We start from the raw sequence: 57,671 nt of genomic DNA on the forward strand, positions 1-57,671 counted from the left end.
GCTGAGGTCGCGCTCGTCCGGCGCGGCGGCCAGGCTGGCGCCGACGCCGCGCTTGTCGTAGCGCAGGCTGGCCACGCCCAGTTTCGCCAAGCCCTGGGCCAGGCGCCGGAGGCTGTCATTGCGCTGCGGGATTGTTGCCGTTGCGGTCGGTGGGGCCGGAACCGGCGATCAGCAGCGCCACCGGCAGCGGCTGCCCGCTTTTGGGCAGCAGCAGGCTGCCCTGCAGCACGCCGTTGCCGGTGTCCAGCGAGAGGGTCTGGTTGAGCAGCGTCTGGGCCGGGGCGAGCGGAGCGAGCATGGCGAGTAGTGAAAGCAGCAGGAGGCGCATGGGCGAGGAGTCGAAAAAACGCAACGAAGCGGATTGGATGCAATGGCCGCGATAAGGTTCGCCAGTATGCGTGCCCATGGCAGGCGATGAAACCCGCCTCGGCTCAGGTATACTGCCGGGCCCTGTTTTTAGGTCGATCGCGGAGCGCCCTGCATGTCCGGCAATACCTACGGCAAGCTGTTCACCGTCACCACCGCTGGCGAAAGCCATGGCCCGGCACTGGTGGCCATCGTCGACGGCTGCCCACCGGGGCTGGAACTGTCGCTGGCGGACCTGCAGCGCGACCTCGACCGCCGCAAGCCGGGCACCAGCCGCCATACCACCCAGCGCCAGGAAGCCGATGAGGTGGAAATCCTCTCCGGCGTGTTCGAGGGCCGCACCACCGGCTGCCCGATCGGCCTGCTGATCCGCAACACCGACCAGAAGTCCAAGGACTACTCGGCGATCAAGGACCTGTTCCGCCCGGCCCATGCCGACTACAGCTACCACCACAAGTACGGCATCCGCGACTACCGCGGCGGTGGCCGCAGCTCGGCGCGCGAGACCGCCATGCGCGTGGCGGCCGGCGCCATCGCCAAGAAGTACCTGGCTAGCCAGGGCATCGTGATTCGCGGCTACATGAGCCGGCTCGGCCCCATCGAGATTCCGTTCAAGAGCTGGGATTCGGTCGAGCAGAATGCCTTCTTCAGCTCCGATCCGGATAAAGTCCCCGAGCTGGAGGCCTATATGGACCAGCTGCGCCGCGACCAGGATTCGGTCGGCGCGAAGATCACCGTGGTCGCCGAAGGGGTGATGCCGGGCCTCGGCGAGCCGATCTTCGACCGCCTCGACGCGGAACTCGCCCATGCGCTGATGAGCATCAACGCGGTCAAGGGCGTGGAGATCGGCGCCGGCTTCGCCAGCATCAGTCAGCGTGGCACCGAGCATCGCGACGAGCTGACCCCGGAGGCTTCCTCTCCAACAACGCCGGTGGCATCCTCGGCGGGATCTCCTCCGGCCAGCCGGTCGTCGCCCACCTGGCGCTCAAGCCGACCTCCAGCATCACCACCCCGGGGCGTTCCATCGACGTCGACGGCAACCCGGTGGAGGTCATCACCAAGGGCCGCCACGACCCTTGCGTGGGTATCCGTGCCACGCCGATCGCCGAGGCGATGATGGCCATCGTGCTGATGGACCACCTGCTGCGCCACCGCGCGCAGAACGCCGCGGTACGCGTGAGCACGCCGGTGTTGGGGCAACGATGAGCTTGAAGCCGTAGGTTGGGTTGAGCGCAGCGAAGCCCAACCTACCAGATGCTTCTGCTTGCCGCTTATGACTGCATCCGTCCCGTACTGGCGCCTCTCCGGCTTCTACTTCTTCTATTTCGCCCTGCTGGGGGCGACCGCGCCGTTTCTCGGGCTGTATTTCGAGCATCTGGGTTTTTCCCCGGCGCGTATCGGCGAGCTGATCGCGATTCCCATGCTGATGCGCTGCCTCGCGCCCAATCTCTGGGGCTGGCTCGGCGACGTCACCGGGCGGCGGCTGCAGATCGTCCGGCTCGGTGCGCTGTGCACGTTGCTGTCGTTCGCGCTGATCTTCTTCGACAAGAGCTTCGCCTGGCTGGCGCTGGTGATGGCCCTGCACGCATTCTTCTGGCACGCGGTACTGCCGCAGTTCGAGGTGATCACCCTGGCGCACCTGCACGAGCAGGCCGCGCGCTACAGCCGGATCCGGCTATGGGGCAGCATCGGCTTCATCGGGACGGTGGTCGGCCTGGGGCAATCGTTCCAGCATCTGAGCCTGGACCTGTATCCGCTGGCGGTGGTCGCGGTGATGGTCGGTATCGTCGCCGGCAGCCTCTGGGTACCAATGCCCAGCCTCGGCAGCGTCCCGAAGCGCAGGGGCAGGGGGGCTTCCTCGCCCAGCTGCGCCGGCCCGGGGTGCTGGCCTTCTACGGCTGCGTGGCGCTGATGCAGTTGTCCCACGGCCCGTACTACACCTTCCTCAGCATCCATCTGGAGGCGCTGGGCTATGCCCGCGGCACCATCGGCTTGATGTGGGCGCTGGGGGTGGTGGCGGAGGTGCTGCTGTTCCTGGCGATGGCGCGCTTGCTCGAACATTTCTCGCTGCGTCGGGTGCTGGTCGCCAGTTTTCTGATCGCTGCCCTGCGCTGGCTGCTGCTGGGCAGCCTGGCCGATCACCTGGCGGTGCTGCTGCTCGCCCAGGTGATGCACGCCGCCACCTTCGGCAGCTTCCATGCCACGGCCATCCATTTCGTCCAACGCAGCTTCGGCCACCGCCAGCAGGGCCAGGGCCAGGCGCTGTACGCCAGCCTGTCCGGCATCGGTGGAGCCCTGGGCGCGTTGTACGCGGGCTACAGCTGGAACAGCCTGGGGCCGGGCTGGACCTTCGCCATCGCCAGTCTGGCGGCGCTGGCCGCAGCCGTTATCATTGCTTTCCGTTTGCAGGAGAACCGGGCATGACCGCCATGCGTGAACACCTGGTCCAGGCGATCATCGACGCCGGGCGATTTCTCTACGGGCGTGGCTGGTCGCCGGCCACCAGCAGCAATTATTCGGCACGGCTGACCAGCGCGAGGTGCTGCTGACCGTATCCGGCAGGCACAAGGGCCAGTTGGCGTCGGGCGACCTGCTCGCCGTGGACATGGCCGGCAACAGCCTGGAAGAGGGCAAGCAGCCTTCCGCCGAAACCCTGCTGCATACCCAGCTGTATCGCTGGAAGCCGGAAATCGGCGCGGTGCTGCATACTCATTCGGTCAACGCCACGGTGCTTTCGCGCCTGGCGCTGGGCGATTCGCTGGTGTTCGCCGACTACGAGCTGCAGAAGGCCTTCAGCGGCATCTCGAGCCACGAATCGCAGGTGCTGGTGCCGATTTTCGATAACGACCAGGACATCGCCCGGCTGGCGGCCAGGGTCCAGCCCTGGCTGGACGCGCATCCCGACTGCGTCGGCTACCTGATACGCGGCCATGGCCTGTATACCTGGGGCGAGAAGATGAGCGACGCGCTGCGCCAGGTCGAGGCCTTCGAGTTCCTCTTCGATTGCGAGCTGAAGCTGCGCATGCTGCAGGCCCGCTGATCCCGTCCATCAACCCCTTCCAACGAGAAAGCCAAGATGAGTGTCCTCAGCGTCTATCACGAAAACAGCCCGGAGCAGCCGCTCAAGGTGCTGACCCATATCGAAGACATCGCCGCGACCCTGGGCGAAGTCGGCGTGCAACTCGAACGCTGGGAAGCCAGCGCGCCGATCGCCGCTGGTGCCGGCCAGGAAGAGGTGCTCGCCGCCTACCGCCCGCAGATCGACAAGCTGATGAGCGAGCGCGGCTACGTCACCGTCGACGTCATCAGCCTGACCGACGACCATCCGCAGAAGGCCGAGCTGCGTGCCAAGTTCCTCGACGAGCATCGCCACGCCGAGGACGAGGTGCGTTTCTTCGTCGCCGGGCGCGGTCTGTTCACCCTGCACATCGAGGACATGGTCTACGCCGTGCTCTGCGAGAAGAACGACCTGATCTCGGTGCCGGCCGGTACCCGCCACTGGTTCGACATGGGCGAGAACCCGCACTTCGTCGCCATCCGCCTGTTCAACAACCCGGAAGGCTGGGTCGCCCAGTTCACCGGCGACGACATTGCCAGCCGCTTCCCGCGCCTGGAGGACTGAGATGCCGGTCAAGGCCATCCTCACCGACATCGAGGGCACCACCAGCGCGGTCAGCTTCGTCTTCGACGTGCTGTTCCCCTATGCCCGCGAGCACCTGCCGGCCTTCCTCCGCGAACATGCCGGCGAGCCGGCGGTGGCGGCGCAGATCGCAGCGGTGCGCGAAGAGGCCGGTGAGCCTGCGGCGGAGCTGGAACGGGTGATCGAGATCCTGCTCGGCTGGATCGCCAGCGACCGCAAGGCCACCTCGCTCAAGGTGCTGCAGGGCATGGTCTGGGCCCAAGGCTACCGGGCCGGGCAGCTCAAGGGGCACGTCTATCCGGATGCGGTGGCGGCGCTGCAACGCTGGAAGCAGGAAGGCTATGGGCTTTACGTCTATTCCTCCGGCTCGATCCAGGCGCAGAAGCTGATCTTCGGCTGCTCCGAGGCCGGCGACCTGACGCCGCTGTTCTGCGGCTATTTCGACACCACCTCGGGGCACAAGCGCGCGGCCGATTCCTATCGGCGCATCGCCGCGGCCATCGGCCTGCCGGCCGAAGCGGTGCTGTTTCTCTCCGATGTGCTCGAGGAGCTGGATGCCGCGCAGCAGGCCGGCATGCGGACCTGCGGCCTGGCGCGCGAGGGCGGCGTGCTGGGCGCGCACGAGACGGTCGCCAGCTTCGCCCTGATCGATCCGGCGCGCGTCTGAGCGGAGGGCGAAGAGCAGGTCAGTGAACCCTGCCGCTGTGCTGGCATCCTAGGTTAAGTACCCACCCTACAGGAGCGTACCCATGTCGGATGCCTTCGGCGGTCTTTTCAGCCTGCTCATCCTGATCCTGGATATCTGGGCGATCATCAGCGTCGTGCGCAGCGACAGCGCCACCGGCAAGAAGGTGCTCTGGGTGTTGCTGATCATCATCCTGCCGGTCGTCGGCCTGATCATCTGGGGCATCATGGGGCCGCGCGGCAACCGCCCCGATCAGCGCGGTCTGTGAGCGCTGCGGCATGGACAGCCTGAGCGGGCCGCTGGCCCTGGTGGTACTGGTGCTGGATGTGCTGGCCATCGCGCACGTCTGGTTCGGCCATATCGAAATCGGCCGCAAGGTGATCTGGAGCCTGGTCATCATGCTGCTGCCGGTGGTCGGGTTGATCATGTGGGCGGTGGCGGCCGGGCCGTTCGGCAAGGCGCGGTTGTGAATCATGCGTGGCAGCGGCCTGGTGCTCACCATGCTGCTGCTCGTCGCCGGGCAGGTGCAGGCGAGTGATGACGAAGCCTGGCAGGCGCTGCGCGAAGGTCGAGCGTTGCTGCTCCTGCGCCACGCCAACGCGCCGGGGCTGGGCGATCCGCCTGGCTTCATCCTCGATGACTGCAGTACCCAACGCAACCTCGATGAGCATGGCAGAGCGCAGGGCCGACGCTGGGGCGAACTGCTGCGCGATAGAGGCCTGAGCAGGGTGAGGTTGCTGAGCAGCCGCTGGTGCCGGGCACTGGATACCGCGCATCAGATGGCACTCGCTCCGGTCGAGCAGTTGCCCGCGCTGGATTCGTTCTTCGCCTCGCCGGCCAGCGAGCGGCGACAGACCGCCGCGCTGCGAGAAGCTCTGGCGGAACTGGATCCCGGCGAGGTGGCAGTGCTGGTTACTCATCAGGTCAATATCACAGCGCTTACCGGCGTCTCTCCACAGTCGGGTGAGGGGCTGATCCTGGCGCGACCGCTGGCGGTGCCGCCGCGGATCCTTGCCCGCGTCCCACCGCCATAGATGTGCGCCATGGGTGATCAACCGCCCTTGGCGTAGTTGTCCCAGATATGGATCGCCGCGTAGGCGCGCCAGGGGCGCCAGGATTCGGCACGCAACGTCAGGGCCTTGGCCGTCAGGCCATCCAGCCCCCACAGCGGGGCCTTGAGCAGGCCCAGATCCGCGGCGGGAAAGGCGTCCGCCTCGCCGAAACCGCGCAGCGCGATGTATTCGGCCGTCCACGGGCCGATGCCCGGCAGTTCGCACAGGCGCCGGACCAGTGCGTCGGCGCCGTCCTCGACATGCAATTGCAGCGCGCCTTCGGCCACCGCCGCGGCGAGGCGGCGCAGCGCCTGTGCGCGTCGGGTGGGCATGCCGATGTTCTCCAGCGGGTCGTCGGCGATCGCCTGGGGTGTGGGGAACAGCAGATGCAGCCCGGGCGGGGCGTCCGCCAGCGGCTCGCCGAGGCGTTCCAGCAGGCGCCGGGTGATGGTCACCGCCGCCTTGACCGTCACCTGCTGGCCGACCACCGCGCGCACCGCCTGCTCGAACGGATCGTAGGCCGCCGGCAGGCGCAGCCCGGGACGGGCGGCGGCCAATGGCCCCAGCAGCGGATCGGCGGCGAAATGCCCGGCGATGGCCTGCGGATCGGCATCGAGATCGAACATCTTGCGCACCTTGCCGACCAGCACTTGCTGGCTCGGCAGCAGCGAATCGCTGAGGGTCAGTTCCAGCGCCGGGCGATCGGCCAGCGGCCGTACACTGAGCCAGCCGCTGGCAGCGCCCAGGCGCAGGCTGCGGCTATAGCGTTCAGCCTCCAGTCGCTCGATGCCGGGAAGCAGGCGCAGGGCGAAATGGCGGTGGAACTGTTGCCAGTCCCAGGGTTCGAGGTAGGGCAGGTGCAAGGATTCGGTCATGTGCAGATCCTAGGGTCTGTTGCCGTTTCGTCGCGAGCCGCGTTGCTGCGTCAAATGGCGCCAGGCAAGGCGCGGGACGCAGGCAATGGTCGCTCCCTTGCCAAGTCCCGCAACGCCGCATGGCGCCATTTGACGCGCAACCCGAAGGGCCGGGCCCGTTTTGCGCGGCGCTGTGTTATTCGTCGTTCATTTGGAATGACCAAACTTCTCTCCTCATGCCTTGCTCCGCGCAAAACGGGCTCCGGCGCGGCCGCGAACGAAATGGCAACAGACCCTAGCGTCTGGGCTGCGGCTTGTCGCCCCAAAGTGTGCTTTCAAACCCGCGTGGTTCCCCCTGTAACACCGGCCAACGTAGAATGCGCGTCCTTTTCCATGGGTGGCCAACAGGCGCTACCCGTCACGCCAGCCAGCTACCAGGCCGTTGAATTCCCTGTGTTTTCGGCTGCCTGCCAAGGGAGACTCCCTATGAGCGACTATCAGGAAACTCTCTACGAGGGATACGGCCAGCGGTTCCGGATGGACAAGCTGCTGCACGAAGTGCGTACCGAGCACCAGCACCTGGTGATCTTCGAGAACGCCCGCATGGGCCGCGTAATGGCGCTCGATGGCGTGATCCAGACCACCGAGGCCGACGAATTCATCTACCACGAGATGCTCGCCCACGTGCCGATACTCGCCCACGGGCTGGCGCGCCGCGTGCTGATCATCGGCGGCGGTGACGGCGGCATTCTGCGCGAGGTCGCGCGTCATCGCGACATCGAGCGCATCACCATGGTCGAGATCGACGGCACCGTGGTGGAGATGTGCAAGACCTTCCTGCCGAACCATTCCGCCGGCGCCTTCGAGGACCCGCGGCTGAACCTGGTGATCGGCGATGGCATGCACTTCGTCGCCACCACCGAGGAGACGTTCGACGTCATCATCTCCGACTCCACCGACCCCATCGGCCCGGCCGAGGTGCTGTTCTCGGAGAACTTCTACCAGGCCTGCCGCCGCTGCCTGAACGAGGATGGCATCCTGGTCGCCCAGAACGGCACGCCGTTCATGCAGCTCGGCGAGGTGCAGACCACCGCCAGGCGCATGCACGGGCTGTTCGCCGACTGGCATTTCTACCAGGCCGCGGTGCCGACCTATATCGGCGGCGCCATGGCCTTCGCCTGGGGCGCCTGCAATGCCGAGAGCCGCAAGCTGCCGCTGGAAACCCTGCTGCAGCGCTTCGCCGGCAGCGGCATCGTCACCCGCTACTACAACCCGCACGTACACCTGGGCGCGTTCGCGCTGCCGCAGTACGTGCTGCAGGCGATCAACAAGCCGAGCAACGATTGATCCGTTCGTGATGGGCGTCTCATAACGGGGCACCCACAGGATCCAGCTCATGCGGCCCGCCCGGAAACGGTGCGGGCCGCTTTCGTTCCATCTCCAATTCCTTGTTCTACAAGGGGTATTCGGCGTGGCGCGAGCTTTGCACTGTCGTTGGGCAGGTTACTGTCCGAGGGCTCCGCATGGACCGCGTTTTCTACGATGAGATGCACGACGCGCACGGCGCATGCCGCCCGCACTACCGGGCCTTCTCGGCCTGGCTTTCCGATACGCCGGCCGAGGTGCTGGCGCAACGCCGGCGCGAGGCGGATCTGCTGTTCCACCGCGCCGGTATCACCTTCACCCTGTATGGCGACGAGCAGGGCACCGAACGCCTGATCCCGTTCGACACCATTCCGCGCTCCATCCCGATGAGCGAATGGCGCACCGTGGAGCGCGGCTGCATCCAGCGGGTACAGGCGCTCAACCTGTTCCTCGCCGATCTCTACCACGAGCAGCGCATCCTCAAGGCCGGGGTCATCCCGCCGGAGCAGGTGCTGGCCAACGAGGGCTACCAGCCGGCGATGCAGGGGCTGGACCTGCATCGCGACACCTATGCGCACATCGCCGGGGTCGACCTGGTGCGCGACGGCGACGGCACCTACTACGTGCTCGAGGACAACCTGCGCACGCCCAGTGGCGTCAGCTACATGCTCGAGGACCGCAAGATGATGATGCGGCTGTTCCCCGAGCTGTTCGCCGCGCAGCGCATCGCGCCGATCAATCATTACCCCAACCTGTTGCTGGAAACGCTCAAGCATTCCAGCCCGCTGGACAATCCCTGCGTGGTGGTGATGACGCCCGGGCGCTTCAACAGCGCCTTCTTCGAGCATGCCTTTCTCGCCCGCGAGATGGGCGTGGAACTGGTCGAGGGGGCGGACCTGTTCGTGCGCGACGAGCGCGTCTACATGCGCACCACCGCCGGCGCGCGCCAGGTCGACGTGATCTACCGCCGGCTCGACGACGCCTTCCTCGACCCGCTGGCGTTCAACCCCGATTCGGCGCTGGGCGTGCCGGGCCTGCTGTCGGCCTATCGCGCGGGCAACCTGATACTGGCCAACGCCATCGGCACCGGGGTGGCCGACGACAAGTCGATCTATCCGTTCGTGCCGGACATGATCCGCTTCTACCTGGACGAGGAGCCGATCCTCGCCAACGTGCCGACCTGGCAATGCCGCAAGCCGGAGGAACTGTCCCACGTGCTGGCGCACCTGCCGCAGCTGGTGGTCAAGGAAACCCAGGGCTCCGGCGGCTACGGCATGCTGGTCGGGCCGGCGGCCAGCGCGCAGGAGATCGAGGCCTTCCGTGCCCGCCTGAAGGCCAATCCCGGCGCCTATATCGCCCAGCCGACCCTGAGCCTGTCGACCTGCCCGACCTTCGTCGAGAACGGCATCGCCCCGCGCCATATCGACCTGCGGCCGTTCGTGCTCAGCGGCCGGGAGACCCGCCTGGTGCCCGGCGGGCTGACCCGCGTGGCGTTGCGCGAAGGCTCGCTGGTGGTCAACTCGTCGCAGGGCGGCGGCACCAAGGACACCTGGATCGTGGAGGAGTGCTGAATGCTGAGTAGAACCGCGGCCGATCTGTACTGGATGTCCCGCTACCTGGAACGCGCCGAGAACATGGCGCGCATGCTGGACGTCAGCTATTCGCTGTCGCTGATGCCGCAGGACGGCCGTGGCGATGGCCTGGACGAACTGGCCATGCCGCTGCTGATCACCGGCACGCTGGACGATTACCTGGCGTGCCACGGCCAGCTCAACGCCGAGCGCATGCTGCACTTCTTCGCCCTCGACGAAGGCAACCCGGCGAGCCTGTTCAACTGCCTGCGCCTGGCACGCAGCAACGCCCATGCCGTGCGCGGGCGCATCACCTCGGACATGTGGGAGAACATCAACGCGGCCTGGCTGGAGATGCGCGGCATCGCCGAACAGGGCCTGGGGCGCTATGGCATCAGCCGTTTCTGCGAATGGGTCAAGGAGCGTTCGCACCTGTTCCGCGGCGCCACCGTCGGCACCATCATGCGCAGCGACGCCTACCGCTTCATCCGCCTGGGTACCTTCATCGAACGCGCCGACAACACCCTGCGCCTGCTCGATGCCCGCCACGAACTGCTCGGCGAGGAAAGCGAGAACCTCGACGACCGCTCGGCGCGCGCCTACTACCAGTGGAGCGCGCTGCTGCGGGCGCTGTCCTCGTTCGAGGCGTTCGCCGAGATCTACCGCGGTTCGCCGCGCACCGCTAAGGTCGCCGAGCTGCTGCTGTTGCGCGCCGACGTGCCGCGCTCGCTGCGCGCCTGCCTGGTGGAACTGCAATCGATCCTCGCCAGCCTGCCGGGGGACAACGGTCGCCCGGCGCAACGCCTGGCCTCCGAGCTGGAAGCCGGCCTGCGCTACACCAGCATCGACGAAGTGCTGGAAATCGGCCTGCACGACTGGATCACCGCCTACGTCGAGCAGGTCGGTCGGCTGGGCAACGCCATTCATTCTTCCTACCTGGAGGCCGCATGAAGCTATCCATCAGCCACGACACCAGCTACCGCTACCAGGACCAGGTGCGCGCGAGCATCCAGTACCTGCGCCTGACGCCCCAGCAGAGCCAGCGCCAGCGCGTGTTCAGCTGGGAACTGGCGCTGCCGCGGCCGGCGCGGGCGCAGCGCGATCCCTACGGCAACGTGCTGCACGTGCTGACCCTGGACGAGCCGCACGACGAGATCGTCATCCGCGCCCGTGGCCAGGTGGAAATCGACGAAACCTGCGAATGCGAGGCCGAGGACGGCTCGCCGTTGCCGTTCCTGCGCGCCAGCCCGCTGACCCAGGCCGACGATGCCCTGGCCGAGTTCGCCCGCCGCCAGTGTGGCAGCCGCCGCGAGCGCGACGGCCTGGCCGAGCTGATGCACGCGCTGGCCGACCACATGCTCTACACCCCAGGCGCGACCCAGGTGGAAAGCACCGCGGCGCAGGCCTTCGCCGGTGGCGCCGGGGTCTGCCAGGACCACAGTCATGCCTTCATCGCCTGCGCCCGTAGCCTGGGGATTCCGGCGCGCTACGTATCCGGCTACCTGCTGACCGACGACAGCGACCATCTGGCCAGCCATGCCTGGGCCGAGGCCTGGATCGACGGGCAGTGGTACAGCTTCGACGTCTCCAACCGGCTGCTGCGCCCGGACCGGCACCTGAAGCTGGCAGTGGGCCTGGATTACCTCGATGCCTGCCCGGTGCGCGGCATGCGCCGCGGTGGCGGCGGCGAATCGATGCATGCGCGGGTGCAGGTCATGCCGATGCAGATGGGCCAGCAATGATCGTGCGCCGCTCCGGCTTGCGACGGGCGGCGGTTGGGTTACCATCCGCGCGCCGCCTGCGGCAGCTCCTCATCCACTAGAGCCACACGAACCATGACCTACTGTGTCGCCATGAACCTGGCCGATGGGCTGGTGTTCGTTTCCGATTCGCGGACCAACGCCGGCGTCGATCACATCGCCACCTTCCGCAAGCTCTACCGTTTCGGCATCCCCGGCGAGCGGCTGATCGTGTTGCAGACCGCCGGCAACCTGGCCACCTCCCAGGCCGTGGTCAGCCTGCTGCGCCAGCGCCTGCTGGGCGAGGGGCCGAACCTGCACAACGTGCCGACGCTGTTCGCGGCGGCGCGCCTGGTGGGCGGTACGCTGCGCGAAGTGGTCGAGCACGACGCGTCGCCGAGCATGGCGTCGGGGGTCGACATGAGCAGCTCGTTTCTGGTCGGTGGGCAGATCGCCGGCGAGGAGCCGCAGCTGTACAACCTCTATCCGCAGGGCAACTTCATCTGCGCCACGGTCGACACGCCCTATTTCCAGATCGGCGAGAGCAAGTACGGCAAGCCCATCCTCGACCGCGCGCTGCGCCACTCGACGGCGCTGGAGCAGGCCTTGCGCTGCGCGCTGATCTCCTTCGACTCGACCATCCGCAGCAACCTCTCGGTGGGCATGCCGCTGGACGTGCTGGTCTACCGCAAGGACAGCCTGCAGCTGCCGGACGGCTACCGGGTCGAGGAGGGCGATGCCTACTACGAGGACATCCGCGGGCAGTGGTGCAGCAACCTGCGGCGCATGCTGGTTGAACTGCCGGCGGCACCGGGGTTCTATCTGGATTGAGAGGCTGCTTCGCGGCGGCCGTCGATCTGGCGGGCAGGCGCGCTGCCCGTGCAACCGGTCTGGCGGCCTGCTAGCTTGTCATTGTGGGCATGGGAGGATGCTCGCGCCGTTTCGCTTCACGCAGTCGCGACCCGTTTGCCCGATGTCTCGACGCCGGAGCCGATCTCCCGCTGAGCACGTGGCAAATACCATCCACGCTTGAGAGGAGGTTGTTTCATGAGTACCACCTTCCACGAGGATGTCAGCAGCACCGTTCTGCGCAGGATGAAGGAGGGCGGCTTCGATTTCGCCCGCGTGCACCCCATCGACTTCTACGCGGTCTTCCCGGAGCAGGACCGCGCGCAAATGGCCGCGCGCAACTTTCGCGGCGAAACCATCAATACGCAGGTCTTTCCCCGCGAGGACGGCGCCTGGAACCTGCAGGTCAGCAAGGTGATGTACGCGACGTTCGACGGCATCGGTAACTTCGAACAGGATCTGGAGGACCTGGTCGAGCCCCTGGGCGGCGTGCTCGATGGCTGGGGCGTCACCCAGGAAATCGAAGAGCGGAACCTGTAGCGTCGCCGTGATTTGGCGACGCAGTGTGTAGGTTGGGTCGTAGCCTGAGGAGCGAAGCGACGAAGCCCAACACCTTCGTGCCGATCCCCCGTTGGGCTTCGCTGCGCTCGGCACCAACCTGCCGCGTTATCGGATCGTCCGAGCTTCGTTCAATCCCTCTTGAAACCGCTTTGCAGCGCCTGGTCCCACGGCGGGACCGGGCCGAAGCGGCTTTTCAGGAATTCCAGCAACAAGCGGCTGCGCGAGTCGGCCTCGCGGGTCAGGCGCAGGGCATAGATGCCGCTGGCTTCCGGTTGCGGCAGGCCGCCTTCGCAGAACAGCGGCAGCAGTTCGCCGCGCAGCAGGTAGTCGCTGATCAGCCAGGTCGGCAGGTGGGCGATGCCCAGCCCCGCCAGGGCGCCGGCCAGCAGCGCCTCGGCATTGTTGGCGACCATGCGCAGACGGCGCGGGCGGAATGCCTGCGTCCGGCCGTCCCTCGCGAAACGCCAGGCATGTGGCGGTGCCAGGGCATCCCAGTCCAGGCCATCGTGTTCGAGCAACTCCTCCGGCCGGGTCGGCATGCCGCGCCGTTCGAGGTAGGCCGGGCTGGCGCAGACGATGCGTACCATGGGCGCCAATGGGGTGGCGACCAGGCGGGTATCGGCCAGTGGGCCGATGCGCAATACCAGGTCGACTTCGCCCAGGTGCTCGCCGTGCAGGTCGACGAAGCTGTCGATCAGCCGCAGCTGGATATCCACGCCCGGATAGGCCTGGAGAAACTCGGCCAGGGCCGGTGCCAGGTGCCGACGGCCGAACGGCGCGGGCGCGTCGATACGGATGCGGCCTTCCGGGGCGCTGTCCAGCGATGCGGCTTCGGCGCGGGCCAGGTGCAGCTCCTGCACGATCCGCCGCGCCCGCTCGGCGAAGGCCAGCGCCGCCGGCGTCGGCCTGACGGCGTGGGTGCTGCGGCTGAACAGCAGGCAGCCCAGCGATTTCTCCAGTGCGTCGATGCGCCTGGCGACAGCCGAGGGGGTCAGCGCATGGCGGCGCGCGGCGGCGGAGAAGCTGCCGGCGTCGAGCACGTCGATGAACAGGCTGAGCTGGGCGGAAAGCGCATCGGGTTGCATTCTTTTTCCTGTGCTTGTGCGGATCAGGCAAAGCCATTTTGCGTGGCTTTGCATGTCGGCGCTAGCCACGAGCGCGTAGCATGGCCGCCTTTGTCATGGCTAGGAGTGCGGGGCATGCTGCTGGATATCGGACTGAATGTGCTGCTGGGGCTGGTGCTGGGCTCGCTCGGCGGGCTGTTCGGCATCGGCGGCGGGCTGATCGCGATTCCGGTGCTCGGCGTGCTGTTCGGGCTCGACCAGCAACTGGCCCAGGGCACCGCGCTGGTGATGGTGGTGCCCAACGTGCTGCTGGCCATCTGGCGCTACCATCAGCGCAACCGCATCGACTGGCGCCATGCCGGGGCGCTGGCCGGCGCCAGTTTCTGCTTCGCGATCTTCGGCGCGGCCATCGCGGTCTCGCTGGATGCGGGGCGCATGCGGCTGATCTTCGTCGGCTTCCTGCTGGCGCTGGCAGCCTACACCCTGCTGCGGGTGTTCCTGCGCCCGGCGGCCGGTAATGGCGAATTGCGCCATCCCTGGCCCTGGCTCGGTGTGCTGGGCGCCTTTGCCGGTGCGCTCGGCGGCTTGTTCGGCGTCGGCGGCGCGGTCATCGCCACGCCGATATTGACCTCGGTCTTCGGCACCTCGCAGGTGGTCGCCCAGGGCCTGTCGCTGGCACTCGCCGCGCCCAGCACCGGGGTGACGCTGGCCACCTACGCGTTGCACGGCCAGGTCAACTGGCTGCTGGGGCTGCCGTTGGCGGTCGGCGGGCTGCTCAGCATCAGCCTCGGCGTGCGACTCGCCCACGCCTTGCCGGAGCGCCTGCTGCGCGTGCTGTTCAGTGGATTCCTGGTGCTCAGCGCGATACTGCTGGCCTTCGAGACCTGAACCGGGGAGCGTCTGGATGCTGGTGCGCGTTGGGCTTCGGCGTTACGCGCCTCAACCCAACCTACGCCACTGCATGCGTAGGTTGGGTTGAGCGCCAGCGAAGCCCAACGCGCGATGCTCGAGCGCGGCTATGCCAGCAGCCAGCCGCCGATACCGCCGGCCAGCACCACCAGCCAGGGCGGCAACTTCCAGAACATCAGCGCGGCCAGGGCCAGCAGCGCCAGGGCGAAATCCCCGACACCCTTGATGGCACTGGTCCACACCGGGTCGTAGAGAGCCGCCAGCAGCAGGCCGACCACCGCGGCATTCACTCCGGCGAGCGCCGCCTGGGCATGCCGGCTGGCGCGCAGGCGCTCCCAGAAAGGCAGGGTGCCCACCACCAGCAGGAACGATGGGGCGAATACCGCCACCAGGCACAAGCCAGCGCCGAGCCAGCCGCTGGGCGCGCCGTTCATCGAGGCGCCGAGAAAGGCGGCGAAGGTGAACAGCGGCCCCGGCACCGCCTGGGCTGCACCGTAGCCGGCGAGGAAGGTATCGTTGTCGACCCAGCCGCTGGGGACCACTTCGGCCTGCAGCAGCGGCAGGACCACATGGCCGCCGCCGAATACCAGCGACCCGGTGCGATAGAACGCATCGACCATTGCCAGTGCCTGGCTCTCCACGCTCCGGGCGAGCACGGGCAGAGCGAGCAGCAGCACGGCGAACAACCCCAGCGATAGCAACGCGCTGCGCCCGCCGATGGCGATGGGCAGCGGCGCATGCGTGCTCTTCGGTTCGGGGTGCAACAGCAGCAGGCCGATCGCCCCGGCCAGCACGATGACACCGACCTGGCCCCAGACGAAAGGCAGCAGCAGGACGGCGATGGCCGCGGCAACGGCCATGGCGATGCGCGGGGCATCGGTACACAGCGTGCGCGCCATGCCCCAGACGGCCTGGGCGACGACCGCAACGGCGACGATCTTCAGGCCTTGCAGCACACCGCCCGGCAGCGCTTCGGCCCAGGAGGCGATACCCAGCGCGAACAGCGTCAGCGCAATGGCCGAGGGCAGGGTGAAGCCGGCCCAGGCCGCCAGGGCACCGCGATAGCCGCCGCGCAGCAGGCCGATCGCCAGGCCCACCTGGCTACTGGCGGGGCCGGGCAGAAATTGGCAGAGCGCGACCAGATCGGCGTAGCTGTGCTCGTCCAGCCAGCGCCGGCGGCGGACGAATTCCTCGCGGAAATAGCCGAGATGGGCCACCGGGCCGCCGAAAGAGGTCAGCCCCAGGCGCAGGAAAATTAGAAACACGGTCCAGGGGCCGAGCCTTGGGGTTTCGTCGGAATCTTGCGGGACAACGGGCATGTATCGGGCTACCGGATGGAGTGAACGGGCACGTGGGCCAGGCGAGTCTAGCCGCTGCGTGTGACGAACGGATTACTCGCTGGTGTGCGACCAGGCCGGTACGCGCGGCCACTCATCGGACACCAGGAACAAGCGTTCCTGTTCGAGACAGTCGCCCAGGGTTGTCGTCTCCACGCGAACCAGCAGCTGGGCACGGGCCGCGGCCGGCTGTGTGGCGAGCCAGGCGGCGAAACGGTCGCTTTCCCATAGCTGCGAGGCCTCCATGCGCGCCGGCGCCAGCCAGGCGGGGCGGGGCAGCGGCAGCCAGCGCGCATCGGGTATCCGCGCCTGGTAGCGGGCCCACTGCGCCTGGCGCAGCCAGCGTCCACGCAAATAGGCCGGATTCGCACCCTGCGGCGCCGCGCAGCCTTGCGGCCAGGGCTCGAACAGATAGCCGCCGAGCCAGAAGCTGCTGTGCACCGGACTGCGGGTCAGTTCGCCGAGCACCGCCAGCGCCTGTGGGCGGCTTGCCAAGGGCAACTGGTGCCGGCACAGGTGATCGAGCTTGATATCGAGCCGGTCGTGGCTCCCCGGCCCGAGCCAGTGGGCATGCTGATGGCCGTCGTGCCGATCCAGCCCCAGGTAGAACTTCACGGCCAGTTCCAGGTGCTGTACGCCTTCCGGATCGTGCAGCAACAGGTCCAGTTCGCCGAGGGTATGCCCGGCCTGGCGGATCGGCAGGTTGGCGGCGAGCAACTGGATGTCCGGTGCCTCGCTGAGGATGAATTGCCAGAGGCGTTCGTAGTACAGCCCCAGCCGGCGAATGCTGCTGCGGCCCAACCAGGATTCGAGCAGCGAGGGGGCCGCGTCCTGGCGCAGCAGCCAGTCGGCCAGCAGGCCCGGTTCGCGGCCCCAGCGACTGGCCGCGAGCGGATGGCGTTGCGTGCAGGGCGCCTCGCGCAGCAGCGGCGGAGCAAGAATCGTCCAGGCGAGGTCGCGCACCTGCGGATGCTGGAGTCGGGGCAGAAGCTCGGCGAGATCGGGGAGGTTCATGCCAGCAGCATAGCTGAGCGGCATGCTCGAGGAGCGTTTGCCGCTGCTTCGCGGTTTCGCCCATAATTCGGCGATTTTGAACAGCCGCGCCGACCACGCGCTCTAAGCGATTGGCACAATGGCGACGTTCAGCGTCCCGCGCGTACACCGCACACCGCATCCGTGCGCCTTTCGGCAGCCACATCAGGGAGCCCCAATGGAGCAATTCCGCAATATCGGCATCATCGGCCGCCTGGGCAGCTCCCAGGTGCTGGACACCATTCGCCGGCTGAAGCGCTTTCTCGTCGAGCGCCACCTGCACGTGATCCTCGAGGAGAACATCGCCGAGGTGCTGCCCGGGCATGGCATGCAGACCTCCTCGCGGCAACGCCTGGGCGAGTCCTGCGACCTGGTGATCGTGGTCGGCGGCGACGGCAGCCTGCTCGGCGCCGCCCGGGCGATGGCCAGGCACCGGGTGCCGGTGCTGGGGATCAACCGCGGCAGCCTGGGCTTTCTCACCGACATCCGCCCGGACGAGCTGGAGGAGAAGGTCGCCGAGGTGCTCAACGGCCAGTACACCCTGGAAAACCGCTTCCTGCTCGAGGCGCAGGTGCGCCGCCTGGAGGAATCCATCGGCGAAGGCGATGCGCTCAACGATGTGGTGCTGCACCCGGGCAAGTCGACCCGGATGATCGAGTTCGAGCTGTACATCGACGGCCAGTTCGTCTGCAGTCAGAAGGCCGACGGCCTGATCGTCGCCACGCCCACGGGGTCCACCGCCTATGCCCTGTCCGCCGGCGGGCCGATCATGCACCCGCGGCTGGACGCCATCGTCGTCGTGCCGATGTACCCGCACACGCTGTCCAGCCGGCCGATCGTGGTGGACGGCAACAGCGAGCTGAAGATCGTGGTGTCGCCGAACATGCAGATCTACCCGCAGGTGTCCTGCGACGGACAGAACCACTTCACCTGCGCGCCGGGCGACACCGTCACGGTGCGCAAGAAGCCGCAGAAGCTGCACCTGATCCATCCGCTGGATCACAACTACTACGAGGTCTGCCGGACCAAGCTCGGCTGGGGCAGCCGCCTCGGCGGAGGCGATTGATGCAGCTCGATCCCCAACGCGGCTACGACCTGATCGGCGATGTGCATGGTTGTGCCCACGCGCTGGCGCGTCTGCTGGAGGGCCTCGGCTATCACCGCCAGGCTGGCGTCTGGCGCCACCCGCGACGCCAGGCGGTCTTTCTCGGCGACATCATCGACCGTGGCCCGCACATCCGCGAGGCGCTGCACCTGGTGCACGACATGGTCGATCACGGCCAGGCCCACTGCATCCTGGGCAACCACGAATTCAACGCCCTGGGCTGGTACATGCCGGCGCCGCCGGGCAGCGGCCGGGCGTTCGTGCGCGATCGTTCGCCGCGCTTCGCCCGGCTGCTGCAGGAAACCTTCCAGCAGTTCGAGCATCATCCCGACGAGTGGCAGGCCTTTCGCGACTGGTTCTACGAGCTGCCGCTGTACCTGGAGAACGAACGTTTCCGCGTGGTGCACGCCTGCTGGGACGGTGAGGTGATCGCCCGGCTGCGTACCTTCCTCGACGAGGGACGGATCAACCCGGCGATCCTGCGCGAGGCCGGCCTGCCCGGCAGCTTCATCTGCCAGGCGCTGGACCGCCTGCTGCGCGGCACCGACATGCCGCTGCCGCAGGGCATGACGCTGACCAGCGAGGAGGGCTTCGTGCGGACCTTCTTCCGCACCAAGTTCTGGGAAGAGAACCCGCAGACCTACGGTGACGTGGTGTTCCAGCCCGGTGGCCTGCCGGAGCACGCGGCGCGCCTGCCGCTGTCGCAGCAGCAGAAGAACCGTCTGTTCCTCTACGGGCCGGACGAACCGCTGCTGTTCGTCGGCCATTACTGGCGTCGCGGGCAGCCGGGGCCGCTGCGCGACAACCTGGCCTGCCTGGATTACAGCGCGGTGAAGAACGGCAAGCTGGTGGCCTATCGGCTGGATCAGGAAACCCGTCTGGACCCGGCCAAATTCGTCTGGGTCGACGTCTGCGCGGTGTTCCGGTGAGTGCCGCCGTGGTCGAGGCCCTGCGCCTGCCGCTGTCGGAAGACCTGAGCGGCTTCATCGCCCTGTTGCGGCGCCTGCGGGTACCGTGCCGGGTTTCCGAGGAGGGCGACCAGCAGGTGTTGCGGGTACCGGCCGCGGTGGTCGAGCAGGTGCGCGACCTCTATGCGCGTTACCCCGCCGGCGACGGCGCGCTGGTCGCCGAACAGCCGGCCCGCCGTCGCGGTGGCCTGGGCGCGGCGCTACGGGCGAATCCCTTCACCTCGGCGATCCTGCTGCTGACACTGGTCGTCGCGGGGCTCACCCTGCTCGGCGAGAATTTCGCGGTGATCCGCTGGCTGACCTTCACGGACTTCCGCATCGATGGCGAATACGCCTATTTCGCCACGCTCGAGCAGGGGCTCGCGGCGGGGCAATGGTGGCGGTTGATCACGCCGATCTTCGTGCACTTCGGCATCCTCCACCTGGCGATGAACGGCATGTGGTACTGGGAGCTGGGACGGCGCATCGAATTCCGCCAGGGCGCCTGGATGCTGCTGGCGCTGACCCTGCTATTCGGCCTGGTTTCCAATTTCGCCCAGTACCTGTTCGGCGGCCCGGGTATCTTCGGCGGGCTGTCCGGCGTGCTCTACGGTCTGCTCGGTCATTGCTGGCTGTTCCAGAAGCTCGCCCCGGACAACGCCTACCGGCTGCCGCCGGGCGTGGTGGTGCTGATGTTGATCTGGCTGGTGGTGTGCCTGAGCGGGGTGATCGAGGTGCTGAGTTTCGGCACGCTGGCGATCGCCAATGCCGCGCACGTCGGCGGGCTGGTCGCCGGTTGCGTCACCGGCATTATCGGTGGGCTGCTGGCGCGCAAGGCGAGCGGGCGGTAGCGGCGCCGCCTTTCGGCAATGCTTTGAGCTTTTGGCAGTCCTGCGGCCTGCAATCGCCGCGAGGGCGCGCCTCCCACGGGGTTCGGCGTGCGGCCGGCTGCTTTTGTGGGAGGCCCGCCCTCGGGGCGATGTTCTCGATCTCCGATGCAAGACACCCCGAAGCTTCCAGCTTCCAGCCTGAAGCATGCCGCTATTTTCCGCTAGAATGCCGGTTCGTTTCCCTGGGAGCTGGCCATGTCGTCCTTTATCCAAACCGCCGAAAACATCACCCCCGAAATCTACGCGAGCCTCAAGCAGGCCATCGAGCTGGGCAAATGGGCTGACGGCCGCAAGCTCACGCCCGAGCAGAAGGAAACCTGCATGCAGGCGATCATCGCCTGGGAAATGAAGAATCTTCCGGAAGAAGAGCGCACCGGTTACATGGGCGGGGCAGAGTGTGGCTCCAAGAGCAAGAAGGCCGAGGCGCCCATCGATACCAGCCTGTTCGAGCCGGCCTCCGGGACCCGCCACTGATGCTGGAGCTCGGACGCGGTGCGCTGGAGAAGATGTCGGTTCAGCTCGAATCGGGCGTGCCGGTGCAGTACGCCTTTCGCCTCGGTGAAGGGCTGGTGCCGGTCAATCCGCTGATCGGCAAGACCCTGCGCCTGGAGTACCTCGGCGCCATCCATTGCAGCCATTGCGGGCGCAAGACCAACAAGAGCTTCAGCCAGGGCTATTGCTACCCTTGTTTCAAGAAGTTGCCGCAGTGCGACACCTGCATCGTCAGCCCGGAGAAATGCCATCACGAACTGGGCACCTGCCGCGATCCGGACTGGGGCACGCAGTTCTGCATGACCGATCACGTGGTCTACCTGGCCAATTCCTCGGGCATCAAGGTCGGCATCACCCGCGCCAGCCAGCTGCCGACGCGCTGGCTCGACCAGGGCGCCAGCCAGGCGCTGCCGATCATGCGGGTGGCGACCCGGCAGCAGTCAGGCCTGGTGGAGGACCTGCTGCGCAGCCAGGTGGCCGATCGCACCAACTGGCGCGCACTGCTCAAGGGCGATGCCGAGCCGGTGGACCTGTTCGAGACCCGTGAACGCATCTTCGACGCCTGCGCCGAAGGCCTGCGCTACCTGCAGCAGCGCTTCGGCCTGCAGGCGATCCAGCCGCTGAGCGATGCCGAGGTGGTGGAGATCCGCTACCCGGTGGAGGCCTACCCGACCAAGGTGGTCAGTCTCGACCTGGACAAGACACCGGTGGTGGAGGGCACGCTCAAGGGCATCAAGGTCAATACCTGATCCTGGATACCGGCGTGATCAATATCCGCAAGTTCACCGCCTACCAGGTGGCCGCCAGTGCCACTGCGTAGGGTGGATAACGCTTTGCTTATCCACCGATAACAGGCTCAAGGATGAGCGAGTGGCCTGGAACAACAGCGTGGAAAAGGCTGCGCCGTTTTCCACCCTACAAGTCCGCCGCGACAGACGTTAAGCTCGAACCATTCGCAGCCCGGCCCACGGGGCTGGCACCATCGCCACTTTCCCGCTTGAAGCTTGCCGCTTGAAGCTCAGCCGACGAGGTTTCCATGCGCACCGAACAACCGAAAGTCATTCATCTGAAGGATTACCAGGCGCCCGAGTACCTGATCGATGAAACCCACCTGACCTTCGAGCTGTACGAGGACCGCACCCTGGTGCATGCCCAGCTGGTGATGCGCCGCAACCCCGAGCGGCCGGCCGGCAAGCTGCCACCGCTGGAGCTGCACGGCCAGGAGCTGGAACTGCTGTCGCTTGCGCTGAACGACCGCGAGCTGGGCCTGGGCGACTATCAGCTCGGCGAGGATTGCCTGACCCTGCAGCCGGACAGCGACGCCTTCGTCGTCGACAGCAGCGTGTGCATCCACCCGGAGAGCAACACCGCGCTGGAGGGGCTGTACAAGTCCGGCAGCATGTTCTGCACCCAGTGCGAGGCCGAGGGCTTCCGCAAGATCACCTACTACCTCGATCGTCCGGACGTGATGAGCAAGTTCACCACCACCGTGAGCGCCGAGCAGAAGGCCTATCCGGTGCTGCTCTCCAACGGCAATCCGATCGCCAGTGGCAGCGAGGACGATGGCCGTCACTGGGCGACCTGGGAGGACCCGTTCAAGAAGCCGGCCTACCTGTTCGCCCTGGTCGCGGGCGACCTCTGGTGCGTCGAGGACAGCTTCCGCACGATGAGCGGGCGCGACGTGGCGCTGCGCATCTACGTCGAGCCGGAAAACATCGACAAGTGCCAGCACGCCATGGACAGCCTGAAGAAGTCCATGAAGTGGGACGAGGAGGCCTACGGTCGCGAGTACGACCTGGACATCTTCATGATCGTCGCGGTGAACGACTTCAATATGGGCGCGATGGAGAACAAAGGCCTCAACATCTTCAACTCCAGCGCCGTGCTGGCCCGCGCCGAAACCGCCACCGACGCCGCGCACCAGCGCGTCGAGGCGATCGTCGCCCACGAGTATTTCCATAACTGGTCGGGCAACCGCGTGACCTGCCGCGACTGGTTCCAGCTGTCGCTGAAAGAGGGCTTCACCGTCTTCCGCGACTCGCAGTTTTCCGCCGACATGAATTCGCCGACGGTCAAGCGCATCGAGGACGTTGCCTACCTGCGCACCCACCAGTTCGCCGAAGACGCCGGCCCCATGGCTCACTCGGTGCGCCCGGAGTCCTTCATCGAGATCTCCAACTTCTACACCCTGACCGTCTACGAAAAGGGTGCCGAAGTGGTGCGCATGATCCAGACGCTGCTCGGCAAGGACGGCTTCCGCAAGGGCAGCGACCTGTACTTCGAGCGCCACGACGGCCAGGCAGTGACCGTCGATGATTTCGTCAAGGCGATGGAGGATGCCAACGGCGCCGATCTGTCGCAGTTCAAGCGCTGGTACAGCCAGGCCGGCACGCCGCGCCTGGCGGTCAGCGAGCACTACGATGCGGCGGCGCAGACCTACCGCCTGACGCTCCGCCAGAGCTGCCCGCCGACGCCGGGCCAGCCGACCAAGGAGCCGTTCGTGATTCCGCTGGCGCTGGGCCTGCTGGCCGCCGATGGCAGCGATTTGCCGCTGCGCCTGCAAGGTGAGGCGCAGGCCCAGGGCACCAGCCGCGTACTGGCGGTCACCGAGGCCGAGCAGAACTTCACCTTCGTCGACGTGCCCGAGCGCCCGCAGCCGTCTCTGCTGCGCGGCTTTTCCGCGCCGGTGAAGCTGGAGTATCCCTACAGCCGCGATCAGCTGATGTTCCTCATGCAGCACGATTCCGACGGCTTCAACCGTTGGGAGGCCGGTCAGCAGCTGTCGGTGCAGGTGCTGCAGGAGCTGATCGGCCAGCGTCAGCGTGGTGAGGCACTGGCGCTGGACGAGCGTCTGGTCGAGGCACTGCGCAGCCTGCTGGCGAACGAGACGCTGGACGCGGCGATGGTCGCCGAGATGCTCTCGCTGCCAGGCGAAGCCTATCTCACCGAGATCAGCGAAGTGGCCGACGTGGACGCCATTCACGCCGCCCGAGAGTTTGCCCGCAAGCGTATCGCCGAGGCATTGTTCGAGCCGCTGTGGCAGCGCTACCAGGCCAATCGGGAGACTTCGCGCAACACGGTCTATGTCGCCTCTGCCGAGCACTTTGCGCGTCGCGCGCTGCAGAACATCGCGCTGTCCTACCTGATGCTGAGCGAGAAGACCGAGGTGCTCGAGGCCTGCCTGGAGCAGTTCGAGCAGGCCGACAACATGACCGAGCGCCTCACCGCCCTCGCGGTACTGGTCAACTCGCCGTTCGAGGCCGAGCGCGACAAGGCGTTGCAGGCCTTCGCCGAGCACTTCAAGGACAATCCGCTGGTCATGGACCAGTGGTTCAGCGTGCAGGCCGGCAACCCCTTGCCCGGCGGCCTGGAGCGCGTCCAGCAACTGATGAAGCACCCGGCGTTCACCCTGAAGAACCCGAACAAGGTGCGCGCGCTGATCGGCGCGTTCGCCAACCAGAACCTGGTCAACTTCCACCGGGTCGATGGCGCGGGCTACCGCTTCCTCGCCGAGCAGGTGATCGTGCTCAACGCGCTGAATCCGCAGATCGCCTCGCGCCTGCTGGCGCCGCTGACTCGCTGGCGCAAGTACGATGCTGCGCGCCAGGCACTGATGAAGCATGAGCTGGAGCGCATCCTGGCCTCCGGCGAGCTGTCCAGCGACGTCTACGAAGTGGTGAGCAAGAGCCTGGCCTGAGGTTCGCTCCGGCAGTTGAGGATGAGCCGGGCGGCCGGCTTCTTCCTCGGTGGGCCGAGCCCACGGGATTTGTAGGCCTGGGGACGCCCAGGCCTTGCTGGCGATCGTCGGCGTTACGGCGGATCGCCAGCAAGCCGGCTCTGCGGGTTCGGTGTGCGCACGCCGTCTCTGCGTGATGGCCTTTCGCTCCATCAGCGTCGCTGATCGGCCGATAATCATCGGCTGAGAGTTAACAAAACATAACGTCCGGCCAATTGTAAGCGCTCGATAAAGCTGGCTAGCATGGCTGCGCCTGCCACAACAGGCCTTACCTAATAAGAATAAAGGGGGTATGTATGAGTGAGCCCGTTCTGCGGCGCACACTATCCGGCCGTGCGGTGGTCGCAACCCACCTCGGGGCATCGCGCTTTCATTCGTCGCTAGCCAGTGTGCTCTCGCTCTGCGGTGTCGTCTCGCTTCTGCTGCTGGCCACTGCGCCGATGGCGGTGCAGGCCGCTACGGACACTCAGACGCGCTACTCGATCGAGTCGGCAAAAGCCGTTTCCACTCTTCTTCTCGATATCACCCAGGCCGGCGAACGCCTTGTCGCCGCGGGGGATCGTGGCCACATTCTCTATTCCGATGACGCGGGCAGGAGCTGGAGCCAGGCCAAGGTGCCGACCCGCCAACTGCTGACGGCCATCGACTTCGCCGACGCCAAGCACGGCTGGGCGGTGGGGCACGATGCGCTGGTGCTGGCCACCGCCGATGGCGGTGAAAGCTGGGCGGTGCAGTACGAGGAGCGCGAGCGCGAGGCGCCGTTGCTCGACGTCTGGTTCGAGAACGAGCGGCACGGCATCGCCGTCGGCGCCTACGGCGCGCTGATCGAAACCACCGATGGCGGCCAGAACTGGGACGACATCAGCGACCGCCTGGACAACGAGGATGGCTTTCACCTGAACGCCATCGCCCATATCGAAGGCTCCGGCCTGTTCATCGTCGGCGAGATGGGCGGCATGTTCCGCTCCAGCGACCTGGGCCAGACCTGGGAAACGGTCGAGTCGCCTTATCAGGCTCGTTCTTCGGCGTGATCGGCGGCTCCGAGCCCGGCGTGGTGATCGCCTTCGGCCTGCGCGGCCACCTGTTCCGTTCGGACGATTTCGGCGATAGCTGGAACCCGATCGAGCTCAGCAATGGCAACGGCTACGCACTGGAGTCCGGCCTGGCCGACGGCAGCCTGCTGAGCGATGGGCGCATCGTGGTGGTCGGGCATGGCGGCGTAGTGCTGACCAGCAACGACCAGGGCCGCACCTTCAAGGTCTATAGCCGGCCCGATCGTCGTTCGCTGTCGGGCGTCACCTCCGCTTCGGAAGGCAACCTGATCCTGGTAGGGCAGGGTGGTGTGCGCATCGCCTCGCCATCGGGCGCGGATCTGGCCCCAAAACAATAAGCCGGGAGAGTTTGCATGACCAAGCATCATCAGAAACCGGCGTCGTTTCTCGAGCGCCTGATTTTCAACAACCGGCCGGCAGTGGTCGTCCTCTGCGCGCTGATCAGCGTCTTCCTGTTCTATCAGGCGGCCCAGGTTCGCCCGCAGACCAGCTTCGAGAAGATGATCCCGCTGGGGCATCCCTATATCCAGAAGATGCTCGAGCACCAGAACGATCTGGCCAACCTCGGCAACACCGTGCGCATTTCGGTGGAGGCCGTGGAGGGTGACATCTTCTCCAAGGAGTACATGGAGACGCTGCGGCAGATCCATGACGAGGTGTTCTACATCCACGGCGTCGACCGCTCCAACATGAAGTCGCTGTGGAGCCCCAGCGTGCGCTGGACCGAGGTCACCGAGGAAGGCTTCGCCGGCGGCGAGGTGATTCCGCAGACCTACGACGGTTCGCCGGAGAGCCTCGAGGACCTGCGCGACAACATCCTCAAGTCCGGGCAGATCGGCCGCCTGGTGGCGAACAACTTCAAGTCCAGCATCATCGACGTGCCGCTGCTCGAATCCTATCCGGACCCCGAGGACCAGGCAGGCAGATCAAGCTGGATTACCGGCAGTTCTCCCATGAACTGGAAGAGAAGATCCGCGACAAGTACCAGGCGCAGAACCCCAATGTGAAGGTGCATGTCATCGGCTTCGCCAAGAAGGTCGGTGACCTGATCGATGGCCTGGTCGGTGTGGCACTGTTCTTCATCGTCGCCATCGGCATTACCTTCGCACTGCTGCTGTGGTTCACCCGTTGCCTGAAGAGCACCATTGCGGTGGTGGTCACCACCCTGATCGCGGTGGCCTGGCAACTGGGCTTGTTGCACACCTTGGGCTTCGGCCTCGACCCCTATTCGATGCTGGTGCCGTTCCTGGTGTTCGCCATCGGTATTTCCCATGGGGTGCAGAAGATCAACGGTATCGCCATGGCTTCGGGCTATACCGACGATTCGGTGACCGCCGCGCGCCTGGCATTCCGCCAGTTGTTCGTTCCGGGGATGGTGGCGCTGCTGTCCGACGCGGTGGGCTTCGTCACGCTGCTGCTGATCGATATCGGGGTGATCCGCGAACTGGCCATCGGCGCCTCGCTGGGTGTGGCGGTGATCATCCTCACCAACCTCATCCTGCTGCCGGTGGCGATTTCCTACATGGGTATCAGCCAGAAGGCCATCAAGCAGGCCCGCGAAGAGGCGGCGCACGATCATCCGTTCTGGCGCCTGCTGTCCAGCTTCGCCAGCCCGACCGTGGCCCCGATCTCCATCGTCATCGCCATGCTGGCGCTGGCCGGCGGACTCTGGTACGGCCAGAACCTGAAGATCGGCGACCTCGACCAGGGCGCCCCGGAGCTGCACCCGGACTCGCGCTACAACCTGGACAACGACTTCGTCATTCGCAACTACTCGACCAGTTCCGACGTGCTGGTGGTGATGGTCAAGACCGCGCCGGAAGGCTGCTCGCACTACGACACGCTGGCCGCCATGGACGAGCTGATGTGGAAGATGCAGAACACCGAGGGCGTGCAGTCGGCGGTGTCGATGGTGTCGGTGGCGCGCCAGGGCATCAAGGGCATGAACGAGGGCAGCCTCAAGTGGGAGACGCTGTCGCGCAACCAGCACGTACTGAACAACTCCATCGCCCGTGCCGAAGGCATGTACAACAGCGACTGTTCGCTGGCGCCGGTGCTGGTGTTCCTCAACGATCACCGGGCCGAGACGCTGGAGCACGTGGTCGCGGCGGCGAAGGATTTCGCCGAGGAAAACAACCGCGAAGGGCTGGAGTTCGTGCTGGCGGCGGGTAATGCCGGTATCGAGGCGGCCACCAACGAGGTCATCGCCGAGTCGGAAACCACCATGCTGATCGCGGTCTACGCGGCGGTGAGCTTCATGTGCCTGCTGACGTTCCGCTCCGTTGCGGCCACGCTCTGCGTGATCCTGCCGCTGGTGCTGACCTCGATCCTCGGCAACGCGCTGATGGCCTTCATGGGCATCGGCGTGAAGGTCGCCACCCTGCCGGTGATCGCCCTGGGCGTGGGTATCGGTGTGGACTACGGCATCTACATCTACAGCCGCCTGGAGTCCTTCCTGCGCCAGGGCCTGACCCTGCAGGAAGCCTACTACCAGACGCTGAAGTCCACCGGCAAGGCGGTGATTTTCACCGGCGTGTGCCTGGCCATCGGTGTGGTGACCTGGGTGTTCTCGGCGATCAAGTTCCAGGCCGACATGGGCCTGATGCTGACCTTCATGTTCCTCTGGAACATGGTCGGCGCGATCTGGCTGCTGCCGGCCCTGGCGCGCTTCCTGATCAAGCCGGAGAAGCTGCGTCAGCCAGACGTGAGCGTCGTGGCGAATTAAAAAACGCGGCCCCTCGGGGCCGCGTTTTCGTTTCTGGCCGGTGCCGGGTTTCTAGCCGGCGCGCTTGCCGAGGGTCGACACGGCAGCTTGCGCGGCCACTTCGCCGATCACCAGGATCGCCGGGCTCTTCAACTGGAACGTCCGGGCGTCGCGGCACATGCCGGCCAGGCTGGAGCGGCATTCGCGCTGCTGTGGCAACGAGGCGTTTTCGATCATCGCCACCGGTGTCGAAGCGGCGAGGCCACCTTCCAGCAAGCCGGCCTGTACCTGCTCCAGTTTGCTCACCCCCATGTACACCACCAGCGTGGTGCCGCTCTGCGCCAGGGCCTGCCATTCGGGGCTGCTGTCATCCAGGGTGTGTGCGGTGACCAGGGTCACGCCGCGGGCGACGCCGCGCTGGGTCAGGGATATGCCGCACTGGGTGGCGCCAGCCAGCCCGGCGGTGATGCCGTTGACCAGCTCGACCTCGATGCCGCGCGCGCCGAGCCACTCGGCTTCCTCGCCGCCGCGACCGAAGATGCACGGATCGCCGCCCTTGAGGCGCACCACGCATTTGCCCTGGCGGGCATAGCGCAGCATCAGCCGGTGGATGAACGCCTGCGGCGTGGAGCGACAGCCGCCGCGCTTGCCCACCGGGATCACCCGGGCGTTCGGGCAGTGCTCGAGGACGGCGGGGTTGACCAGGTCGTCGATCATGACGATGTCGGCCTCGCCCAGTGCCCGCACGGCCTTGAGGGTCAGCAGTTCCGGATCGCCAGGGCCAGCGCCCACCAGCCAGACTTTTGCGCTCATGAACGAATCCTCGTGTTGGGTCGATAACCGCGAAGCGTTGACCGCGCGGGAGTTTGTATCGGATGAAAAGCCCTGCGTGTTTCCAGCTACGGATGCGCCGGCGCCGGCTGGCTGGCCAGCAGGCGCTTGATCTCGGGGACGCACGAGCGCAGCTGGTGCCGCAGCCCAGTTCCTGCTTGAGCCCGGCGAGGTCGAGACCGCGCTCGATGCCGGCACGGACCGCGCTCTGGCTGACGTTCATGCAGTTGCACAGCGTGCGTTCGCTGCCGGCAGCCGTGCCGCCAGGCGGCGCGCTGAGCGGGGCGAGCAGCCAGCGGCGCAGCTCGGCGTCGGCCGTGCCGTTTTCCCAGAGGCCCTGAGCCACTGGCGTGCGGCGGTCTCGCCGGCCAGGCGCAGGGCGACGATGCGGCCGTCCTCGATGCGCACGCGCTTGCCGACGGCGCGGCGGGGGTCGTCATAGGCCAGCACTGGGCCCTGGTCGAGGCCGAGCAGACGGTCGATGGTTTCCAGTTCCGCGGCGGCAGGCGCCGTGTTGCCGGCGGCGCGGATCAGCAGCGCCGGCCGCTCGCGCCCGCCGAGGCTGAAACTGGCATAGGCGAAGCGCTCGAACAACGGCCGCAGCGCCTCGAAGCGTTCCTGTACCGTGCCTTCCACCAGGGCGAAGAATTGCCAGGGCAGCTCGACCGGCTCGACTTCGATGCCGGCATGCTTGAGCTCGGGTTGTTTCGACAGTGGGTCGACGCTGGCCAGGGTCAGCACGTTGCTGCCCAGACCCTTGAGGAAGCGATCGCCCCAGTGCATCGGCAGGAACGCCTGGCCGGTGCGCAGGCTGTCGTCCTTTTGTACCGGCAGGATCAGGCTGCCGCGCCGGCTTTTCACCTTCACCAGTTGGCCATCGAGCAGGCGCCGCCGACGCATGTCGTCGCCGCTCATGCCGAGCAGCGCTTCCTCGACATGGCCGAACAGCCGCGCCGCGGTGCCGGTGCGACTCATGCCATGCCACTGATCGCGCAGGCGGCCGGTGTTGAGGGTGAGCGGGAAGCGCGCCTCGCGCTTTTCCTTCGGCGCCTGGAACTGCTCGGCGATAAAGCGCGCCCGGCCATTGGCGGTAGGGAACGCACCGTCGCCATAAAGCCGCGCGGTGCCCTGTTCGCTGCCGGCCGGGAAGGGCCATTGCTGCGGACCCAGGGCGTCGATCAACGCATAGCTCAGGCCGCTGTAGTCGAGATCGCGGCCGGCGGTGAGCGGCTTGTACTCCTCGAACAATGCTTCGGCGCTGTCGAAGGCGAACAGGCTCGGCTGGCCGGGGCGCAGGCGGCGCTCCAGGCGCCGGGCGAAATCGCAGGTGATCGCCCAGTCGGCGCGCGCCTCGCCCGGCGCCGGTACGGCGCGGCGCACATGGCTGACGCGACGTTCGGAATTGGTCACCGTGCCTTCCTTCTCGCCCCAGCTGGCGGCGGGCAGCAGCAGGTCGGCGTGGCGGCAGGTCTCGGTGGTGAAGAAGGCTTCCTGGACCACCACGAAGGGGCAGGCGGCCAGGGCTTCATGGATCTTCTGCTGGTCCGGCAGCGATTGTGCCGGGTTGGTGCAGGCGATCCACAGCGCCTTGATCCTGCCGTCGCGTACCGCCTCGAACAGTTCGATGGCGGACAGCCCGGGGCTCTTCGGCAACTGCTCGATGCCCCAGTGGTCGGCGACTTCACTGCGGTGGGAGGCGTTCGCCGCGTCGCGATGGCCCGGCAGCAGGTTGGCCAGAGTGCCGGTTTCGCGACCGCCCATGGCGTTCGGCTGGCCGGTGAGGGAGAAGGGGCCGGCGCCGGGGCGGCCGATCTGGCCGGTGGCCAGGTGCAGGTTGATCAGCGCGCTGTTCTTGGCGCTGCCGGCGGTGGACTGGTTCAGCCCCATGCACCAGAGGCTGAGGAACGCGGGCGCACTGCCGATCAGCCGCGCGCAGCTTTGCAGGTCTTCGACGGCGATGCCACAGAGGTCGGCGACCATCGCCGGACTGTAGTCGCGCACCAGGCTTTTCAGGATGTCGAAGCCTTCGGTGTGGGCATCGATGAAGCGCCGGTCGATCCAGCCTTCCCACATCAGGATGTGCAGCAGGCCATGGAACAGGGCGACGTCGGTGCCCGGCTGGATCGCCAGGTGCAGGTCGGCCAGCTCGCAGGTGTCGGTGCGCCGCGGATCGACGACGATGATCTTCATCTCCGGCCGCCGCGCCTTGGCTTCCTCCAGGCGGCGAAACAGCACCGGATGCGCGTAGGCCATGTTGCTGCCGGCGATCAGCAGGCAATCGCTCTGCTCGATGTCCTCGTAGGAGCAGGGCGGGGCGTCGGCGCCCAGGCTGCGCTTGTAGCCGACCACCGCCGAGGACATGCACAGCCGCGAGTTGGAGTCGATGTTGTTGGTGCCCACCAAGGCGCGGGCCAGCTTGTTGAAGGCGTAGTAATCCTCGCTCAGCAACTGGCCGGAGACGTAGAAGGCCACGCTGTCCGGGCCGTGCTCGCGGATGGTCTCGGCGAATACGTTGGCGGCGTGCTCCAGGGCGCTGTCCCAGTCGCTCCGGCTGCGGGCCAGGGCCTTGCCCAGGCGCAGCTCGGGATACAGCGCGCGGGCATCGCGATCGCCGGTCAGGTGCAGGGTCGAGCCCTTGCTGCAGAGCTTGCCGAAGTTGGCCGGATGCTTGGGGTCACCGGCCACGTCGAGGATGCGCTCGCCGTCGTGCTCGATCAGCACGCCACAGCCGACACCGCAGTAGCAGCAGGTCGAGGCGGTTGTCATACGCATGGCGTCGTCTCCAGGAGGTTATCGTGGGGTGGAAAACCGCGTAGCGTTTTCCACCGTCATCGCGCGAAGAAATTGGTGGGCAAGCGGAGCGTTGCCCAGCCTACGCTGCGCATTCCCCGCGCATGTTCAGCGCCAGCAGCACGCGGCCGTTCTCGATGCGCGCCTCGTGGCGATGCGCACAGCCGACATCGGGGGCCAGCGCCTCGCCGCTTTCGAGGTCGATCTGCCAGTTGTGCAGCGGGCAGGCGACCTGCTTGCCGTAGATGATCCCCTGCGACAGCGGACCGCCCTTGTGCGGGCAGCGGTCGTCGAGGGCGAAGACCTGATCGTCCGAGGTGCGGAAAATGGCAATGTCGCCCTTGGGGCCGGCGACGATGCGCGAGCCGAGCGGGTTGATCTCATCCAGTGCGCAGATATCGAGCCAGTTCATGTCGTTTCTCCAGTCGGTAAAGCCGCAAATATTCAGGCGTTTTCGGTTTCCAGCTGCTTGACCGCGATGCGCTCGAATTCCTTCTTCAGCTGTGGCTTGGAGAGCTGCTCCTGCCACGGGTCCTGCTCGAAGGAGAGCGAGAACAGCAGGCGCTGGTGCAGCGCCTTGCGCCGCTCGGCATCGTCCAGCACGGCCTTCTTGATGTGGTCCATGCCAACGCGCTGCAGGTAGTGCACGGTGCGTTCGAGATAGAAGGCCTCCTCGCGGTAGAGCTGCAGGAACGCCAGGCTGTATTCCATGACGTCCTCGGCGGTGCGGACCTTGACGAAGAACTCGCCGGCCTCGGTCTTGATGCCGCCGTTGCCACCGATGTACAGCTCCCAGCCGGAGTCCACGCCGATGATGCCGACGTCCTTGATGCCGGATTCGGCGCAGTTGCGCGGGCAACCGGAGACCGCCAGCTTGACCTTGTGCGGCGACCACATGTTGAACAGCGCGTGCTCCAGGTCGATGCCCATCTGCGTCGAGTTCTGCGTGCCGAAGCGGCAGAATTCGCTGCCGACACAGGTCTTCACGGTGCGGATGGACTTGCCGTAGGCGTGGCCGGAGGGCATGTCCAGGTCCTTCCAGACGCCCGGCAGGTCTTCTTTCCTGATGCCCAGCAGGTCGATGCGCTGGCCGCCGGTGACCTTGACCATCGGCACCTGGTACTTGTCCGCCACGTCGGCGATGCGCCGCAGCTCGGCGGCATTGGTGACGCCGCCCCACATCCGCGGCACCACCGAATAGGTGCCGTCCTTCTGGATGTTGGCGTGGGCGCGTTCGTTGATGAAGCGCGACTGCGGATCGTCCTTGGCTTCGCCCGGCCAGGTGGAGATCAGGTAGTAGTTCAACGCCGGGCGGCAGGTGGCGCAGCCATTGGGCGTGCGCCATTCCATGAAGGCCATGGCTGCCGGAATGCTGGTCAGGTGGTGTTCGCGAATCGCCTTGCGCACCTGCCCGTGGTTGAGGTCGCTGCAGCCGCAGATGGCCTTCTCGCTCTTCGGCTTGACGTCGGCGGCGCCGCCGACGGTGTTGATCAGGATCTGCTCGACCAGCCCGGCGCAGGAGCCGCAGGAGCTGGCGGCCTTGGTATGTTTCTTCACCTCGTCGACCGAGAACAGCCCGTGTTCCTGGATCGCCTTGACGATGGTGCCCTTGCACACGCCGTTGCAGCCGCAGACCTCCATGTCGTCGGGCATCGACATGGCCTTGTTCTGGCCCTGATGGCCGGCATCGCCGATGGCGTTCTCGCCGAACATCAGGTGGTCGCGGATCTCGCTGACGTTCTGCCCTTCGCGCACCTGGCGGAAGTACCAGCCGCCGTCGGCGGTGTCGCCGTAGAGGCAGGCACCGACCAGCACGTCGTCCTTGATCACCAGCTTCTTGTAGACGCCGCCGATGGGGTCGGAGAGGGTGATGGTCTCGGTGCCTTCGCTGCCGATGAAGTCGCCGGCGGAGAACAGGTCGATACCGGTGACCTTGAGCTTGGTCGAGGTCACCGAACCCAGGTAGCGGGAGAAGCCGAGCATTGCCAGGTGGTTGGCGCAGACCTTGGCCTGCTCGAACAGCGGGGCGACTAGGCCGTAGGCGATGCCGCGGTGGTTGGCGCACTCGCCGACAGCGTAGATGCGCGGGTCGTAGGTCTGCAGGGTGTCGTTGACCAGGATGCCGCGGTTGCAGGGGATGCCGGCCTGTTCGGCCAGCTCGCTGCTGGGGCGGATGCCGGCGGCCATCACCACCAGGTCGGCGGGAATCACCTCGCCGTCCTTGAACTTGACCGCGCAGACGCGGCCTTCGCCATTGTCCAGCAGCTCGGCGGTGTGCTTGGGCAGGAGGAACTTCAGCCCCCGGCTTTCCAGCGCGGTCTGCAGCAGGGTGCCAGCGGTCTTGTCCAGCTGGCGCTCCATCAGCCAGTCGCCGATGTGCACAACGGTGACGTCCATGCCGCGCAGCTTGAGGCCGTTGGCCGCCTCGAGGCCGAGCAGCCCGCCACCGATGACCACAGCATGCTTGTGGGTCTTGGCGGTCTCCATCATCACCTGGGTGTCGGCGATGTCGCGGTAGCCGATCACGCCCTGCAGGTTGTTGCCGGGGATCGGCAGGATGAACGGGTTGGAGCCAGTGGCGATGAGCAGGCGGTCGTATTCTGCTTCGCTGCCATCGTCGGCGATGACCCGGCGCCGGGCGCGATCGATCTTCACCACCTTGCGATTGAGCATCAGGCGGATGTCGTTCTCGGCATACCAGTTCAGGTCATTGAGCACGATTTCTTCGAACTGTTGCTCGCCGGCCAGGACGGGGGAAAGCAGGATGCGGTTGTAGTTCGGGTGCGGCTCGGCGCCGAACACCGTGATGTCGTAGAGCTCGGAGGTGAGCTTGAGCAGCTCCTCGAGGGTTCGCACGCCGGCCATGCCGTTGCCGATCATCACCAGTTTGAGTTTCTTCATGCCGTTCTCCGCACCGGGTCGGTCTGCTGGTTGCCGTTGCTCCGGCACCAAAATTTCAACAACAAAAAAGGCGTCCCACTGGTTACCCAGTGAGGACGCCTTTGTCCGTGTCCCGCTCAGTCGGGAAACCTGCCGCTCCACGTTGAGGGTCAGGTCGTATGTTCTTCGCCATTCGCATTGCAGAGGCTGTGCCAACTTGGCAAAACCTTTGTTTTCAAGGGTTTGTATGCGATCACTCACGCCAGGGCGGGATATGTGGCGCACCGTTATGCAGCGGCTTGCGCCGTCATGGTGCAAGTTCCGGGGCGCCTAGGGGGCGCCAATGGCAGCGCAGCGGGTGCTCGGACGGAATATTGGCGATTGACAGCCGGCGGTCGGCTTCCTAAAGTTCGGTCCATGCGCCGATTTAGTCAGCTACTTGCGGGGCGCCTGGAGCCGATGGCTTCGAAATACCGCTAAAGCGCTGGTTCCGGTGTCGCCTCCCACCGCTGCCCAGCGGAATCCCCGAGGCGGAAGTCGAACAGCATGAACGTGAAGCATACCCAGTTGCGCCTGGCCCCGATCACCAGCGGGCCGTTCCGATCCCATTCGAAAGTTCTCCTCGGCGGCGCCCACCAGCCGTCTCTGCTGCGTTATCTCGACGGCTGGCCGCGTCGCAACGGCAAAGCCAGGGCATTGCTCGTGCAGTTCGCGGCGGCGGATGAGTCGTTGGCGCGTTTCGCCAACGACAGCTTCGACCTGGCGGTGATCCAGGCACCTGCGGCGGAGGCGCTGCAAGAGTGCATCCGCGAACTGACGCGTGTGGCACGCCAGGGCTGATCGTCCGACGCTAGTGGTCTGCACGGGTTTCAGGGGCGGCCTCAGATCATTCCCCGAGCAAGCCGCTGTGTGCATACCGCACCCGTAGGAGACCGGGAGGACGCCGAGTCCTTGCCGCGATCATCGGCGTTGCGTCCGATCGCCCGCAAGCGGGCTCCTCCTACGGTGGGCAAAAGAATGATCCGCGTCGCGCGTGGGCAAGGCTTCGCCATTGCCCACCCTGCGAACCGGAACCCATCGCGCAGGCTTCGGCATCCTCGTGCAATGAGCGACGCTTGGGTGCATACAGGTGCCGGAAACGCCAGCTTCGCAAGTCGGGGTGAGCGTAGCGAAGCCCGGCGAACGTGATGCCAGGTGCGAGGTGGGCTTGATGCTGCGGATTTCAGGTGAGCTGGCCCGGCCCGGCCTGTGTGCGGCCTGCCGGTTACAGGCTATTCCTCGTCATCGCCACAGGCAGTCCCTCTGGCCTTGAACACCTTGACCACTTCGCTGACGAAGCTCACCACCAGCATCCGTTCGTTCTCGGGCAGGTCCTGAATCATTTCCCCGATGGATTGAGCGTGGTCGGCCGCTTTGGCGGGGCCGCTGCGGAAAAGATCGCTCGGCGAGCATTCGAGGATTTCGGCGATCTGCTGCAGCCGGGGCAGTGTCGGTGATATCACTCCGTTTTCCATGCGGCTGATCGTTTCCTTCTCGACGCCCATGATTTCTGCTACCTGTGCCTGGGTCAGGCCTTTCACTCTGCGGCGGATGGCGATCGTCGCGCCTACTTCGTACACCAGTCCTCTGTCCTTCATTCGCTTGGCCTCTCACGTCATTTCATATGACGTTTTGAGTTATTTTCTGAGCGCAAGCTCCACAAGCGAAGGACGTTTAGCGTCTACATGATAGACGTTATATGTCATTTTCCTGTTGACCCCTGTCACAGCCGAGAGCGATAGTTGTGCTGTCAACGTGCTATCTAGAGCGCCGCTTGGAGTTTTTCGTGGGGAGAAAGGGAATGCTGGCCAACCTGAAAATACGCACAGGAATATCGATCGTTCTTTGCACGCTGATCGTGGCTTTGTTGGTGTCGACCTTCACCGCCTGGAGAGGCGCGAAGATCAGCATGGAGCAGATTCAGAACCTGTATCTGCAAGGCATCGAGCGCAACGACCAACTGCAGCGCGCCTATGCCCGCCTGTTGCGCGCCCGCGTCGGCATGGCCGGGGCGTTCCTGGAAACCACTGCCGGGGAACTGGACAAGGCCCAGGCCACACTGGCCATCACCCGGAGACTGGTCGACGAGGCGGAGAGCGCCTTCGATGCATTCAGCGGAAACAGCGCCGGGGTGTCCTGGCAGAGCCTGGAGCAGGAGCTGCTACAGGCGTTCACCGCTTACCATGCGGCGCTGGACGAACAGCTGCAGGCCCTGCAAGGCGGCTCGCAGAGTCGCTACATCGAAGTCAACCTGACGGCCCGGGCGGCGAACGACGATTTCGACAAGGTGCTGCAGTCCTATGAGAAGCGGATGGAGGCGCATATCACCGCCGTCATGCAGGATGCCCGCGACCGTTATGCGCTGGCCCTGACCGAAGCCATCCTGCTGACCGCCATCACCCTGTTGCTGGCGGCCGGCTGCTGGTGGTTCATCGCCACCCGTGTGTTCGCTCCGTTGCGCGAGGTCGGCAGCATCTTCGGCCGCATCGCCGGCGGCGACCTGACCAGCCGGATCGAGGTGCGTTCGACCAACGAGATCGGCGTGCTGTTCGCTGCGCTCGCCCGCATGCAGGAAAGCCAGCGGGAAACCATCGGCAGGATCACCAATTCCTCGAACCAACTGGCCTCGGCTGCCGAAGAGCTCAGTGCCGTCACCGAGGAGTCCAATCGTGGATTGCATCGACAGCACCAGGAGCTGGAACAGGCGGCGACCGCGGTGAACGAGATGACCACCGCCGTGGATGAAGTGGCGCGCAATGCGGTGTCCACGGCGCAGGCTTCGAATGATTCCAATGAGCTGGCGCAGCAGAGCCGCGTCCAGGTGCAGGCCACCCTCGCCGAGGTGGAAGCGATGACCCGGGACATCGAGGTCACTTCGCAACTGGTGCGGGAGTTGGCCGAGCAGGCACACAGCATCGGCAAGGTGCTCGATGTGATCCGTGCCGTATCGGAGCAGACCAACCTGCTGGCGCTCAATGCCGCCATCGAGCTGCACGTGCCGGTGAGGCCGGGCGCGGCTTCGCCGTGGTCGCCGACGAGGTGCGCACCCTGGCCCAGCGAACCCAGGAATCGACCGGCGAGATCGAACAGATGATCGGTCGCATCCGCAACGGCACCGACGAGGCCGTCGGGTCGATGACGACCAGCACCCGCAGGGCACAGTCCTCGCTGGATTCGACTCGCAGCGCCGGCCAGGCACTGGAGGACATCTTCCAGAGCGTGATGCAGATCAGCGAACGCAACCTGGTGATCGCCAGCGCGGCGGAGGAACAGGCCCAGGTGACACGCGAGGTGGATCGCAACCTGATCAATATCCGCGACCTTTCCACCGGCGCCGCGGCAGGCGCCAACCAGACCAGCGCGGCCAGCAACGAGCTGTCACGCCTGGCGGTGGAACTCAACGAGATGGTGATGCACTTCAAGCTCTAGGGCCTGCTGCCAGCCGCGATCCGCCCTACATCCGGCCACAAATCACAGCGAATCGTCCTATGCCAAGCGCACGCGAACTCATGGACCTTACCGGGAAGGCAATCGCCAGCCTGTTGCGCGCGGCCCCCCTGGCGGAGCAGGCGAGCCTGATCTGCCAGGAGATCGAGCGCATAGCGCCGGATGCGATGGCCTTCATTCTGCGCATCGACGAGCAGGGGGCGTTGCGCCCTCTGGCCGGCTCCGGCCTGTCCGCACGGCAGATCCAGGCGCTGGAGGGCCTGGCCGGTGACTGTCTGTACGGTTGCACGGCGCCAATCGCTATCGATGTGGCCGTGCCCCGGAGCCTGCATGCCATCGCCGCATCGCGGGGCACGAGCCGCTTCTGGGCGGCGCCGATACAGGCCGGCGATGGCCGGGTGCTCGCCGTGCTCGCGGTGCAGCCGCAGGAAACGGCGGCGCCGACCCCGCTGCACCGGCAACTGATCGAGACCTGCCTGCCGCTCTGCGCGCTGGCCCTGGAGCGTGAGGAAAACCGTGCCCGTATCGACCGGCTGGCGTTCTACGACGACCTGACCGGATTGCCCAACCGCAGCCTGCTAGGGACCCGGGCCGCCCAGGCACTGGTCCAGGCGCGCAGCGACAAGCGCCCGCTCGCCGTGATGCTGGTCGATCTGGACCGTTTCCAGCGGATCAACCAGTGCCTCGGCCGAACCGGCGGGGATGAGTTGCTGGGCCTGGTCGCCCAGCGCCTCGGGCAGGAGCAGCGTATTTGCGACATCGTCGCCCATCTCTCGGCGGATACCTTCGCACTGGTGTTGCCCTGGTGCGATGCCGAGCAGGCCGCCGCATCGGCACAGCGGCTGCTGTCGATCCTGAACCGACCTTGCCGGATCGCCGATGTCCCGCTCGTGCTGTCGGCATGCCTGGGCATCAGCCTGTTTCCCGCCGACGGCGAGGAGATCGATACGCTGCTGCAGCGCGCCGACATCGCGCTGCAGCGGGCAAAGGCCTGTGGCCTGGGGCGTTACTGTTTCTTCAGCGAGGAGCAGATGCGTTCGCCTCAGGACCTGGCGCTGGAAGATGCGCTGCGCATGGCCATCGAACAGAACCAGTTGCGGCTGCATTACCAACCACAGGTCTGCTTCGAGGATGGCCGCTTGCGCGGGGTCGAGGCGCTGGCTCGCTGGCATCATCCGCAACTGGGAAATATCTCGCCCGCCCACTTCGTTGCCCTGGCCGAGCAGTGCGGATTGATAGACGAACTCGGGCGCTGGGTGCTGCACGAAGCCTGCCGCCAACTGGCCGAATGGCGCCGCCGCGGGCTGGCGGTTCCGACGATATCGGTCAACCTGTCGCCTTCCAACTTCCAGAACCCCGAGCTGCCGGCGACCGTTGCGCGCGCGCTCGACCAGCATGGAGTTCTGGCCGCCGAGCTGACGCTGGAAATAACCGAAAGCGTGCTGATGGACACCACTCCCGTGTTCCTGGCCACCCTCCAGGAGATTCACGCCCAGGGTGTCTCGTTGTCGATGGATGATTTCGGCACCGGCTTTTCCAGCCTGAGCCACCTGCACCGTCTGCCTGTTCAGGAGCTCAAGCTGGATCGCGCCTTCGTCTGCGATCTGGAGCGCGATGCGGCCAGCCGGACCCTGAGCGATGCGGTATTGCGTCTTGGTGAGAGCCTGCAATTGTCGGTGGTGGCCGAAGGGATCGAAACCGAGGCGCAGCGGTGCATCCTGGCCCGGATGGGGTATCGGGTCGGGCAGGGCTATCTCTTCTCCGCGCCGCTGCCTCCCGCGAAGCTGGAGGCGTGGCTGGCCTCCAGGGCTGGGCAGGCCAGGTGCCTTGCCGATGCCATCGTTCCCGACTGAGGACTTCCGGCGCGCAGGGCCGATCTTCGCCGTTCAGGACAGCCGCGCCAGCAGCATCAGCAGCGCCAGGTTCAGCAACAGGGAAAGCAGTGCCACGCTGCGCCATACCTTGAGCGGTTCGCGCTCGAGCAACGGCCGCGGTCGAGGGTTCTGCGCCTGGCGTTCGCCCTGGTCCAGTTGCAGCAGCCATTGCTCCGCCGTCTCGAAACGCTGCCGTGGGTCCGCTGCCACGGCCTGCTCGAGGAGCGCATCCAGCCAGGAGGGCACGTCCGGGCGATAGCGGCTGGGCGGTGTCGGCTTGCCGAAGCGCGGGTGCTGGAACGGCTCGATCTCGCCGTAGGGATAGTGGCCGGTCAGCAGGTAGTAGAGCGTCACGCCGGTGGCGTAGAGATCGTGGCCCGTGCCTGGTGCTTCTCCAGCAAAGGCCTCGGGGGCAAGGAAGCTGGGCGTGCCAGGCAACTGGTGCGGCAGGTCGCGCGACAGGCCCGGACAGAAGGCCAGGCCGAAATCCACTACCCGCAGTTCGCCATCCTCGCCCAGGTGCAGGTTCTCCGGTTTGATGTCGCGGTGCAGGATATTGCGCCGGTGCAGCATGCCCACGGCGCGGATCAGCCGCGGCGCCAGCTGCAGCCAGTCGACGAGCGGCATGGGGCCCTGGGCCTGGAACCGCTGCGCCAGCGTCGTTCCGGCATATTCGCGCTGCACGTAATAGAGATGCTGGCGCTGCGGCAGCGGGTGGACTTCGGCGAAGCTGCGTCCGGCGACCCGGCGCAGGAACCATTCCTCCTGCAGCAGGGCGGGCGCGGCCTCGTGTTCGTCCTGGCGGCTCGTCGGTAGCGTCTTCAACAGCCAGGGCTGGGCTTGCGCGTCACGCACCCGATAGCTCAGCGATTGCCTGGACTCGGCCAGCAGCGCCTCGACCTGCCAGCCTTCGAACGCCTGGCCGGGCCGCAGGCGTGGCGGCAGCGGCCAATGATCCAGCTGCGCCAGGGCGTCCGCCAGCACGGCCTCGGGCAACCTGTCGACGCGTAGCAGCAGCGCGCTGGCATTGTCCTGGCTGCCGCTCTGGTGGGCGAGATTGACCAGGGCGCGGGCCGCCGCGGGCAGGTCCGGCTGGTCGTGCAATACGTGTGCGAGATCCTGCTCGGTGATGCTCGACCAGACGCCGTCGCTCAGCAGTACGAAGCAGTCGCCTTCGTGCAGGTCGCCGTCCAGGTAGTCCATCAGCAGGTGCTGGTCCAGCCCCAGCGCGCGCTTGAGCACGTGCTGCATGTTCGGCTGTTCCCAGACGTGGTCCTCGCTGAGACGTTCCAACTGGGTGCCGTTCCAGCGGTAGGCGCGGCAATCGCCGACATGGGCGAGGGTGAAGCGTCGGCCGCGTAGTACCAGGGCGGTCAGCGTCGTCAGCAACGGCCCGCCGCCATTGGCCTGCAACCAGCGGTTGTGCGCCACCAGCACGCGATCCAGCGATTGCGCCACGGCCCAGGTCTCGGGGGTCGCGTAGTAATCGAAAGCCAGTGCCTGCAGGGTGGTGTGGGCGGCCAGCGCACCGTCGGCGCACTGGCTGACGCCGTCGGCGAGGGCGAACAGGTAGCCCTTGCCGGTTGCCAGCGAAGGCGCCGGTGTGACGATGCGGATCGCATCCTGGTTCTCCGGACGTGGCCCGGCGGCGCTGGCTTCGCCGTAACTGAGTTGCAAGGGCATGCGGGCTTCCGATGCGGTTGGTGTAGGCGCGAGCAAACTTGCGTGCGCCTACAGTAGATTCAAACCCGCGCAGCCGTCACGGCCGCCGAGCCCCAGGTGGTCCGCCAGCGTTGCTTGACGCCATGCAGGCCGAACCAGGCCAGCACGCCGAGGCTGGCGAACAGCCAGAGGCCGAGCTGGTAATCCCCGGTCGATTGCTTGATCGCGCCCAGGCCGGCGGTCAGCAGGAAGCCGCCGATGCCGCCGGCCATGCCGACCAGGCCGGTCATCACGCCGATTTCCTTGTTGAAGCGCTGTGGTACCAGCTGGAACACCGCGCCATTGCCGGCACCGAGGCTGAGCATGGCGACCACGAACAGTGCCAGGGCGGCGGTGGCGCTGGGCAGGTTGAAGCCCACCACGGCGAGGCAAAGCGCGGCCACGGTATACATCACCAGCAGCGCGCGGATGCCGCCGATGCGATCGGCCAGCGCACCGCCCAGCGGGCGCAGCAGGCTGCCGGCGAAGACGCAGGCGGCGGTGTAGTAGCCGGCCTTCACCGGGTCGAAGGCGTATTGGTCATGGAAGTAGCCAGGCAGGGTGCTGGCCAGGCCGAGGAAGCCGCCGAAGGTCACGCTGTAGAAGAACATGAACCACCAGCTGTCGCGATCGCCGAGGGCCTTGAGGTAGTCGGCCAGCGCCTTCGGCGCGGGACGGTTCGGCGCGTTCTTCGCCACGCTGGCGAAGAGGATCAGGGTTAGGCTCAGCGGAATCAGTGCCAGGCCGAAGACATTGTTCCAACCGAACAGGGTGGCCAGCACCGGGGCGAACAGCGCCGCCAGCACCGTGCCGGAGTTGCCGGCCCCGGCTATGCCCATCGCCTTGCCCTGGTGCTGGGGCGGATACCACTGCGAGGCCAGCGGCAGGGCGACGGCGAAGGAAGCGCCGGCCATGCCGAGGAACAGTCCCAGCAGCAAGGCCTGTTCGTAGCTGTGGATACCGTGCAGCCAGGCGACGGCCAGGGCTGCGATCACCACGCCCTGGCCGATCAGGCCGGCGGTCTTGGGCGAGGTGCGGTCGGCGAGGATCCCCAGCACCAGGCGCAGCACCGCGCCGGCGAGAATCGGCGTGGCGACCATGAAGGCGCGTTGTTGGGTGGTCAGCCCGAGGTCGGCGGCAATCTGCACGCCCAGTGGGCCGAGCACATACCAGACCATGAAGCTCAGGTCGAAATAGAGAAAGGATGCAAACAGGGTCGGCGTGTGGCCGGCTTTCCAGAAACTCGTGTTCATCGGATCGGCTCCAGGGCGTTCGTTGCGCGGCAATGCCCGCGAATGCAGCTCAGACCTGCCCCGGCAGCGGGGCGGAAAAACAAAAAGGCGTCGCAGCACGCCTGCCGGGGCAGGGTGTTTGCGACGCCTTTGTCGTGTAGCGGAGACCGCCGTTGGCCTGCCGTGGAAACGATCAAGCATCTAGCGTGCCAGCCTTGCGAATACCGCGAAGCATGGGGGTATGGCGAGCAGTGCGCGGGGCGATGATGCGAGCCGCTGCACGAATAACGCGCATCCCTGGGCCAAATCGGGGCAGGCAAGCGCGACCGCTGCGGTTGCTGATAGGCTTGGCAGGCCAAACGAGGAACGAGCGATGCCCTTTATTGCGACCCTGACCCTCAACCCGGCGATGGATCTTTCGGTCGGTACGGCCCGGGTGGTGAGTACCGACAAGCTGCGTTGCTCGCTGCCACGCCATGATCCGGGGGGCGGCGGCATCAATGTCGCGCGGGTGGTCAAGACGCTGGGCGGCAAGGCGCTGGCCATCTATCCCTCGGGAGGCCCCTTTGGCGAGTTGCTGCAGCGTTCGCTGGACGAACTCGGCCTGGTGCACAGGCCGGTGCCGATCAGGGGCGACACGCGGGAAAGTTTCACCGTGGACGAGCTGGAGACGGGGCTGCAATACCGTTTCGTGCTGCCCGGGCCGTCGCTCGCGGCGGAGGAATTGCAGCGCTGCCTGGATACCGTGGCGGCACTGCATCCCGCGCCGCAGTATCTGGTACTCAGCGGCAGCTTTCCGCCCGGGGTGGCCGTCGGCTTCTTCGATGAGCTGGTGCTGCTGGCGCGGCGCATCGGCGCCCGGCTGGTGGTGGACCTGTCCGGTGAGCCCCTGGCGCATGCGGCCAGCCAGGGAGGGGCCTACCTGATGAAGCCGAGCCTCAACGAACTGTCCAGCCTGATGGGCTATCCGGTGGTAGGCGAGGTCCAGCAGGAGGAGGCGCTGCGCAGCCTGATACAGCGGGGCTGCGCCGAGATCGTGGTGCTGTCGCTGGGCGCGGAGGGCGCGTTGGTCGCCCGCGGCGAGTATCTGCAGCGGATAGCTTCGCCACAGGTTCCGGTGACCAGCGCGGTGGGCGCGGGCGACAGCATGCTCGGGGCCATCGTCCTGGCGCTGGCCGAGGGGCGTGAACTCGGCGATGCCGTGCGTTGCGGCGTTGCCGCCGGCGCCGCAACGGTGATGCGCCCGGGGACCGAGCTTTGCCACCGCGAGGATGTGCAGCGGCTGCTTGCCGGACTCGACCGCTCGGACCGCTAGGGCTTGCGCCATGTGCTGCAGTTGTAGGCCGGGTTGGGCCGCGCAGCGGCGAAGCCCGACATCGCACGGAGCCAAGGCCTGTTCCCGCGCGCCGGGGAAAATCCATCTTTACGAATGTGTCGCCTGGGGCCTCGCTCATTGGGCTTCGCAGGTCCAACCCAACCTACAAACTGGTGGGGGCTCCAGGTTTCAGGACGCCCTGCAGCCCGGCACCTTCACTGCCCGAGCAGTTCGTTCATCGCGATGATCTGTTCGGCGACCTGGATCAGTTTCTGCTGGCGGCTCATCGCCTGTCGGCGCATGAGGGTATAGGCCTCTTCCTCCTTGCAGTCGCGCATCTTCATCAGCATACCCTTGGCCAGTTCGATGCGCTTGCGCTCGGCCAGTTGCTGTTCGCGTGCCTGCAATTGCGCGCGGATGGCCTGGTCGCTCTCGAAGCGGGCCATGGCCACCTCGAGGATCGGCTTCAGGCGCTGGGCCTGGATGCCCTCGACGATATAGGCGCTGACGCCGGCGCGGATCGCCTGGCGCATGGCGGCCGGGTCGCTGTCGTCGGTGAACATGACGATGGGCCGTGGCTGGTCGCGCGTGACCAGCACCACCTGCTCCATGACGTCGCGGCCGGGCGAGTCGGTGTCGATCAGCACCACGTCCGGGCGAACCGCTTCCACCCGTTCGGGCAGATCGATGGTCAGGCCGGATTCTTCGATGACCTCGAAGCCGGCCTCGATCAGGGCGTTCTTCAGCCGGCCGACCTTACGCGGGGTGTCGTCGATGAGGAGAATGCGCAACATGCCGATCTCCTTCAGGGTGCCGGCGCCACGGCGCTGTCGGCCATGGCGTGCAGGGCGAAGCTGCGGGCATAGCCAGCGGGATCGCTGCCGTCCCAGTGGCTGCCGTCCATCAGGGTGGCGGTGCGCATCGGGTTTTCGGGAACGACGATGCCCAGGGCACTGGCGGCCTGCCGGTAGAGGGCGGTCTGCTGCACCGTGCGGGCGACGGCGAGGTAGTCGGGGTCCTCGCGCAGCAGGCCCCAGCGCCGCAGCTGGGTCATGAACCAGAGCCCGTCGGAGTGGTAGGGCATGTTCACCATGCCTTCGGCGAAGAAGCGCAAGGGGTGGGCGTCCTGCCAGGCGTTGCCGAGACCGTCCTGGTACAGGCCGAGAAAGCGCGGTTCGATGGAGGCCAGCGGAGCGTCGACATATTCGTGCCCGGCGATCAACTGGGCCGTGCTGCGGCGGTTTTCCTGGTTCTGGTCGATGAAGCGGCTGGCTTCGAGCACCGCCATCACCAATGCGCGCGCGGTGTTGGGGTACTGCTCGATGAACGCGCGGGTGCAGCCGAGGACCTTTTCCGGGTGATCCGGCCAGATCGATTGGCTGGTCGCCAGGGTAAAGCCGGCATCCTCGGCGATCGCCTGGGCGCCCCAGGGTTCGCCGGCACAGAAACCGTCGATGCGTCCCGCGCGCAGGTGGGCGACCATCTGCGATGGCGGCACCACCAGGGTCCGGACATCTTCCAGCGGATGAATGCCGTAGGCGGCCAGCCAGTAATACAGCCAGAGGGCGTGGGTGCCGGTGGGGAACGTCTGGGCGAGGGTAATGCGTGCACCGCTTTGGCGCACGCAGGCGAGCAATGCCTCGGGAGTGGTCACGCCAGCGGCCTTCAATGGTGCGGAGAGGCTGATGCTCTGGCCGTTCTGCGCCAGCCCCATGAGGACGGCCATGTCCACCGCCGGGCTGCCGCCGATGCCCAGGTGCACCGCATAGATCAGCCCGTACAACCCATGGGCCGCGTCCAGTTCGCCGCCAATCAGCTTGTCGCGCAGGCCCGACCAGGAATTCTGCCGGTGCAGGTTGAGGGTCAGGCCGAACGGCTGGGCGAAGCCCTGGGTGGCGGCGACGATCAGCGACGCGGCGTCGGTCAGGGGCAGGAAGCCGAGATTGACCGTGCTCTTTTCCGGTGCGTCGCTGCCGGCGACCCAGGCCAGGGCATCGTGGCGGGGCGCTATGGGGGAATCGGTCATGCTGGCTGCCTTGTGAAATGCGCGAATACGCCGCGGATTGGATGGCGGCGCAGGGGTTGCCGTGAACGTGCAAGCGATATGCCAGGGGCTGGACCCAGCTAGCAGGCATTCCGTAGGCGCCGGCATGCTGGCGAGCTTTGCTTCTACCTTGCCGGATCGCCGGCAAGCTGGCTCCTGCAGGGCGGGTGAAAGGCCACGCTGATATGCCGTATCAGCGTGGATACAGCGGTGGCAGGACGCCTTGCTCCTGTTCGCCGCCCGGGTTGGCTGCCGCTGGCAGCGCCTGGACCGCCTGCCACAGCGCTTCGCCTTGCCAGCGCTGGCCGGTTTCGCTGTACAGCGCGCCGTTGAGGCCGTCCAGTGCGTCGGACAGCGGTACGAAGCGCGCGGCCATGTCGGCGAGGGTTTCCGGTTGCTGGCGTGCCCAGGCGTCCAATGCCTGGCGCGTGGCCTGGGGATCGTTGGCCTGGCAGGCGCGGCGCAGGTCGTCGAGCAGGCTGCGCGGCGTCGGTCCGGTCTGGAGGGCACGTTGCACGGCCGGTTGCCGCCGTGCATGCAGCCACAGTGCGAAGCCGGCCAGGGTGCTGGCCGCCAGCAGTGCCGTGCTCAGCTGCCACGGCCAGAGCAGCGGCGGCCTGGCACCCGGCTGTGCTGCCAGCGGTTGTTCGGCTGGCGGCTGCAGCAGGTCCGGATTTTCGGCGACCTGCAGTCTGCGTTCGGCCAAGGTAGTGCGCTCCAGCCGGTCCTCGACGGTGTTCCACCAGACCACTTCCAGCGCCGGTAGCTGCAGGCTGCCGCTACGGGTGGGAATCAGCGCTTCGCGTTGTTCCCGGCTGCCGACGATGCCTGACGGGGCCACTTCGTTGGCGAGGTTGGGCTGGTCCGGATAGCGCCGCAGTTCGGCGCTTTGCGGCGAGCCGATGGCTGGCAACTGGGTGCTGGTCAGGCCCTCGGCCTTGAGCAGCAGGCTGCGAGTCAGCGATTGGCCGGCCTGGGCCCGGTCCGGTTCGGGGCTCCAGGCTTCCACCAGCGTGAGGCTGCGTGCAGGCAGCCAGGGGGCATCGGCGGGATAGTCCGCGGGCTTGCCCTTGACGTGCAGCGGGATGCTCGGAGATCTGACCTGGGTCGAGCGGCCCGGGCGCGGGCCGAACAGCGAGTCGTTGCCGGCCGCCACGGTGGTGGCGCTGAAGAGTTGGGCGGGGATGACCAGCTCGCCGCTTTTCTGCGGGAACAGCGCATAGCGCACCTCGATGACGCCATGGCGGATGCCATTGATGGTCTTTTCGTAGGTGCGTGGCTCGCCGAGGCGCTCCACCAGTGCGTCGGGCATCTGCAGGGGCGACAGGCTGCTGTCGTCGTACAGCGAGACCGAGTGATAGATGCGCAGGGTGAGGGTGACCTGGGCCTGCACGTAGACGCTGTCCTGGTCGAGGCTGGCATCGATGAAGATCGGCGCCAACTGGTCGTTCGCATCCGTGGCCCGCGATTCCTGTACCAGCAGGGTGATCGGCTCGCTGCGCCAGTCGCCGAGTTGCAGCGGCGGGATGATGACGTAGCCGGTCTGTCGCGGGCGCAGCGTGATCAGCCAGCGGGTGATCGCCCGGGTCTCGCCGTTGCTGCTGGACAACTGGTTGACCTGGCGTGTGTCGAAGATTTCGAACAGCTGTTCCAAGGGCTGCAGGTCGGGCCGGCCGAACACCGTATTGCCCTGGGATTCGAGGCTCAGCTCGAAGGTTTCATCGATATTCAGCTGGGTGCGGTCCACTCGGGCAAGCAGCCTGATGCGCCGGCCTGGGCGGCGAGCACGCTGAGCAGAAGAAGAATCATCAGGCGCATCATCGGTTCACTTCCTGGCGCTTGCGTTGTTCGTAGAGGAACTTGCGCCGCAGCAGCTCGCCGGGGTCGTCCGGGATCTGCCGCAACCATTGTTCCGTGGCCTGCTGGCGCTCCATGTCGGGCAGCGCCTCGTCCTGCCCCCGGGGTCGTGCGGCAGCCGGCTGCGGCTCGTCCGGTTGCTCGCCGGCAGGGCTTGGTGATGAGGCATCGTCGCGGCTCTCGCGGGGCGGTTCGTCGTTGGCATTTTCCGGTGGCGGCGGCTTGGTCTCGGTGCTTCCTTGCGGTTGCTGCGCACTGGCTTGCGATTCGGCGGCTCGAGAATCTTCCTGCGGCTGTTGCTGGCGTTGCCGCAGCAGCTCTTCGACCAGTGCCTTGTTGCGCTGCGCCACCTGCAGGTCGGGTTGCAGTTCCAGCGCTTGATCGTAGGCCTCGATGGCCGCCTCGAAGGCTTCGCTACGGGCCAGGGCATTGCCGCGGTTGTAATGGTCGGCGGCGCTGCGGCCTTCGGCGAACAGCTTGGCCGCGGCGGGATAGTCGCCGGCCCGGTAGCGGGCGATCGCCTGCCAGCGGCGATCGGTGAAGCGTTCGGCGGCTCGCTCCGGTTGCTGTGCCTCGAGCAGGCGCCGGCCCTGCTGGTCGGGGCGCAACCAGAAATCCTCGATCTCTAAGGCGCTGGCCGGCTGCGGCTGCAGCAGCAACAGCGGCAGGCAGAACAGCCAGCCGCGGCGGCCGGCACAGGCGGCCAGCAGGAGCAGGGGCAGCAGCAGCCAGTGGCCCTGATCCAGCCAGGCCTCGAGGCGGGTGACATCGTCGTGCTGCAGCAGCGCACCGGTCGCATTGAGCAGGCCGAGGGCCATCAGGTCGGCGTCGCCCAGGCGCGCCTGCTGGTAGCGCCCGCCCAGCTCGCTGGCGAAGCGGCGCAGGCCGGCATGGTCGAGGCGGGGAATCAGGATCGCGCCCTGTTCGTCCTTGAGGAAACTGCCGTTCTCCCCGGCGATCGGCGCCCCCTGTTCGGTGCCGACGCCGAGGATCAGCAGACGCTGGCCCTGGCCGCGCATGAGCGTGGCGATGCCGCTGCGTTCCTGTTCGTCCAGGCTGCTGCCGATCAGCAGCAGTCGGCCCTGGCCCTGGCCGGCCTGCTCCAGTAGTGCAAGGCCCTGGGCGGCCGCCAGGTCGGCGCGCTGCCCGGGCTCGGGCATCAGCGCCGGGCGCAGAGCCGCGAGCAGGTTGCGCGTGGTGGTCAGGTCGTCCGACAGCGGCACCAGCGTGTGCGCGCTGCCGGCATAGACCACCACGGCGGTCTGCACGTCCCGCCGGCTTTCCAGCAGGTCGAGCAGCTTGCGCTTGGCCTGGTCCAGCCGCGTCGGGGGGACATCGCCGGCGAGCATGGCGGGGGTCAGTTCCAGCAGCACGACCAGCGGGTCGGAGCGCTTCAGGCTGGGCTGCTCGAGCCGCTGCCAACTGGGCCCGAGCAGCGCCAGCACGGCCAGCAGCCAGGCCAGGCCCAGGGCGATCCACGGCAGGCGGCTGTTGCGCAGCCGGCCGCGGGTCAGCAGGGCGGCATGGAAGGGCTCGGGCAGCAGGCGTTGCCAGCGCCCGACCTGTCGCTGCCGATGCCAGAGGCGCCACAGCAGCCAGAGCAGCAGCGGAACGACCAGCAGCCAGGAAGGCCGCAGCAGATGCGGCAGCCAGTCGCTCATCGACGCTGCTCCCGACGCCAGGCGAGGCGCTGCAGCGGCGCGCTCCACAGGTTGGTGGCCACCAGCAGCAGGCTGATCAGCAGTGCCGCCGCGAGCGGCCAGACGTATAGCGCTTCGGCGAGGCGTGCCTGGGTCGGTTGCTGGGCGGCTGGCTCGAGGCGATCGAGGGTTTCGCCGATCGCTTCGAGTTCGGCGCTGGTGCGCGCCCGGAAGTATTCGCCGCCGGTGCGCTCGGCGATGGCGCGCAGCGTCGGTTCGTCCAGCTCCAGCCCGGGGTTGAAGCCGAAACGGCTGAGTACGCCGCCTTCCTCGGCATCGGCGCCGATGCCGATGGTGTGGATGCGCACGCCTTCCTCGGCGGCCAGGGTCGCCGCCAGCAGGGGCTCGATTTCGCCACCGTTGTTGGCGCCGTCGGTGACCAGGACCAGTACCCGGCTGTCGGCCGGCCGCTCGCGCAGGCGCTTGACCGCCAGGCCGATGGCGTCGCCGATGGCGGTATTGCTGCCGGCGATGCCCACCAGCGCTTCGTCGAGCCAGATGCGTACGGTGCGCCGGTCGAAGGTCAGCGGTGCCTGCAGGTAGGCCTTGCTGCCGAACAGGATCAGGCCGACGCGATCGCCGTGGCGCTGCTCGATGAAGTCGCCGAGCAGGCGCTTGACCAGTTCCAGGCGGGTGATTTCCTCGTCGTCCCAGTGCATGTCGGGGTAATCCATCGAGCCGGAGACATCCACCGCCACCAGCAGGTCGCGGCCGCTGACGGGCAGCGGCAGGGGTTCGCCGAGCCATTGCGGGCGGGCCGCGGCGAACAGCAACAGCAACCAGACGGTCAGGTAGGGCAACTGCTGGCGCCAGGCGGGCAGGGCAACGCGGGCGCGCCGGCCGGAAAGGCTTTGCAGCTCGTCGAGGAAGCTCACCTTCAGGGCCGCCTCGCCGCTGTCGGCGGCCGGCAGCAGCCCGCGCAGCAGCCAGGGAAGCGGCAGCAGCAGGAAGACCCAGGGCCAGGCCAGCTCAAACATGCTTGCGGATCCAGGTATCGACGGCCTGCTCGAGGCCGTCGATGGCCTTGTCGTCCAGCCGGCATTCGGCGCGGTAGGCGCCTTCGACCAGCACCATCCAGCGGGTCAGGCCGGCCGCCGGGCAGCGGTTGTCGAGGAATGCCAGCCAGGCGCGCCCGCTCAGCGTATGCGGATGATCGTCGGGGTAGCGGATGCGACACAGCCGCTTGAGCAGGGCGTTGAGCTGTTGCAGCCAGTGGCTGGCCGGCTGGCCGCCGTAGGGCTTGCTCAGGCGCGCCAGCGCATCGAGGGCCTCCTGGCGCTGCGGGTCCAAGGACGGTTCGCTCGCCGTGCGGGGCTTGCGCCGCGGCAGATGACGGAGCAGTTGCCAGAGCGCCCCGAGGGCGAGCGCCAGCAGCAGCCCCAGCAACCACCAGCCAGGCGCCGGCGGCCACCAGGAGATCGGTGCCGGCTCGATCAGCGGCGCCAGTTGGTCGAGCGGGTTCATGGCCGGGCGCTCGGGTGCTGCACGCTCAGATACTCGCGTAACTGTTCGACCAGATCGTAGTGGGTGTCGAGCGGCATCAGGGGCACCCGCAGGCGGTCGGCCAGTCGCTGCCAGCGGGCGCTGCGGGCTTCGCCTTGCTGGCGGTAGCGCTGGCGCAGGGCGGCATCCTGGGTATCCAGCTCCAGATGGGCGTCGTCCTGGCTGAAACGCAGCAGGCCGGCGGCGGGCAAGGCGTGGTCGAGTGGGTCGAACAGCGGCAGCAGCAACAGGTCGACATGACGCGCCAGCAGGCTCAGCTGTTGCTCGGCGGCATCGCTCAGGGCTCGCTCGTCGCAGAGAATCACCGAGAGGCTGCCGGGGCGCAGCACCTCGCGTGCCCTGCGCAATGCGAGGCTGAAGGCCTCCGGGTCGATGGGACTTTGCGGGTGCAGCTGGCGGTTGGCCCTGGCCAGCCGGTCCAGCAGCTGCAATAGGCTCTGCTTGCTGCGCCGCGGTTTGATTTCCTGCTGTTCGGCGCTACCGAAAACCAACCCGCCGACCCGGTCGTTGTGGTTCAGCGCCGCCCAACCGATGAGGCTCGCGGCGCGTGCCGCGAGCACCGACTTGAAGGCGCGGCCACTGCCGAAGAACAGGCGCCGGCTCTGCTCGGCGATGATGTAGATCGGCCGTTCGCGTTCTTCGTGGAAGAGCTTGGTATGCGGCTCCTGGGTGCGCGCGGTGACCCGCCAGTCGATGGTGCGCACATCATCGCCGGCCTGGTAGATGCGCACCTGGTCGAAGTCCACGCCGCGACCGCGCAGCTTGGAATGGTGCAGGCCCACCAGCGGGCTGCGCCGGTGCGGCGTCGAGAACAGCGGGACTTCGCGGACCCGGTGGCGGATGTCGATGAGTTCGGCCAGGGTCACGCGGACGCCAGCCTCGTTTTCGAGCGGCAACCCGGCGTCGCGAGCCTGCGCCTGCATCAGGCCACCGCCACCACGTCGAGGACGCGCTGGATGACGCGGTCCTGGTCGATGCCGGCGGCCTCCGCTTCGAACGAGAGGATGATGCGATGGCGCAGCACGTCGAAGAGCATCGCCTGGATGTCCTCGGGGCTGACGAAGTCGCGCCCGGCGAGCCAGGCGTGCGCACGCGCACAACGATCCAGGGCGATGGAACCGCGCGGGCTGGCGCCGTAGGCGATCCATTCGGCCAGCTCGGCGTCGAACTTGGCCGGCGTGCGCGTGGCCATGACCAGCTGCACCAGGTATTCCTCCACCGCGTCGGCCATGTACAGGCCGAGGATGTCCTTGCGCGCGGCGAAGATCGCCTGCTGGCTGACGCGATGTTCCGGCGCCGCCTCGCCATTGATCGCCTCGCCACGGGCCTGCTGCAGGATGCGCCGTTCCACCGAGGCGTCCGGGAAACCGATCTTCACATGCAGCAGGAAACGGTCGAGCTGCGCCTCGGGCAACGGGTAGGTGCCTTCCTGCTCGATGGGGTTCTGCGTGGCCATCACCAGGAACAGCGGCGACAGGTCATAGGTGCTGCGCCCGACGCTGACCTGGCGTTCGGCCATGGCCTCCAGCAGCGCCGACTGCACCTTGGCCGGGGCGCGGTTGATCTCGTCGGCGAGCACCAGGTTGTGGAAGATCGGCCCCTGCTGGAAGACGAAGCTGCCGGTTTCCGGGCGGTAGATCTCGGTCCCGGTGATGTCCGCCGGTAGCAGGTCCGGCGTGAACTGGATGCGATGGAACTCGGCCTCCAGGCCTTCGGCCAGCTCCTTGATCGCACGCGTCTTGGCCAGCCCGGGGGCGCCCTCGACGAGCATGTGGCCGTCGGCGAGCAGGGCGATCAGCAGGCGCTCGATCAAGCGTTCCTGACCCAGAATCTGGGTGGAAAGGAATTGTCGCAACGCGATTATCGATTCACGGTGATCCATCGTCTCGCTTGTTCCTGATGGCGGTGGCCGGGTCGCCGCGCCGGCGGACCCGCTTGCTGCCGCTCTCTGCAACAGACTGTCGCAGAGGGCTATGGGAGATGCGCCACTTTACTGTATTAACGCTCGGCTAGACTAACCTTGAACCTTCGTCCTGTGGTGCCAGTCACTACCGGCAAACCCTTCCCAGCAAGCCAAGTGGAGCCATACATGGCGTTCTTCTCAGCGGCTAGCAAAGCCGACTTTCAGCAGCAATTGCAGACAGCACTGGCACAGTACATAGACCCCCAACTCCTGCCCCAGCTGGGCCTGTTCGCCGAGCAGTTCTTCGGCATCGTCGCCCTGAGCGAACTCACCGAGCGGCGCATGACCGACCTGGTCGGCTCGACCCTGGCCAGCTGGCGACTGCTCGAGCGCTTCGATCCGGCCATGCCCGAGGTGCAGGTCTTCAACCCCGATTACGAAAAGCACGGTTGGCAGTCGACCCATAGCGTGGTCGAGGTGCTGCATCCGGACATGCCGTTCCTGGTCGACTCGGTGCGCATCGAGCTGACCCGTCGTGGCTACAGCATCCACACATTGCAGACCAGCGTGCTGCAGGTGCGCCGCGATGCCGACGGAACGCTGCTCGAACTGCTGCCCAAGGACAGTCGGGCGCCGGACAGCCATGCCGAATCGCTGATTTTCGTCGAGATCGACCGCTGCGCCAGTGCCGCTGCATTGCGCGAGCTGGAGCAGTCGCTGCAGGGCGTGCTGGCCGATGTGCGCCAGGTGGTCGCCGATTTCGCCGCGATGAAGGGCAAGGCCGAGGAGCTGCAGGCGCGGCTGGAGCGGGTGAACCTGCGCATCGACGGCGATGAGCTGGAGGAAATCAGGGACTTCATGCGCTGGCTGGCCGCCGACCATTTCACTTTCCTCGGCTACGAGGAGTTCTCCGTCGTCGAGCAGCCGGACGGCGGGCGCATCGTCTATGACGAAGGGTCGCTGCTGGGGCTGTCGCGCAGCATGCGCACCGGCCTGTCGCGGGAGGAGCAGTCGCTCACCAGCCAGTCCGTCGGCTACCTGCGCGAGCCCCTGCTGCTGTCGTTCGCCAAGGCGGCAATGCCCAGCCGCGTGCATCGCCCGGCCTATCCGGACTTCGTTTCGGTACGCGAGTTCGATGAAGAGGGCCGGGTGGTTCGCGAATGCCGCTTCCTCGGTCTGTTCACCTCGTCGGTATACACCCAGAGCGTTCGGCGTATTCCGTTCATCCGGCGCAAGGTCGAGGCCGTGGTACAACGCGCCAACTTCGGCAGTTCGGCGCACCTGGCCAAGGAGTTGGTGCAGGTGCTCGAGGTACTGCCGCGCGACGAGCTGTTCCAGGCGCCGATCGACGAGCTGTTCGAGAACGCCATCGCCATCGTGCAGATCCAGGAGCGCAACCGGCTGCGCCTGTTCCTGCGCTTCGATCCCTACCGGCGCTTCTGCTACTGCCTGGTGTACGTACCGCGCGACAGCTATTCCACCGAGACCCGGCTGAAGATCCAGCAGGTATTGGTGGATCGGCTCGAAGCCAGCGGCTGCGAATTCTCCACCTATTTCTCCGAATCGGTGCTGACGCGGGTGCAGTTCATCCTGCGCCTGGATCCCAACAAGCCGATACAGGTCGACCCGGAGCGTCTCGAGCAGGAAGTCCTGCAGGCCTGCCGCAGTTGGCAGGACGACTATGCCTGCCTGATGGTCGAGCGCTTCGGCGAGGCGCAGGGGACCAACCTGCTCGGCGAATTTCCCAAGGGGTTCCCGGCTGGTTATCGCGAGCGCTTCTCGCCGCAGTCGGCCACGGTGGACATGCAGCACGTGCTCGCGTTGAACGAGGAGCGCCCGCTGGTGATGAGCTTCTACCAGCCGATCACCACCGCCGATGAAAACCGCCTGCACTGCAAGCTCTACCACATGGACACGCCGTTGCCGCTGTCCGACATCCTGCCGATCATGGAAAACCTCGGGCTGCGGGTGATCGGCGAGTTCCCCTTCCGGCTGCGCAACAAGAGCGGCCGCGAATACTGGATGCACGATTTCGCCTTCACCTATGCCGAAGGCCTGGAAATCGACCTGCTGGAAATCAACGAGCCGCTGCAGGATGCCTTCATCCACATCTACGGCGGGCTCGCCGAGAACGATGCCTTCAACCGGCTGGTGCTGACCGCCGGGCTGACCTGGCGCGAAGTGGCGCTGCTGCGGGCCTATGCCCGCTACCTCAAGCAGATCCGCATGGGCTTCGACCTGGGCTACATCGCCAGTGCCTTGCTCAACCACACCGACATCGCCCGCGAACTGGTGCGGTTGTTCAAGATGCGTTTCTACCTGGCGCGCAAGCTCGGCGACGACGATCTCGCCGACAAGCAGCAGCGTCTCGAACAGGCGATCCTCGGGGCACTGGACGAAGTGGCAGTGCTCAACGAGGACCGCATCCTCAGGCGCTACCTGGACCTGATCAAGGCGACGCTGCGCACCAACTTCTACCAGCCGGATGCGAGCGGCCGGGCCAAGGATTACTTCAGCTTCAAGCTCGATCCGCGAGCAATCCCGGAAATGCCGCGGCCGGCGCCGCTGTACGAGATCTTCGTCTACTCGCCGCGCGTGGAAGGGGTGCACCTGCGCGGCGGCAAGGTGGCGCGCGGCGGCCTGCGCTGGTCCGACCGCGAGGAGGATTACCGCACCGAGGTGCTCGGCCTGGTCAAGGCCCAGCAGGTGAAGAATGCGGTGATCGTGCCCGGTGGCGCCAAGGGCGGCTTCATCCCGCGGCGATTGCCGGGCAACGGGAGCCGCGACGACATCCAGGCCGAAGCCATCGCCTGTTACCGGATCTTCATCAGCGCGCTGCTGGACGTGACCGACAACCTCAAGGAAGGCCGTGTCGTGCCGCCGGCCAACGTGCTGTGCTACGACGATGACGATCCCTACCTGGTGGTCGCCGCGGACAAGGGCACCGCGAGCTTCTCGGACATCGCCAACGGCATCGCCGCCGAGTACGACTTCTGGCTCGGCGATGCCTTCGCCTCGGGCGGCTCGGCCGGCTACGACCACAAGAAGATGGGCATCACCGCGCGCGGCGCCTGGGTCTCGGTGCAGCGGCATTTCCGCGAACGCGGGATCGACGTGCAGACCGACAGCATCAGCGTGATCGGCATCGGCGACATGGCCGGCGACGTCTTCGGCAACGGCATGCTGATGTCCGAAACGCTGCAGTTGGTGGCGGCGTTCAACCATATGCATATCTTCATCGACCCGGACCCCGATCCGGCCCGCAGTTTCATCGAGCGCAAGCGCCTGTTCGAATTGCCGCGCTCGGCCTGGACCGATTATGACCGTTCGCTGATCTCCGTCGGCGGCGGCATCTTCCCGCGTGCGGCCAAGCGCGTGGAGATCACCCCCCAGATGAAGCAGCGCTTCGCCATCGACGCGGACCAGCTGACGCCTGCCGAGTTGATCAATGCCCTGCTCAAGGCGCCGGTGGACCTGCTCTGGAACGGTGGCATCGGCACCTATGTGAAGAGCAGCAGCGAAAGCCATGCCGAGGTGGGTGACAAGGCCAACGATGCGGTGCGGGTCAACGGCAACGAGCTGCGTGCCAAGGTGGTGGGCGAGGGTGGCAACCTCGGCATGACCCAGCTGGGCCGGGTCGAATACGCCCTGCATGGCGGCGCCAGCAACACCGACTTCATCGATAACGCCGGCGGGGTCGATTGTTCCGACCATGAAGTGAACATCAAGATCCTGCTCAACGAGGTGGTCAGCAGCGGCGACATGACTGGCAAGCAGCGCAACCAGCTGCTGTTCGAGATGACCGATGCTGTGGCCGAGCTGGTGCTGCACAACAACTACAAGCAGACCCAGGCGCTGTCGCAGGCGCAACATCGCGCGCGCGAGCGCGGCGGTGAATACATCCGCCTGATCGCGGCGCTGGAGGCCGCGGGCCAGCTGGACCGCAACCTGGAGTTCCTGCCGTCGGACGAGGCGCTGGCGGAACGGGCGAATCTGGGCCAGGGGCTGAGCCGGCCCGAGCTGTCGGTGCTGATTTCCTACAGCAAGATCGAGCTGAAGAAGGCGCTGCTGGAATCACGCGTACCGGACGATGCCTATCTGGCCCGGGAAATGGACAGCGCATTTCCGCAGCTGCTGGTCGAGCGTTTCCACGATGCCATGCTGCAGCATCGCCTCAAGCGCGAGATCGTCAGTACGCAGATCGCCAACGACCTGGTCAACAACATGGGGATCACCTTCGTCCAGCGGCTCAAGGAAGCCACCGGGATGAGTGCGGCCAACGTCGCCGGTGCCTATGTCATCGTGCGCGACATCTTCCATCTGCCGCACTGGTTCCGCCAGGTCGAAGCGCTGGACCACAAGGTGCCCGCCGAGCTGCAACTGACCCTGATGGACGAGCTGATGCGGCTGGGGCGTCGGGCGACCCGCTGGTTCCTGCGCAATCGGCGCAACGAGCTGGATGCGGCGCGCGATGTCGCCCATTTCGGCCCGCGGGTGGCTGCCCTCGGACTCAAGCTCGATGAGCTGCTGCAGGGCGCTACCCGCGAACGCTGGCAGGGGCGCTATCAGCGTTATACCGAGGCTGGCGTGCCGGAACTGCTGGCG

The 57,671-nt window shown here is 66.6% G+C and carries 38 protein-coding genes and 10 pseudogenes (2 of these 48 only partly in view); 28 read left to right on the forward strand and 20 right to left on the reverse strand.

Translation table 11 applies throughout. From position 1 onward, the window contains the following. Window positions 1-328, reverse strand: a pseudogene (locus BAY1663_RS00270) (alpha/beta hydrolase) (it extends 633 nt beyond the left edge of the window). 153 nt (window positions 329-481) lie between these two features. Between BAY1663_RS00270 and aroC the strand changes: the two are divergent. From aroC to BAY1663_RS00310, 8 genes and pseudogenes are all read left to right on the forward strand, one after another. Beyond that, window positions 482-1,572 (forward strand): annotated as a pseudogene (gene aroC, locus BAY1663_RS00275) (chorismate synthase). Between the two features lie 67 nt (window positions 1,573-1,639). Next, window positions 1,640-2,790: pseudogene (locus BAY1663_RS00280) on the forward strand (MFS transporter). Next, a pseudogene (locus tag BAY1663_RS00285) lies at window positions 2,787-3,406 on the forward strand (methylthioribulose 1-phosphate dehydratase). The pseudogenes BAY1663_RS00280 and BAY1663_RS00285 overlap by 4 nt, the downstream one beginning before the upstream one ends. A 36-nt stretch (window positions 3,407-3,442) precedes the next feature. Next, complete coding sequence (locus BAY1663_RS00290; protein ID WP_037036909.1) at window positions 3,443-3,988, forward strand: acireductone dioxygenase; 546 nt, start codon at window positions 3,443-3,445, stop codon at window positions 3,986-3,988. 1 nt (window position 3,989) lies between these two features. After that, window positions 3,990-4,673 carry an acireductone synthase gene (gene mtnC / locus BAY1663_RS00295; protein WP_037036911.1) on the forward strand — a complete coding sequence of 228 codons (684 nt, stop codon included), beginning with the start codon at window positions 3,990-3,992 and terminating at the stop codon, window positions 4,671-4,673. Window positions 4,674-4,755: 82 nt separating this feature from the next. Then, window positions 4,756-4,959, forward strand: a complete 204-nt coding sequence (locus tag BAY1663_RS00300; RefSeq protein ID WP_037036914.1) for a PLDc N-terminal domain-containing protein — start codon at window positions 4,756-4,758, stop codon at window positions 4,957-4,959. A 10-nt stretch (window positions 4,960-4,969) separates the two neighbouring features. Beyond that, on the forward strand, window positions 4,970-5,161 hold the full coding sequence (locus BAY1663_RS00305) for a PLDc N-terminal domain-containing protein (protein WP_037036916.1): 192 nt from the start codon (window positions 4,970-4,972) through the stop codon (window positions 5,159-5,161). Between the two features lie 3 nt (window positions 5,162-5,164). Then, a complete protein-coding gene (locus BAY1663_RS00310; protein WP_037036919.1) occupies window positions 5,165-5,725 on the forward strand; it encodes a histidine phosphatase family protein in 561 nt (186 codons plus the stop codon). Between the two features lie 17 nt (window positions 5,726-5,742). Here BAY1663_RS00310 and BAY1663_RS00315 read toward each other — a convergent pair whose 3' ends face one another. Continuing rightward, window positions 5,743-6,618 (reverse strand): AlkA N-terminal domain-containing protein, encoded by an 876-nt coding sequence (locus tag BAY1663_RS00315; RefSeq protein ID WP_037036922.1) that lies wholly within the window; start codon window positions 6,616-6,618, stop codon window positions 5,743-5,745. A 465-nt stretch (window positions 6,619-7,083) separates the two neighbouring features. Here BAY1663_RS00315 and speE point away from each other — a divergent pair, with 465 nt between their 5' ends. From speE to BAY1663_RS00345, 6 genes are all read left to right on the forward strand, one after another. Next, entirely contained in the window at window positions 7,084-7,944 is an 861-nt protein-coding gene (gene speE, locus BAY1663_RS00320) for a polyamine aminopropyltransferase (RefSeq protein ID WP_037036924.1), read from the forward strand. A 176-nt stretch (window positions 7,945-8,120) separates the two neighbouring features. Then, entirely contained in the window at window positions 8,121-9,533 is a 1,413-nt protein-coding gene (locus BAY1663_RS00325) for a circularly permuted type 2 ATP-grasp protein (RefSeq protein ID WP_037036927.1), read from the forward strand. Continuing rightward, on the forward strand, window positions 9,534-10,484 hold the full coding sequence (locus BAY1663_RS00330; protein WP_037036929.1) for an alpha-E domain-containing protein: 951 nt from the start codon (window positions 9,534-9,536) through the stop codon (window positions 10,482-10,484). Next, entirely contained in the window at window positions 10,481-11,275 is a 795-nt protein-coding gene (locus tag BAY1663_RS00335) for a transglutaminase family protein (protein WP_037036930.1), read from the forward strand. The genes BAY1663_RS00330 and BAY1663_RS00335 overlap by 4 nt, the downstream gene beginning before the upstream one ends. Before the next feature lie 93 nt (window positions 11,276-11,368). Then, on the forward strand, window positions 11,369-12,103 hold the full coding sequence (locus BAY1663_RS00340; RefSeq protein ID WP_037036932.1) for a proteasome-type protease: 735 nt from the start codon (window positions 11,369-11,371) through the stop codon (window positions 12,101-12,103). Window positions 12,104-12,319: 216 nt separating this feature from the next. Next, window positions 12,320-12,661 (forward strand): ribonuclease E inhibitor RraB, encoded by a 342-nt coding sequence (locus tag BAY1663_RS00345; RefSeq protein WP_037036934.1) that lies wholly within the window; start codon window positions 12,320-12,322, stop codon window positions 12,659-12,661. A 149-nt stretch (window positions 12,662-12,810) separates the two neighbouring features. Here the strand turns inward: BAY1663_RS00345 and BAY1663_RS00350 are convergent, their stop codons facing one another. Next, entirely contained in the window at window positions 12,811-13,767 is a 957-nt protein-coding gene (locus BAY1663_RS00350; RefSeq protein ID WP_037036937.1) for a LysR family transcriptional regulator, read from the reverse strand. 114 nt (window positions 13,768-13,881) lie between these two features. Here BAY1663_RS00350 and BAY1663_RS00355 point away from each other — a divergent pair, with 114 nt between their 5' ends. After that, on the forward strand, window positions 13,882-14,634 hold the full coding sequence (locus tag BAY1663_RS00355) for a sulfite exporter TauE/SafE family protein (RefSeq protein ID WP_037036938.1): 753 nt from the start codon (window positions 13,882-13,884) through the stop codon (window positions 14,632-14,634). A gap of 128 nt (window positions 14,635-14,762) precedes the next feature. Here the strand turns inward: BAY1663_RS00355 and chrA are convergent, their stop codons facing one another. Both chrA and BAY1663_RS00365 read right to left on the reverse strand, forming a co-directional pair. Then, on the reverse strand, window positions 14,763-15,974 hold the full coding sequence (gene chrA / locus BAY1663_RS00360) for a chromate efflux transporter (protein WP_037036941.1): 1,212 nt from the start codon (window positions 15,972-15,974) through the stop codon (window positions 14,763-14,765). A gap of 72 nt (window positions 15,975-16,046) precedes the next feature. Beyond that, entirely contained in the window at window positions 16,047-17,006 is a 960-nt protein-coding gene (locus tag BAY1663_RS00365) for a DUF1853 family protein (RefSeq protein ID WP_037037183.1), read from the reverse strand. Window positions 17,007-17,202: 196 nt separating this feature from the next. On the opposite strand from BAY1663_RS00365, the gene BAY1663_RS00370 reads away from it, so the two are divergent. The 8 genes and pseudogenes from BAY1663_RS00370 to BAY1663_RS00405 all read left to right on the forward strand — a co-directional run bounded on the left by BAY1663_RS00370 (window position 17,203) and on the right by BAY1663_RS00405 (window position 27,971). Continuing rightward, window positions 17,203-18,090, forward strand: coding sequence for an NAD(+) kinase (locus BAY1663_RS00370; RefSeq protein WP_037036952.1), 888 nt, complete (start codon window positions 17,203-17,205; stop codon window positions 18,088-18,090). After that, complete coding sequence (locus tag BAY1663_RS00375; RefSeq protein WP_037036954.1) at window positions 18,090-19,058, forward strand: metallophosphoesterase; 969 nt, start codon at window positions 18,090-18,092, stop codon at window positions 19,056-19,058. The genes BAY1663_RS00370 and BAY1663_RS00375 overlap by 1 nt, the downstream gene beginning before the upstream one ends. Continuing rightward, on the forward strand, window positions 19,055-19,927 hold the full coding sequence (locus BAY1663_RS00380) for a rhomboid family intramembrane serine protease (protein ID WP_037036956.1): 873 nt from the start codon (window positions 19,055-19,057) through the stop codon (window positions 19,925-19,927). The genes BAY1663_RS00375 and BAY1663_RS00380 overlap by 4 nt, the downstream gene beginning before the upstream one ends. A 234-nt stretch (window positions 19,928-20,161) precedes the next feature. Next, window positions 20,162-20,440: a YeaC family protein gene (locus BAY1663_RS00385; protein ID WP_037036958.1), complete on the forward strand. Its 279-nt coding sequence runs from the start codon at window positions 20,162-20,164 to the stop codon at window positions 20,438-20,440. 95 nt (window positions 20,441-20,535) lie between these two features. Beyond that, window positions 20,536-21,278, forward strand: a pseudogene (locus BAY1663_RS00390) (DUF2797 domain-containing protein). A gap of 216 nt (window positions 21,279-21,494) precedes the next feature. Then, window positions 21,495-24,155 carry an aminopeptidase N gene (gene pepN / locus BAY1663_RS00395; RefSeq protein WP_037036961.1) on the forward strand — a complete coding sequence of 887 codons (2,661 nt, stop codon included), beginning with the start codon at window positions 21,495-21,497 and terminating at the stop codon, window positions 24,153-24,155. 428 nt (window positions 24,156-24,583) lie between these two features. Further along, window positions 24,584-25,584: pseudogene (locus tag BAY1663_RS00400) on the forward strand (WD40/YVTN/BNR-like repeat-containing protein). A gap of 15 nt (window positions 25,585-25,599) precedes the next feature. Continuing rightward, window positions 25,600-27,971 (forward strand): annotated as a pseudogene (locus tag BAY1663_RS00405) (RND family transporter). Window positions 27,972-28,022: 51 nt separating this feature from the next. Here BAY1663_RS00405 and cobA read toward each other — a convergent pair. The 4 genes and pseudogenes from cobA to nirB all read right to left on the reverse strand — a co-directional run bounded on the left by cobA (window position 28,023) and on the right by nirB (window position 34,472). After that, entirely contained in the window at window positions 28,023-28,763 is a 741-nt protein-coding gene (gene cobA / locus BAY1663_RS00410) for a uroporphyrinogen-III C-methyltransferase (protein WP_037036963.1), read from the reverse strand. An 86-nt stretch (window positions 28,764-28,849) separates the two neighbouring features. Further along, window positions 28,850-31,553: pseudogene (locus tag BAY1663_RS00415) on the reverse strand (molybdopterin-dependent oxidoreductase). A 100-nt stretch (window positions 31,554-31,653) separates the two neighbouring features. Continuing rightward, window positions 31,654-31,983: a nitrite reductase small subunit NirD gene (gene nirD, locus BAY1663_RS00420; RefSeq protein WP_037036966.1), complete on the reverse strand. Its 330-nt coding sequence runs from the start codon at window positions 31,981-31,983 to the stop codon at window positions 31,654-31,656. Between the two features lie 32 nt (window positions 31,984-32,015). Further along, a complete protein-coding gene (gene nirB / locus BAY1663_RS00425; RefSeq protein ID WP_037036969.1) occupies window positions 32,016-34,472 on the reverse strand; it encodes a nitrite reductase large subunit NirB in 2,457 nt (818 codons plus the stop codon). Between the two features lie 525 nt (window positions 34,473-34,997). Here nirB and BAY1663_RS00430 point away from each other — a divergent pair. Further along, window positions 34,998-35,291 (forward strand): hypothetical protein, encoded by a 294-nt coding sequence (locus BAY1663_RS00430; protein WP_037036973.1) that lies wholly within the window; start codon window positions 34,998-35,000, stop codon window positions 35,289-35,291. A gap of 431 nt (window positions 35,292-35,722) precedes the next feature. Here BAY1663_RS00430 and BAY1663_RS00435 read toward each other — a convergent pair whose 3' ends face one another. Then, window positions 35,723-36,070, reverse strand: coding sequence for a helix-turn-helix domain-containing protein (locus BAY1663_RS00435; protein WP_256206489.1), 348 nt, complete (start codon window positions 36,068-36,070; stop codon window positions 35,723-35,725). Between the two features lie 221 nt (window positions 36,071-36,291). Between BAY1663_RS00435 and BAY1663_RS00440 the strand changes: the two are divergent. Both BAY1663_RS00440 and BAY1663_RS00445 read left to right on the forward strand, forming a co-directional pair. Further along, window positions 36,292-37,919: pseudogene (locus tag BAY1663_RS00440) on the forward strand (methyl-accepting chemotaxis protein). Between the two features lie 80 nt (window positions 37,920-37,999). Then, window positions 38,000-39,790, forward strand: coding sequence for a bifunctional diguanylate cyclase/phosphodiesterase (locus BAY1663_RS00445; protein WP_256206490.1), 1,791 nt, complete (start codon window positions 38,000-38,002; stop codon window positions 39,788-39,790). Window positions 39,791-39,823: 33 nt separating this feature from the next. On the opposite strand, the gene BAY1663_RS00450 is transcribed toward BAY1663_RS00445, so the two are convergent. Continuing rightward, window positions 39,824-41,494, reverse strand: coding sequence for a bifunctional protein-serine/threonine kinase/phosphatase (locus BAY1663_RS00450; RefSeq protein ID WP_037036979.1), 1,671 nt, complete (start codon window positions 41,492-41,494; stop codon window positions 39,824-39,826). 59 nt (window positions 41,495-41,553) lie between these two features. Then, the gene (locus BAY1663_RS00455; protein ID WP_037036981.1) at window positions 41,554-42,765 is read right to left on the reverse strand and encodes a NarK/NasA family nitrate transporter; all 1,212 of its coding nucleotides are present in this window, start codon (window positions 42,763-42,765) and stop codon (window positions 41,554-41,556) included. 352 nt (window positions 42,766-43,117) lie between these two features. On the opposite strand from BAY1663_RS00455, the gene BAY1663_RS00460 reads away from it, so the two are divergent. Next, window positions 43,118-44,059 carry a 1-phosphofructokinase family hexose kinase gene (locus BAY1663_RS00460; protein ID WP_037036984.1) on the forward strand — a complete coding sequence of 314 codons (942 nt, stop codon included), beginning with the start codon at window positions 43,118-43,120 and terminating at the stop codon, window positions 44,057-44,059. Between the two features lie 215 nt (window positions 44,060-44,274). Here the strand turns inward: BAY1663_RS00460 and BAY1663_RS00465 are convergent, their stop codons facing one another. The 8 genes and pseudogenes from BAY1663_RS00465 to BAY1663_RS00500 form a co-directional block, all read right to left on the reverse strand. Then, the gene (locus tag BAY1663_RS00465; RefSeq protein ID WP_037036986.1) at window positions 44,275-44,853 is read right to left on the reverse strand and encodes an ANTAR domain-containing response regulator; all 579 of its coding nucleotides are present in this window, start codon (window positions 44,851-44,853) and stop codon (window positions 44,275-44,277) included. A gap of 11 nt (window positions 44,854-44,864) precedes the next feature. Then, window positions 44,865-46,085 carry a CmpA/NrtA family ABC transporter substrate-binding protein gene (locus BAY1663_RS00470; protein ID WP_037036988.1) on the reverse strand — a complete coding sequence of 407 codons (1,221 nt, stop codon included), beginning with the start codon at window positions 46,083-46,085 and terminating at the stop codon, window positions 44,865-44,867. A 211-nt stretch (window positions 46,086-46,296) separates the two neighbouring features. After that, window positions 46,297-47,924 (reverse strand): annotated as a pseudogene (locus tag BAY1663_RS00475) (BatD family protein). After that, window positions 47,921-49,621, reverse strand: a complete 1,701-nt coding sequence (locus BAY1663_RS00480; protein ID WP_037036990.1) for a VWA domain-containing protein — start codon at window positions 49,619-49,621, stop codon at window positions 47,921-47,923. The pseudogene BAY1663_RS00475 and the gene BAY1663_RS00480 overlap by 4 nt, the downstream one beginning before the upstream one ends. Then, window positions 49,618-50,637 (reverse strand): VWA domain-containing protein, encoded by a 1,020-nt coding sequence (locus BAY1663_RS00485; RefSeq protein WP_037036993.1) that lies wholly within the window; start codon window positions 50,635-50,637, stop codon window positions 49,618-49,620. Before BAY1663_RS00485 ends, BAY1663_RS00480 begins: the two co-directional genes overlap by 4 nt. Continuing rightward, entirely contained in the window at window positions 50,630-51,124 is a 495-nt protein-coding gene (locus BAY1663_RS00490) for a DUF4381 domain-containing protein (RefSeq protein WP_037036994.1), read from the reverse strand. The genes BAY1663_RS00485 and BAY1663_RS00490 overlap by 8 nt, the downstream gene beginning before the upstream one ends. Beyond that, window positions 51,121-52,086, reverse strand: coding sequence for a DUF58 domain-containing protein (locus tag BAY1663_RS00495; protein ID WP_037036997.1), 966 nt, complete (start codon window positions 52,084-52,086; stop codon window positions 51,121-51,123). Before BAY1663_RS00495 ends, BAY1663_RS00490 begins: the two co-directional genes overlap by 4 nt. Next, on the reverse strand, window positions 52,086-53,045 hold the full coding sequence (locus tag BAY1663_RS00500; RefSeq protein WP_037036999.1) for a MoxR family ATPase: 960 nt from the start codon (window positions 53,043-53,045) through the stop codon (window positions 52,086-52,088). Before BAY1663_RS00500 ends, BAY1663_RS00495 begins: the two co-directional genes overlap by 1 nt. A gap of 207 nt (window positions 53,046-53,252) precedes the next feature. On the opposite strand from BAY1663_RS00500, the gene BAY1663_RS00505 reads away from it, so the two are divergent. Continuing rightward, window positions 53,253-57,671, forward strand: the 5' portion of a protein-coding gene (locus BAY1663_RS00505; RefSeq protein WP_037037001.1) for an NAD-glutamate dehydrogenase. 435 nt of this gene lie beyond the right edge of the window; the window shows 4,419 of its 4,854 coding nt (coding positions 1-4,419); its start codon is at window positions 53,253-53,255; its stop codon lies beyond the right edge, outside the window.

The organism is Pseudomonas sp. BAY1663 (assembly GCF_000582595.1).
Classification (GTDB): Bacteria; Pseudomonadota; Gammaproteobacteria; order Pseudomonadales; family Pseudomonadaceae; genus Stutzerimonas; species Stutzerimonas stutzeri_AF.

Coding starts and splice junctions, on each gene's coding strand:
- mtnC (WP_037036911.1), top strand. CDS start 3,990: ATGCCGGTCAAGGCCATCCTCACCGACATCGAGGGCACCACCAGCGCG.
- pepN (WP_037036961.1), top strand. CDS start 21,495: ATGCGCACCGAACAACCGAAAGTCATTCATCTGAAGGATTACCAGGCG.
- BAY1663_RS00500 (WP_037036999.1), bottom strand. CDS start 53,045: ATGGATCACCGTGAATCGATAATCGCGTTGCGACAATTCCTTTCCACC.
- BAY1663_RS00325 (WP_037036927.1), top strand. CDS start 8,121: ATGGACCGCGTTTTCTACGATGAGATGCACGACGCGCACGGCGCATGC.
- BAY1663_RS00365 (WP_037037183.1), bottom strand. CDS start 17,006: ATGAACCTCCCCGATCTCGCCGAGCTTCTGCCCCGACTCCAGCATCCG.
- BAY1663_RS00460 (WP_037036984.1), top strand. CDS start 43,118: ATGCCCTTTATTGCGACCCTGACCCTCAACCCGGCGATGGATCTTTCG.
- chrA (WP_037036941.1), bottom strand. CDS start 15,974: ATGCCCGTTGTCCCGCAAGATTCCGACGAAACCCCAAGGCTCGGCCCC.
- nirD (WP_037036966.1), bottom strand. CDS start 31,983: ATGAACTGGCTCGATATCTGCGCACTGGATGAGATCAACCCGCTCGGC.
- BAY1663_RS00470 (WP_037036988.1), bottom strand. CDS start 46,085: ATGACCGATTCCCCCATAGCGCCCCGCCACGATGCCCTGGCCTGGGTC.
- BAY1663_RS00455 (WP_037036981.1), bottom strand. CDS start 42,765: ATGAACACGAGTTTCTGGAAAGCCGGCCACACGCCGACCCTGTTTGCA.
- BAY1663_RS00450 (WP_037036979.1), bottom strand. CDS start 41,494: ATGCCCTTGCAACTCAGTTACGGCGAAGCCAGCGCCGCCGGGCCACGT.
- cobA (WP_037036963.1), bottom strand. CDS start 28,763: ATGAGCGCAAAAGTCTGGCTGGTGGGCGCTGGCCCTGGCGATCCGGAA.
- BAY1663_RS00330 (WP_037036929.1), top strand. CDS start 9,534: ATGCTGAGTAGAACCGCGGCCGATCTGTACTGGATGTCCCGCTACCTG.
- BAY1663_RS00345 (WP_037036934.1), top strand. CDS start 12,320: ATGAGTACCACCTTCCACGAGGATGTCAGCAGCACCGTTCTGCGCAGG.
- nirB (WP_037036969.1), bottom strand. CDS start 34,472: ATGAAGAAACTCAAACTGGTGATGATCGGCAACGGCATGGCCGGCGTG.
- BAY1663_RS00340 (WP_037036932.1), top strand. CDS start 11,369: ATGACCTACTGTGTCGCCATGAACCTGGCCGATGGGCTGGTGTTCGTT.
- BAY1663_RS00370 (WP_037036952.1), top strand. CDS start 17,203: ATGGAGCAATTCCGCAATATCGGCATCATCGGCCGCCTGGGCAGCTCC.
- BAY1663_RS00375 (WP_037036954.1), top strand. CDS start 18,090: ATGCAGCTCGATCCCCAACGCGGCTACGACCTGATCGGCGATGTGCAT.
- BAY1663_RS00430 (WP_037036973.1), top strand. CDS start 34,998: ATGAACGTGAAGCATACCCAGTTGCGCCTGGCCCCGATCACCAGCGGG.
- BAY1663_RS00495 (WP_037036997.1), bottom strand. CDS start 52,086: ATGCAGGCGCAGGCTCGCGACGCCGGGTTGCCGCTCGAAAACGAGGCT.
- BAY1663_RS00485 (WP_037036993.1), bottom strand. CDS start 50,637: ATGTTTGAGCTGGCCTGGCCCTGGGTCTTCCTGCTGCTGCCGCTTCCC.
- BAY1663_RS00480 (WP_037036990.1), bottom strand. CDS start 49,621: ATGAGCGACTGGCTGCCGCATCTGCTGCGGCCTTCCTGGCTGCTGGTC.
- BAY1663_RS00490 (WP_037036994.1), bottom strand. CDS start 51,124: ATGAACCCGCTCGACCAACTGGCGCCGCTGATCGAGCCGGCACCGATC.
- BAY1663_RS00465 (WP_037036986.1), bottom strand. CDS start 44,853: ATGTTGCGCATTCTCCTCATCGACGACACCCCGCGTAAGGTCGGCCGG.
- BAY1663_RS00445 (WP_256206490.1), top strand. CDS start 38,000: ATGGACCTTACCGGGAAGGCAATCGCCAGCCTGTTGCGCGCGGCCCCC.
- BAY1663_RS00290 (WP_037036909.1), top strand. CDS start 3,443: ATGAGTGTCCTCAGCGTCTATCACGAAAACAGCCCGGAGCAGCCGCTC.
- BAY1663_RS00385 (WP_037036958.1), top strand. CDS start 20,162: ATGTCGTCCTTTATCCAAACCGCCGAAAACATCACCCCCGAAATCTAC.
- BAY1663_RS00350 (WP_037036937.1), bottom strand. CDS start 13,767: ATGCAACCCGATGCGCTTTCCGCCCAGCTCAGCCTGTTCATCGACGTG.
- BAY1663_RS00310 (WP_037036919.1), top strand. CDS start 5,165: ATGCGTGGCAGCGGCCTGGTGCTCACCATGCTGCTGCTCGTCGCCGGG.
- BAY1663_RS00355 (WP_037036938.1), top strand. CDS start 13,882: ATGCTGCTGGATATCGGACTGAATGTGCTGCTGGGGCTGGTGCTGGGC.
- BAY1663_RS00305 (WP_037036916.1), top strand. CDS start 4,970: ATGGACAGCCTGAGCGGGCCGCTGGCCCTGGTGGTACTGGTGCTGGAT.
- BAY1663_RS00300 (WP_037036914.1), top strand. CDS start 4,756: ATGTCGGATGCCTTCGGCGGTCTTTTCAGCCTGCTCATCCTGATCCTG.
- speE (WP_037036924.1), top strand. CDS start 7,084: ATGAGCGACTATCAGGAAACTCTCTACGAGGGATACGGCCAGCGGTTC.
- BAY1663_RS00335 (WP_037036930.1), top strand. CDS start 10,481: ATGAAGCTATCCATCAGCCACGACACCAGCTACCGCTACCAGGACCAG.
- BAY1663_RS00315 (WP_037036922.1), bottom strand. CDS start 6,618: ATGACCGAATCCTTGCACCTGCCCTACCTCGAACCCTGGGACTGGCAA.